This window comes from Paenibacillus sp. JJ1722, from assembly GCF_048282685.1.
In the GTDB taxonomy this organism is placed as follows: Bacteria; Bacillota; Bacilli; order Paenibacillales; family Paenibacillaceae; genus Paenibacillus; species Paenibacillus polymyxa_B.
Genome location: NZ_CP182500.1, coordinates 2185314 through 2242984, shown reverse-complemented (window position 1 = coordinate 2242984; position 57671 = coordinate 2185314). Strand labels below are relative to the sequence as shown.

Annotated in this window: 57 protein-coding genes (1 of these 57 only partly in view); 7 read left to right on the top strand and 50 right to left on the bottom strand. The window is 46.6% G+C overall.

Annotated features, from left to right (window positions below):
- The 8 genes from hslU to ACM1ND_RS10135 all read right to left on the bottom strand — a co-directional run.
- Positions 1-1335: the 5' portion of an ATP-dependent protease ATPase subunit HslU gene (gene hslU, locus ACM1ND_RS10170; protein ID WP_075154071.1), read on the bottom strand. The gene continues 66 nt to the left of window position 1, outside the view; only the first 1335 of its 1401 coding nucleotides appear in the window; the start codon lies at positions 1333-1335; its stop codon lies off the left edge, out of view.
- 36 nt (positions 1336-1371) lie between these two features.
- Complete coding sequence (hslV, locus tag ACM1ND_RS10165; protein ID WP_013309881.1) at positions 1372-1914, bottom strand: ATP-dependent protease subunit HslV; 543 nt, start codon at positions 1912-1914, stop codon at positions 1372-1374.
- 26 nt (positions 1915-1940) lie between these two features.
- A complete protein-coding gene (gene trmFO / locus ACM1ND_RS10160) occupies positions 1941-3281 on the bottom strand; it encodes an FADH(2)-oxidizing methylenetetrahydrofolate--tRNA-(uracil(54)-C(5))-methyltransferase TrmFO (RefSeq protein ID WP_023988185.1) in 1341 nt (446 codons plus the stop codon).
- 27 nt (positions 3282-3308) lie between these two features.
- On the bottom strand, positions 3309-5411 hold the full coding sequence (topA, locus tag ACM1ND_RS10155; protein ID WP_053325254.1) for a type I DNA topoisomerase: 2103 nt from the start codon (positions 5409-5411) through the stop codon (positions 3309-3311).
- 286 nt (positions 5412-5697) lie between these two features.
- Positions 5698-6816, bottom strand: a complete 1119-nt coding sequence (dprA, locus tag ACM1ND_RS10150; RefSeq protein ID WP_023988183.1) for a DNA-processing protein DprA — start codon at positions 6814-6816, stop codon at positions 5698-5700.
- 227 nt (positions 6817-7043) lie between these two features.
- The gene (gene sucD / locus ACM1ND_RS10145; protein ID WP_069080947.1) at positions 7044-7973 is read right to left on the bottom strand and encodes a succinate--CoA ligase subunit alpha; all 930 of its coding nucleotides are present in this window, start codon (positions 7971-7973) and stop codon (positions 7044-7046) included.
- 49 nt (positions 7974-8022) lie between these two features.
- Positions 8023-9183, bottom strand: a complete 1161-nt coding sequence (sucC, locus tag ACM1ND_RS10140) for an ADP-forming succinate--CoA ligase subunit beta (RefSeq protein ID WP_053325253.1) — start codon at positions 9181-9183, stop codon at positions 8023-8025.
- A 330-nt stretch (positions 9184-9513) separates the two neighbouring features.
- On the bottom strand, positions 9514-9984 hold the full coding sequence (locus tag ACM1ND_RS10135) for a MarR family winged helix-turn-helix transcriptional regulator (protein WP_023988180.1): 471 nt from the start codon (positions 9982-9984) through the stop codon (positions 9514-9516).
- A 147-nt stretch (positions 9985-10131) separates the two neighbouring features.
- On the opposite strand from ACM1ND_RS10135, the gene ACM1ND_RS10130 reads away from it, so the two are divergent.
- On the top strand, positions 10132-10560 hold the full coding sequence (locus tag ACM1ND_RS10130) for an organic hydroperoxide resistance protein (protein ID WP_025723282.1): 429 nt from the start codon (positions 10132-10134) through the stop codon (positions 10558-10560).
- A 375-nt stretch (positions 10561-10935) separates the two neighbouring features.
- Here ACM1ND_RS10130 and ACM1ND_RS10125 read toward each other — a convergent pair whose 3' ends face one another.
- From ACM1ND_RS10125 to ACM1ND_RS09990, 28 genes are all read right to left on the bottom strand, one after another.
- The gene (locus tag ACM1ND_RS10125; protein ID WP_076156882.1) at positions 10936-12555 is read right to left on the bottom strand and encodes a YifB family Mg chelatase-like AAA ATPase; all 1620 of its coding nucleotides are present in this window, start codon (positions 12553-12555) and stop codon (positions 10936-10938) included.
- 163 nt (positions 12556-12718) lie between these two features.
- A complete protein-coding gene (locus ACM1ND_RS10120; protein WP_025723284.1) occupies positions 12719-13270 on the bottom strand; it encodes a nitroreductase family protein in 552 nt (183 codons plus the stop codon).
- A 155-nt stretch (positions 13271-13425) separates the two neighbouring features.
- Complete coding sequence (locus ACM1ND_RS10115) at positions 13426-13809, bottom strand: YraN family protein (RefSeq protein WP_341062842.1); 384 nt, start codon at positions 13807-13809, stop codon at positions 13426-13428.
- Positions 13809-14108, bottom strand: coding sequence for an EscU/YscU/HrcU family type III secretion system export apparatus switch protein (locus ACM1ND_RS10110; RefSeq protein WP_023988176.1), 300 nt, complete (start codon positions 14106-14108; stop codon positions 13809-13811). Before ACM1ND_RS10110 ends, ACM1ND_RS10115 begins: the two co-directional genes overlap by 1 nt.
- Positions 14105-16210, bottom strand: coding sequence for a DNA ligase (locus ACM1ND_RS10105; RefSeq protein ID WP_418027631.1), 2106 nt, complete (start codon positions 16208-16210; stop codon positions 14105-14107). Before ACM1ND_RS10105 ends, ACM1ND_RS10110 begins: the two co-directional genes overlap by 4 nt.
- Positions 16211-16300: 90 nt before the next feature.
- Positions 16301-16948 carry a ribonuclease HII gene (locus tag ACM1ND_RS10100; RefSeq protein ID WP_209941739.1) on the bottom strand — a complete coding sequence of 216 codons (648 nt, stop codon included), beginning with the start codon at positions 16946-16948 and terminating at the stop codon, positions 16301-16303.
- A 211-nt stretch (positions 16949-17159) separates the two neighbouring features.
- Positions 17160-18020: a ribosome biogenesis GTPase YlqF gene (gene ylqF / locus ACM1ND_RS10095; RefSeq protein ID WP_023988173.1), complete on the bottom strand. Its 861-nt coding sequence runs from the start codon at positions 18018-18020 to the stop codon at positions 17160-17162.
- Between the two features lie 86 nt (positions 18021-18106).
- Positions 18107-18733: a signal peptidase I gene (lepB, locus tag ACM1ND_RS10090; RefSeq protein ID WP_013309866.1), complete on the bottom strand. Its 627-nt coding sequence runs from the start codon at positions 18731-18733 to the stop codon at positions 18107-18109.
- A 101-nt stretch (positions 18734-18834) separates the two neighbouring features.
- Positions 18835-19179 carry a 50S ribosomal protein L19 gene (rplS, locus tag ACM1ND_RS10085; RefSeq protein ID WP_010346403.1) on the bottom strand — a complete coding sequence of 115 codons (345 nt, stop codon included), beginning with the start codon at positions 19177-19179 and terminating at the stop codon, positions 18835-18837.
- Between the two features lie 224 nt (positions 19180-19403).
- Complete coding sequence (trmD, locus tag ACM1ND_RS10080; protein WP_023988171.1) at positions 19404-20222, bottom strand: tRNA (guanosine(37)-N1)-methyltransferase TrmD; 819 nt, start codon at positions 20220-20222, stop codon at positions 19404-19406.
- Positions 20222-20737: a ribosome maturation factor RimM gene (gene rimM, locus ACM1ND_RS10075; RefSeq protein ID WP_013309864.1), complete on the bottom strand. Its 516-nt coding sequence runs from the start codon at positions 20735-20737 to the stop codon at positions 20222-20224. The genes trmD and rimM overlap by 1 nt, the downstream gene beginning before the upstream one ends.
- A 97-nt stretch (positions 20738-20834) precedes the next feature.
- A complete protein-coding gene (locus ACM1ND_RS10070) occupies positions 20835-21065 on the bottom strand; it encodes a KH domain-containing protein (protein ID WP_013309863.1) in 231 nt (76 codons plus the stop codon).
- 23 nt (positions 21066-21088) lie between these two features.
- On the bottom strand, positions 21089-21361 hold the full coding sequence (gene rpsP, locus ACM1ND_RS10065; RefSeq protein WP_013309862.1) for a 30S ribosomal protein S16: 273 nt from the start codon (positions 21359-21361) through the stop codon (positions 21089-21091).
- Between the two features lie 67 nt (positions 21362-21428).
- Complete coding sequence (ffh, locus tag ACM1ND_RS10060) at positions 21429-22805, bottom strand: signal recognition particle protein (RefSeq protein WP_023988170.1); 1377 nt, start codon at positions 22803-22805, stop codon at positions 21429-21431.
- 52 nt (positions 22806-22857) lie between these two features.
- Positions 22858-23226, bottom strand: a complete 369-nt coding sequence (locus ACM1ND_RS10055; RefSeq protein WP_023988169.1) for a putative DNA-binding protein — start codon at positions 23224-23226, stop codon at positions 22858-22860.
- 166 nt (positions 23227-23392) lie between these two features.
- Positions 23393-24043, bottom strand: a complete 651-nt coding sequence (gene trhA / locus ACM1ND_RS10050) for a PAQR family membrane homeostasis protein TrhA (RefSeq protein ID WP_023988168.1) — start codon at positions 24041-24043, stop codon at positions 23393-23395.
- 162 nt (positions 24044-24205) lie between these two features.
- Positions 24206-25222, bottom strand: a complete 1017-nt coding sequence (gene ftsY, locus ACM1ND_RS10045) for a signal recognition particle-docking protein FtsY (RefSeq protein ID WP_028542736.1) — start codon at positions 25220-25222, stop codon at positions 24206-24208.
- Positions 25223-25260: 38 nt separating this feature from the next.
- On the bottom strand, positions 25261-28830 hold the full coding sequence (gene smc, locus ACM1ND_RS10040; protein ID WP_418027630.1) for a chromosome segregation protein SMC: 3570 nt from the start codon (positions 28828-28830) through the stop codon (positions 25261-25263).
- 256 nt (positions 28831-29086) lie between these two features.
- The gene (gene rnc / locus ACM1ND_RS10035) at positions 29087-29785 is read right to left on the bottom strand and encodes a ribonuclease III (protein WP_013309856.1); all 699 of its coding nucleotides are present in this window, start codon (positions 29783-29785) and stop codon (positions 29087-29089) included.
- A gap of 12 nt (positions 29786-29797) precedes the next feature.
- Positions 29798-31036 carry a beta-ketoacyl-ACP synthase II gene (gene fabF, locus ACM1ND_RS10030; protein WP_023988165.1) on the bottom strand — a complete coding sequence of 413 codons (1239 nt, stop codon included), beginning with the start codon at positions 31034-31036 and terminating at the stop codon, positions 29798-29800.
- Positions 31037-31264: 228 nt separating this feature from the next.
- Positions 31265-31498: an acyl carrier protein gene (locus ACM1ND_RS10025; protein WP_007429985.1), complete on the bottom strand. Its 234-nt coding sequence runs from the start codon at positions 31496-31498 to the stop codon at positions 31265-31267.
- A gap of 108 nt (positions 31499-31606) precedes the next feature.
- A complete protein-coding gene (fabG, locus tag ACM1ND_RS10020; protein ID WP_023988164.1) occupies positions 31607-32356 on the bottom strand; it encodes a 3-oxoacyl-[acyl-carrier-protein] reductase in 750 nt (249 codons plus the stop codon).
- A 51-nt stretch (positions 32357-32407) separates the two neighbouring features.
- Positions 32408-33352 carry an ACP S-malonyltransferase gene (gene fabD, locus ACM1ND_RS10015; RefSeq protein WP_418027629.1) on the bottom strand — a complete coding sequence of 315 codons (945 nt, stop codon included), beginning with the start codon at positions 33350-33352 and terminating at the stop codon, positions 32408-32410.
- An 81-nt stretch (positions 33353-33433) separates the two neighbouring features.
- A complete protein-coding gene (locus tag ACM1ND_RS10010; protein ID WP_023988162.1) occupies positions 33434-34423 on the bottom strand; it encodes a beta-ketoacyl-ACP synthase III in 990 nt (329 codons plus the stop codon).
- A gap of 8 nt (positions 34424-34431) precedes the next feature.
- Complete coding sequence (plsX, locus tag ACM1ND_RS10005; protein WP_023988161.1) at positions 34432-35424, bottom strand: phosphate acyltransferase PlsX; 993 nt, start codon at positions 35422-35424, stop codon at positions 34432-34434.
- Positions 35408-36004 (bottom strand): transcription factor FapR, encoded by a 597-nt coding sequence (fapR, locus tag ACM1ND_RS10000; protein ID WP_007429980.1) that lies wholly within the window; start codon positions 36002-36004, stop codon positions 35408-35410. The genes plsX and fapR overlap by 17 nt, the downstream gene beginning before the upstream one ends.
- Positions 36005-36286: 282 nt before the next feature.
- Positions 36287-36460 (bottom strand): 50S ribosomal protein L32, encoded by a 174-nt coding sequence (gene rpmF, locus ACM1ND_RS09995; RefSeq protein WP_007429979.1) that lies wholly within the window; start codon positions 36458-36460, stop codon positions 36287-36289.
- 187 nt (positions 36461-36647) lie between these two features.
- Positions 36648-37166, bottom strand: coding sequence for a YceD family protein (locus ACM1ND_RS09990; protein ID WP_023988160.1), 519 nt, complete (start codon positions 37164-37166; stop codon positions 36648-36650).
- A gap of 355 nt (positions 37167-37521) precedes the next feature.
- Between ACM1ND_RS09990 and ACM1ND_RS09985 the strand changes: the two genes are divergently transcribed.
- Entirely contained in the window at positions 37522-38757 is a 1236-nt protein-coding gene (locus tag ACM1ND_RS09985) for a nucleotidyltransferase (protein ID WP_418027628.1), read from the top strand.
- On the opposite strand, the gene ACM1ND_RS09980 is transcribed toward ACM1ND_RS09985, so the two are convergent.
- Entirely contained in the window at positions 38747-39778 is a 1032-nt protein-coding gene (locus ACM1ND_RS09980) for a PDZ domain-containing protein (RefSeq protein ID WP_418027627.1), read from the bottom strand. The genes ACM1ND_RS09985 and ACM1ND_RS09980 overlap by 11 nt on opposite strands.
- 197 nt (positions 39779-39975) lie before the next feature.
- Here ACM1ND_RS09980 and ACM1ND_RS09975 point away from each other — a divergent pair, with 197 nt between their 5' ends.
- Positions 39976-41259 (top strand): nucleoside recognition protein, encoded by a 1284-nt coding sequence (locus tag ACM1ND_RS09975; RefSeq protein ID WP_023988157.1) that lies wholly within the window; start codon positions 39976-39978, stop codon positions 41257-41259.
- Here the strand turns inward: ACM1ND_RS09975 and coaD are convergent.
- From coaD to ACM1ND_RS09935, 8 genes are all read right to left on the bottom strand, one after another.
- The gene (coaD, locus tag ACM1ND_RS09970; protein ID WP_069080954.1) at positions 41222-41743 is read right to left on the bottom strand and encodes a pantetheine-phosphate adenylyltransferase; all 522 of its coding nucleotides are present in this window, start codon (positions 41741-41743) and stop codon (positions 41222-41224) included. The two genes, ACM1ND_RS09975 and coaD, sit on opposite strands and share 38 nt — an antisense overlap.
- Entirely contained in the window at positions 41736-42377 is a 642-nt protein-coding gene (gene rsmD, locus ACM1ND_RS09965) for a 16S rRNA (guanine(966)-N(2))-methyltransferase RsmD (RefSeq protein ID WP_028542741.1), read from the bottom strand. The genes coaD and rsmD overlap by 8 nt, the downstream gene beginning before the upstream one ends.
- Positions 42378-42691: 314 nt before the next feature.
- Positions 42692-42814: a cyclic lactone autoinducer peptide gene (locus ACM1ND_RS09960; protein ID WP_023988155.1), complete on the bottom strand. Its 123-nt coding sequence runs from the start codon at positions 42812-42814 to the stop codon at positions 42692-42694.
- A gap of 5 nt (positions 42815-42819) precedes the next feature.
- A complete protein-coding gene (locus tag ACM1ND_RS09955) occupies positions 42820-43335 on the bottom strand; it encodes an accessory gene regulator ArgB-like protein (protein WP_023988154.1) in 516 nt (171 codons plus the stop codon).
- Positions 43328-43960 (bottom strand): hypothetical protein, encoded by a 633-nt coding sequence (locus ACM1ND_RS09950; protein WP_023988153.1) that lies wholly within the window; start codon positions 43958-43960, stop codon positions 43328-43330. Before ACM1ND_RS09950 ends, ACM1ND_RS09955 begins: the two co-directional genes overlap by 8 nt.
- A 171-nt stretch (positions 43961-44131) precedes the next feature.
- Complete coding sequence (locus ACM1ND_RS09945) at positions 44132-45250, bottom strand: acyltransferase family protein (protein ID WP_069080955.1); 1119 nt, start codon at positions 45248-45250, stop codon at positions 44132-44134.
- 312 nt (positions 45251-45562) lie between these two features.
- The gene (locus ACM1ND_RS09940; protein WP_023988151.1) at positions 45563-47380 is read right to left on the bottom strand and encodes an APC family permease; all 1818 of its coding nucleotides are present in this window, start codon (positions 47378-47380) and stop codon (positions 45563-45565) included.
- Positions 47381-47573: 193 nt separating this feature from the next.
- Positions 47574-48410 (bottom strand): AraC family transcriptional regulator, encoded by an 837-nt coding sequence (locus ACM1ND_RS09935; protein WP_023988150.1) that lies wholly within the window; start codon positions 48408-48410, stop codon positions 47574-47576.
- 138 nt (positions 48411-48548) lie between these two features.
- On the opposite strand from ACM1ND_RS09935, the gene ACM1ND_RS09930 reads away from it, so the two are divergent.
- The 3 genes from ACM1ND_RS09930 to ACM1ND_RS09920 all read left to right on the top strand — a co-directional run bounded on the left by ACM1ND_RS09930 (position 48549) and on the right by ACM1ND_RS09920 (position 52718).
- The gene (locus ACM1ND_RS09930) at positions 48549-50576 is read left to right on the top strand and encodes a beta-galactosidase (protein WP_069080073.1); all 2028 of its coding nucleotides are present in this window, start codon (positions 48549-48551) and stop codon (positions 50574-50576) included.
- Between the two features lie 69 nt (positions 50577-50645).
- Positions 50646-51872, top strand: a complete 1227-nt coding sequence (locus ACM1ND_RS09925; RefSeq protein WP_028542745.1) for an MFS transporter — start codon at positions 50646-50648, stop codon at positions 51870-51872.
- 210 nt (positions 51873-52082) lie between these two features.
- Positions 52083-52718, top strand: coding sequence for a hypothetical protein (locus ACM1ND_RS09920; protein ID WP_069080038.1), 636 nt, complete (start codon positions 52083-52085; stop codon positions 52716-52718).
- 73 nt (positions 52719-52791) lie between these two features.
- On the opposite strand, the gene ACM1ND_RS09915 is transcribed toward ACM1ND_RS09920, so the two are convergent.
- Together ACM1ND_RS09915 and ACM1ND_RS09910 are read right to left on the bottom strand one after the other, a co-directional pair.
- Positions 52792-53622 carry a DegV family protein gene (locus ACM1ND_RS09915; RefSeq protein WP_023988146.1) on the bottom strand — a complete coding sequence of 277 codons (831 nt, stop codon included), beginning with the start codon at positions 53620-53622 and terminating at the stop codon, positions 52792-52794.
- Between the two features lie 21 nt (positions 53623-53643).
- Positions 53644-54081, bottom strand: coding sequence for a MarR family winged helix-turn-helix transcriptional regulator (locus ACM1ND_RS09910; protein WP_023988145.1), 438 nt, complete (start codon positions 54079-54081; stop codon positions 53644-53646).
- 191 nt (positions 54082-54272) lie between these two features.
- On the opposite strand from ACM1ND_RS09910, the gene ACM1ND_RS09905 reads away from it, so the two are divergent.
- A complete protein-coding gene (locus tag ACM1ND_RS09905; RefSeq protein WP_023988144.1) occupies positions 54273-54740 on the top strand; it encodes a GNAT family N-acetyltransferase in 468 nt (155 codons plus the stop codon).
- 187 nt (positions 54741-54927) lie between these two features.
- Here ACM1ND_RS09905 and ACM1ND_RS09900 read toward each other — a convergent pair whose 3' ends face one another.
- From ACM1ND_RS09900 to ACM1ND_RS09890, 3 genes are all read right to left on the bottom strand, one after another.
- Positions 54928-55509, bottom strand: a complete 582-nt coding sequence (locus tag ACM1ND_RS09900) for an NAD(P)H-dependent oxidoreductase (RefSeq protein ID WP_028542747.1) — start codon at positions 55507-55509, stop codon at positions 54928-54930.
- Between the two features lie 76 nt (positions 55510-55585).
- Positions 55586-56008 carry a MarR family winged helix-turn-helix transcriptional regulator gene (locus ACM1ND_RS09895; RefSeq protein WP_069080039.1) on the bottom strand — a complete coding sequence of 141 codons (423 nt, stop codon included), beginning with the start codon at positions 56006-56008 and terminating at the stop codon, positions 55586-55588.
- Between the two features lie 334 nt (positions 56009-56342).
- The gene (locus ACM1ND_RS09890; protein ID WP_028542748.1) at positions 56343-57464 is read right to left on the bottom strand and encodes an NADH:flavin oxidoreductase; all 1122 of its coding nucleotides are present in this window, start codon (positions 57462-57464) and stop codon (positions 56343-56345) included.
- Between the last annotated feature and the right edge of the window lie 207 nt (positions 57465-57671).

Below are 57671 nucleotides of genomic sequence, written 5' to 3'. Positions count from 1 at the left end.
CGGGGTAATGATCATACGATCCAATGTAAGCTCTGGTGCTTCAAACGACAGATCCTCCAGCAGCTTTTCTAGAATGGTATGCAAACGACGTGCGCCAATATTTTCGGTGTTGCGATTTACAGACTCAGCAATGCTGGCAATCTCACGGATCGCTTCCTCAGAAAATTCGACTTCAATCTCCTCAGTACGGAGTAAATCAGTGTATTGCTTGGTCAGCGCATTTTTAGGCTCCGTCAATATCGACACAAACTCATCCAAGGTCAGGCTACTTAATTCCACACGGATTGGGAAACGGCCCTGAAGCTCAGGGATCAGGTCAGATGGTTTTGCAACATGAAAAGCACCTGCAGCAATAAACAGAATGTAATCTGTTCTTACCGGACCGTATTTGGTCATGATAGTAGATCCCTCGACAATAGGTAAAATATCGCGCTGGACGCCTTCTCTTGACACATCGGGGCCACTACCCTTACCCTGGCTGGCAATCTTATCTATTTCATCAATAAAAATAATACCGGATTGCTCAGCACGCTTCACAGACTCCTGAATCACATCATCCATATCGATCAATTTGGCGGCTTCATCTTGAATCAACACCTTGCGAGCTTCCTTGACTGGTAGCTTGCGCTTCTTCGTCCGCTTGGGCAGAAAACTTCCGAACATCTCCTGCATATTCATACCCATTTGTTCATTCCCTTGCCCAGCAAACATATCGAGCATATTGGGTGCAGTATCCTCCACATCAATCTCTATAACATCATCCTCAAGCTTACCAGACAACAGATCGAATTTAACCTTACGGCGCTTTTCTGCCAAAGATCCATCCTGTTGTGGTGGTTCTTCTTCTACCGAAGTTCCCGTGTTATTGCCAAATAGCATTTCAAAGGGATTACGTTGCGATTTGTTTGACTTTTCTGCAGGTACAAGGATGCTGACAATCCGTTCATTTGCCATGTCTTCCGCTTTGTCCTTCACATTCTCTGTTCGTTCCGTCTTAACGATGCGAATAGAGGTTTCCATCAGATCACGCACCATGGATTCCACATCACGACCGACGTAACCCACTTCTGTAAATTTGGTCGCCTCTACCTTGACAAAAGGAGCCCCCACGAGCCGTGCAAGTCTACGTGCAATTTCAGTTTTACCCACACCTGTTGGTCCGATCATCAAAATATTTTTAGGCACAATTTCATCCCGGATATCATCCGGTAGCTTACTACGCCGATAACGGTTACGCAAGGCAACAGCAACAGATTTTTTAGCTTCCTTTTGTCCGACAATATACTTATCCAGCTCGGATACCACTTGTCTGGGCGTCAACGATTGATTATTCATTTTGCACTCCTCCACCCTTGAATACTCAGAGCCGATTTACAGTTCTTCCACGATAATCTGATTGTTCGTATACACACATATTTCCGAAGCAACCTCTAGCGCTTCCCGTGCCATGTCCTTTGCTTCCATGCCAGAGCCATGGCGTTTGAAAGCACGGGCAGCCGCCAATGCAAAATTACCACCTGAGCCAATCGCAAGCACATCATCATCCGGCTCGATAATTTCGCCGCCTCCAGAAATGAGCAGCATTCCGGATGAGTCCATCACAATCATGAGCGCTTCCAGCTTGCGCAGAATACGATCCTGACGCCAGTCCTTGGCCAGTTCCACGGCTGCTCTTTGAAGATTTCCGTGGTGTTCCTCTAGCTTATTTTCGAACTTTTCAAATAACGTGATAGCATCTGCCACCGAACCCGCAAATCCCGCAACGACCTGACCACGATACAATCTGCGCACTTTTTTTGCCGTCTGCTTCATTACAACACTGTTGCCGAACGTTACCTGTCCATCACCCGCAATAGCTCCTTTGCCATTGTGGCGTACAGCGCAGATGGTGGTAGCATGAAAGGACATATCCATAACGCGCTCCTCCTTTTCCTTCATCCTTATGCCTGTACTTCAGCTGACATAACTCCCGTTTCGTTGATATAACCATGCAAACTTTCCAGCGCGCGATTAGCGAGAGCTTCATTTTTTTCCTTTTTGTTACGAATCCGTTTCTCCAACTTTGGAAGCAAACCAAAATTTGCATTCATCGGTTGAAAATGCTTAAAATCAGCGGTCGTAATATACCGCGCCATGCTGCCTAATGTCGTTTCTGCAGGAAATACAAACATTTCCTGTCCACGCGCTGCTCGTGCCGCATTCATCCCGGCCAGCAGACCAGAAGCCGCCGACTCCACATATCCCTCTACACCGGTCATTTGTCCGGCGAAGAATAGATTACTTCTTCCCTTGAACTGATAGGTTGGATGAAGTTGCTGCGGAGAATTAATAAAGGTATTGCGATGCATCACACCGTAACGAACAAACTCTGCCTCTTCAAGACCCGGAATCATTGAAAATACACGCTTTTGCTCCCCCCATTTGAGGTGAGTCTGGAAACCAACCAGATTATACAACGTTCCTGCGGCGTTATCCTGCCGAAGCTGAACAACTGCGTGGGGCAGTTCACCTGTATGTGGATTTACGAGACCCACAGGTTTCATCGGTCCGAACAATGCCGTTTGTTTCCCACGTTGCATCATCACTTCGATGGGCATACAGCCTTCGAAATAAATTTCTTTTTCGAATTCCTTGACTTGCGCTACCTCAGCCGTAATCAGAGCCTCATAAAAAGCATCAAATTCCGCTTCGTTCATCGGACAATTCAAGTACGCTGCTTCTCCCTTATCATAACGGGAAGCCAGATAAACCTTGCTCATGTCGATAGAGTCCTTTTCTACAATCGGGGCTGCCGCATCGTAAAAATAAAAATACTCCTCTCCCATCAGCGATTTAATCTGTTCCGACAAAGCTGGAGAAGTTAAAGGCCCCGTCGCAATGACCACAATACCGTCCTGTGGGATTTCCTGAAGCTCTTCATTAACAACCTCGATCAAAGGGTGTTGATGAAGCGTATCAGTAATATGACCGGAAAATCCGTCACGATCCACTGCCAATGCACCGCCAGCCGGAACAGCATGACGATCTGCTGCACTCAGAATCAAGGAGTTCAGTATTCTCATCTCTTCCTTCAGTACGCCTACTGCATTCGTTAGGCCGTTTGCCCGCAAGGAATTACTGCATACCAGTTCGGCAAATTTATCTGTATGATGTGCTGGTGTTTTTACAACCGGCCTCATTTCATATAACTTAACTGGCACTCCACGGCTTGCAATTTGCCAGGCAGCTTCGCTGCCCGCCAAACCTGCTCCGATGACCGTTACCTTTTGTAGTTCACTCACGTTTAAATCCCCCTGCTATTGTTGTTCTTAAGAAGTCTCTACGCTCTCATCGCTCTCTTCCAGCATTTCGCTGTGATCGCAGACAGTACAGTTGAGCTTCGTTCCTTGTTTTGTACGTTTTTCGACCATTAGGCTACTGCAACTTGGGCAAGGCTTAATGGACGGTTTATCCCAGGAAACAAAATCACATTCCGGGTAGCGGTCACATCCATAGAAGACACGTCCCTTTTTACTCCGTCGTTCGACGACATGACCCTCACCGCATGTAGGACAATTAATCCCGATATCCTTAACAATTGGCTTTGTGTTACGGCAATCTGGAAAAGCAGAACAGGCCAGGAATTTACCAAATCGGCCAAGCTTATACACCATTTGGCTGCCACACTTATCACAAATGACATCGGATACTTCATCTTTTATTTCAATTTCTTTCATTTCTTCTTCAGCCACTTCAAGTCGCTTCTCGAATGACTCGTAAAAGTCACTCAACACCTTGACCCAATTACCTTCGCCTTCTTCGACGTGGTCAAGATCACCTTCCATATTAGCTGTAAACTCCACATTCAGAATCTCTGGGAAGAACTCCTCCATCTGTTCGATGACCAATTCGCCCAGCTCTGTAGGGAAAAACTTCTTCTCTTCAATAGCAACGTACCCACGTTTCTGAATGGTTTCCAGCGTTGGTGCATACGTACTTGGACGTCCTATACCCAGTTCTTCCAGCGTCTTCACCAGTCGCGCTTCCGTATAACGGGGAGGCGGTTGTGTAAAATGCTGCTTCGGCTCAACCGCTTCTTTTTTTAATTTATCGCCTGGATGAAGTGGTGGCAGCAGTTTATCTTCTTCGGTTTTACCGTCGTCATTTCCCTCTACATACACTTTCATGAAACCTGGAAAACGGACCTTAGAACCTGCTGCCCGGAATATCGTCTCACCCGCTTCAATATCTACGGACAAAGTATCCATAATAGCAGAAGCCATCTGGCTGGCCATGAAACGTTCCCATACCAATTTGTACAAACGGAACTGATCCCGACTCATAAACGGCTTAACTGTTTCCGGATCGCGTAACGCAGAGGTTGGACGAATCGCTTCATGCGCATCCTGGGCGTTGGCCGCTTTTTTTGAATATTGACGAGGAGTTTCAGGTACAAAAGCTTCGCCATATTTTTGAATAATTAATTCTTTCGCTTCCTCTTGAGCTGAAGCGGCGATCCGTGTGGAATCCGTACGCATATACGTAATCAGACCCACGGTCCCTTCTTTACCTAAATCCACACCCTCATATAGCTGCTGAGCTACAGACATCGTTTTAGATGCACGGAAGTTGAGCTTCCGAGCCGCCTCCTGCTGCAAGGAACTTGTTGTGAATGGAGGAGAAGGATTGCGTAAACGCTCTTTCTCTTTAACATCGCGTACCTTGTAGGACGATTTTCCGATAGCTTCTAACACTTCTTGTACATCCGCTTCGCTAGAGAGTTCTTTCTTTTCACCGCGCAGCTTATGAAATTTCGCTTCAAAGGTACTGTCTTTAATAGCTAGTTTAGCTGTAATCGTCCAGTATTCTTCCGGTACAAACTCATTGATCTCGTTTTCCCGGTCCAAAATAATTTTCACCGCAACCGACTGCACACGCCCAGCGGATAGGCCCTTTTTCACCTTTTTCCAGAGCAACGGGCTGATTTTGTAGCCAACAAGTCGATCCAGTATCCGTCGTGCCTGCTGAGCATTGACCAAATCCATATTGATTTTACGGGGTGTTTTAAAAGCATCTTTGACAGCCTGCTTCGTAATTTCATTAAATACAACACGGCAATCTGCTGTATCGTCCAGTTCCAGCGCATGCGCCAGATGCCAGGCAATAGCTTCACCTTCGCGATCCGGGTCAGCCGCCAGATATACTTTTTTTACTTTTTTTCGGGCATCCTTTAATTCTTTTAGAATTGAGCCTTTACCTCGAATGGTAATGTATTTGGGATTAAAATCATTTTCGACCTCTACGCCGATCTGACTCTTCGGTAAATCCCTGATATGACCCATGGAAGCCTTGACGATATATTTGCTGCCTAAGTATTTGCCGATCGTCTTCGCCTTGGAAGGCGATTCCACGATGACGAGTGAATCCGCCATAGGCTCTTCCTCCTCTCAATTACACACATGAATATGATAGACTTCCTGAAATGTGGTGAGTTATGACGCGATAGAGAGCTTCACAGATTGGTCATTCTTCCGGATCGCTGAGATTCTTCAGAAAAATTCCATCTGCTCCGCTGCTGCGAGTCATAATGTCAACACATTTCAGGAAGTGGGGAAGGAGTAAGAATCCGCGACGCGGATGAATGCCATACTGCCCTCCACCTGATGTTTAAAATTGAATTTGTGCATTTACTAACTAAGGACTTTGCAAAAACAACTACTAAATAAGCTTGTATTTTGTGCCCGCTAGCTGGGCGATCCTTTTTTTTATGATTAACGATAACAGAACTGCATGTAAAAGTCCAAAATCCCATGCCGTAGCATCAAGCAGTTCATCCAGTGTCATGGTTCCCTGTTCAAGCAACAGTATGACACGGTTTTCCTCAGAAGTCTCACTTTCTGGCACTTTGGAGACCTCCTTCAGATTAAGACTCTGCTCTCTATTGTATGAAGAAACCTCCCTTGTACGCAAATCTGCTTCATACTCCTCAATAATATCCGAAGCTTCAGTGACCGTTTTTGCCCCTTGCTTAATCAAGCTCAGCGTACCTCTACTCTTCGGTGACGTAATGGGTCCGGGAACAGCAAACACATCTCGATTTGCCTCCAGTGCAGCATCAGCGGTAATCAAGGAGCCGCTTCTTGCATCTGCTTCGACAACAAGCGTTCCCTTCGTTAGACCGGCTATAATCCGATTACGTTGTGGAAACATTCCTGGATGCGACCTTGTGCCTGGAGGATACTCTGATAAGATCAAGCCATTGCTAGCCATCTCTGCAAATAAAGACGCATTTTGGGGAGGATAAATTTGATCAATCGCTGTTCCCAGTACACCAATCGTGTTTCCTCCCCGACGCAGGGCTGTTTCGTGACAAATACTGTCAATCCCTCTCGCCAATCCGCTAACGATTGTAATCCCTGCATTACATAATCCCTCTGTTAGTATCTCCGCTGCTCTACGTCCATAAGCGGTGGGAACGCGGGTTCCTACCATGGCTATAGAACATGTATGCAAAAGTGATTTATCCCCTTTTGTATACATTACCCAAGGTGGGTCAACTGTTTCCTTCATTAATAGGGGATAATCCTCGTCCACATAAGTTACCGTTCCAATATCACCGGATTGAACTCGCTGATATCGTTCATGCACCCATTCTTCATCATAACACTGAGCCGCAATGCGTGCCTGAGCAGGGCTTAACCCTATCTCGATCCACTTCTGTTCGCTAAAATGCAGTAGCTCATGCAATTGATAGTCACTCGACCAAATACGCTGAATTGTTTTTCTTCCGATTCCCTCTAACTCATGTAAGCCTAACAAAAGCCATCTTTCTTCCAAACTATGGTTCCCCCATTCACGGAAGAGTGAACCCTCCCTTATTTTGTGGCACAATGAATCATTTTGCAAGCGTTTCCCTGACAAGCCTGTCTTAACGCAAAAAAAGCAACCTTTTCATCCCCTGTTTCAGAAGATAAAAAGGTTGCTTACCTTTCTTTCATTATACACTAGCCTGCGGCAAATTTCGATGCAGTTTTATGGCCTGTATATTAATGAAGAAACACGATTTAATGTGTCGTACACAAATTCAAAATACCACGTGCTTCCAGCACACTTACCAGTGTCGAGCCCATTTCGGAAGGAGTCGGTGCCACCTTGATCCCACAGGCTTCAAGCGTGGCAATTTTCTCTTTGGCCGTTCCTTTTCCACCAGAAATAATGGCACCTGCATGCCCCATCCGTTTGCCTGGAGGCGCAGTCACACCGCCGATAAAACCAACCACTGGCTTCGTCATATTATCCCTGATCCACTCGGCAGCCTCTTCCTCGGCTGTACCACCAATTTCTCCGATCATAATGACAGCATGAGTGTTGGGGTCCTCATTGAAGCGTTGCAAAATATCAATGAATTCTGAACCTTTAACGGGGTCACCGCCAATACCAACCGCAGAAGATTGTCCTATACCTCGGGTCGTTAACTGATGCACTGCTTCATAGGTCAAAGTACCACTACGTGACACAACGCCTACATGACCTGGTAGATGAATGTAACCTGGCATAATACCGATTTTACATTCTCCTGGCGTAATAACGCCCGGGCAGTTAGGGCCAATCAGAACGGTCTTTTTACCTTCCATAAAACGTTTGACCCTGATCATATCAAGCACCGGAATGCCCTCCGTGATACAAATCACGAGATCTAATTCCGAATCTACAGCCTCCAAAATGGAATCTGCGGCAAAAGCTGGTGGCACGTAAATCACGCTCGCTGTAGCGCCAGTAGCTTCCTTGGCTTCGCTCACTGTATTAAACACCGGCAATTTGACCTGTTGTCCGTTCTCCAGTGTAATTTCTACCTCGGTGCCTCCCTTACCTGGAGAGGTGCCACCTACCATTTGTGTACCGTAATCAAGTGCACCCTTGGCATGAAACAACGCCGTTTTTCCCGTAATCCCCTGTGTAATCACCTTTGTATGCTTATCGACCAAAATACTCACGATCTTCACATCCCCTATCGTTTATTCGGCATATCGGAATGCAAACAGGCTATTGAACAAGTTCGACGATTTTTTGGGCGCCATCCGCCATGGAATCGGCTGCCACGATATTCAAACCGGATTCCGCTAAAATCTGTTTGCCGAGCTCAACATTCGTACCTTCAAGACGGACAACAAGCGGACGAGTCAGCCCCAACTGTTTGGCAGCCTCCACGACGCCGTTCGCAATGATGTCACACTGCATAATTCCGCCGAAAATGTTCACGAAAATACCTTCTACCTTTGGATCGGACAAAATGATTTTGAACGCTTCGGTTACCTTTTCCGTCGTCGCACCGCCCCCTACGTCTAGGAAGTTGGCCGGATCGCCACCGTAATATTTAATAATATCCATGGTTGCCATCGCCAAACCCGCACCATTGACCATACAGCCAATATTTCCGTCCAGAGCGATATAACTTAGATCGTATTTAGATGCCTCAATTTCCTTCTCATCCTCTTCATCCAAATCACGCAATTCCAAAATATCCTTATGACGGAACAACGCATTAGAATCAAAATTCAGTTTGGCATCCAACGCCAGTACATTCCCATCACCCGTAACGACTAAGGGATTGATTTCTGCAATCGAACAGTCCTTGTCCACAAAAGCTTCGTATAGCGCCAGCATAAACTTGACCGCTTTGTTTACCAGTTCATTAGGAATATTAATGTCATACGCCAACTTACGTGCCTGATACACCTGAAGCCCAATCGCTGGATCAACAACCGCTTTAAAAATCTTCTCCGGAGTGGCTGCAGCCACCTCTTCGATTTCCGTACCGCCTTCTTCTGAGGCCATCATTACGATACGTCCAGTCGCACGATCTACGACAACGCCGACGTAATATTCTTTACGAATATCGCAGCCTTCCTCAACCAAAAGGCGTTTGACCTCTTTACCTTCAGGTCCGGTCTGATGCGTCACCAGCACCTTACCCAAAATTTCAGAAGCAAAAGTCCGCACCTCATCCAAACCTTTGGCAACTTTCACGCCACCCGCTTTACCGCGACCACCAGCATGAATTTGTGCTTTTACCACCGTAACAGCGCTTCCAAGCGATTCTGCCGCAGCAACGGCTTCCTCCACCGTATAGGCAACCTTACCGTTCGGTACAGCCACTCCGTACTGCTTTAATACTTCTTTACCCTGATATTCATGGATATTCATTCTGGAATCCTCCTATCAACATGACTGCAACAAGGGCGGTTCACAAGGAAATCTATACTAAACCTACATCATTGTAACATGTTTTTAAAACGCTTTCCTTATAATTTAACCTCATGAATTACAGTATTTTGATATCATTATCATTCCCAAAATCGAATGCTTGGATATTATTGGATATTACCATTAATACAAATTCACACAAAAAAAAAGCACCTCTACAACATGGGATTACCTAATCCGCATTAAGAGGCACTTTATTTCTTCAAGCATTATTACTTTCAGCTGAGAACAACTCATGCCATAAGATTCGCAAGAGCAACTGAAAATACCTTATGATTTTTCAATTTGTACATTCGCTTGATGAACACGGTCAAGCAGATCATTGAACTGGAGCAGAAGCGACCCAAATTGATCATGAGTCATACTTGTTTTTTCCTGGATGCATCCTGGTACAGATAGAGCTTTTTCCCGCAATGCGCTTCCCTCTGTCGTCAAAGAAATCAGCACCTTACGCTCATCCTGAGTGGAACGCTTTCGATCGATCAGCCCGGCGTTCTGCAATCTCTTCAATAGCGGAGTTAGTGTGCCGGAGTCCAAATATAGTGCCTCACCCAATTCCTTCACTGTACACTCTTCACGCTCCCAGAGCACGATAAGTACCAAATATTGCGAGTACGTCACACCGAGCTTTTCCAGATAAGGCTGGTATAACTTCGTAATCTCTCTGGAGCATGCATATATGGCAAAGCATAACTGATTATCAAGTTTTAACGCTGTACCTTCATTAGGGTTGTTTTCCATGCTGTCTGATCACCTACTTTCGTCATTATTTTAGCACATTATATAATAAAATACATGCTAATTGCACAAAATACTTTACAAACGATAATTATTTTGATAAATTAAATTGTGTAAAATATAAATTGAGCGAGAGGCAGTGATTGGATTATGATGACCATTCAACAAAAAATGTATGAAACAACAGTAAAAGCGGTTGGTGGACGTAACGGTTATATCGAGTCTTCTTCCCCTGAACTTCGTTTAGATATTGATACCCCAAAAGAAATGGGCGGCGCAGGCGGTGCAGGTACGAATCCAGAGCAATTGTTCGCAGCAGGCTATTCCGCTTGCTTTGATAGTGCTTTAAATATGGTTGCTCGCATGCAACGTGTTAAGCATGAAGGTACTGAAGTAACAGCTACGGTCCATTTCGGCAAAGTGGAAGACGGCGGCTTCGGAATTGGAGTAAACCTCGATGTATTGGTAAAAGGCGTCGATCATGAAACTGCATTAAAACTGGTGGAAGGCGCACACGAACAATGTCCATACTCCCGCGCTACCCGCGGTAATATTGAAGTGAAACTGAACGTTTTGTAACTTAGATTTTATTTAGTACATGTAGGGGGACGTCTTCATCTCTCTTCATGGATTCAATAGTTTCGTTAGAATGAATTTCACAACAAACCCCTCAACCGTTTTTGTCGAGGGGCTTGTTATCCTTTCAGCTATCCCTTCGTTAAAGACTGTTTGTTTTTTTCCATCAAGTAACATGGGAGATGCTGCATAAACGTATATACGGAACTGATATATTCATAGTATAATCACTAATGTCATAATCTTATTTTTCTTCTCCAGATCTTTATTGTCTGGAGCTTTTTTTGTCCTTTTTTTCCATTTTCTATTGTACATACCCTTTGGAAAAACTCTTTCATAAAAATGATTGTGTTATAACTACTAAGTTTTATCGCCTTTTTAACTTTCAGGAAAACTGGCATTTGCTCTATCCATGTGGCGGTATTGAATAGCTTCAGCCACATGTGAAGTCAAAATTTTCTCTGAGTCATGTAAGTCTGCAATGGTACGCGAAAGCTTGAGAATTCGATCATACGCACGCATGCTTAAACCGAGTGCGTCCATTGTCTGATCAAGCAAGTCCGCTGCATTTTTTTCTAATACGGCATATTTACGAAGCATCTGACCGGACAGCTCACTATTCCATGAAAAGGGAAGCTTGCTATATCTGTGGATTTGTATCGCTTGAGCAGCCAGCACCTGCCTTCGCATTTCAGCGGATGACAATGATTCTTTTTCCTCCCGCCAATCCTTCGGCTGCGATACTTCAAGCTGAAGATCAATCCGATCCAGCAGTGGACCGGAAATACGTGAACGGTAGCGAGCTACTGCTGCAGGTGAACAGGTACAGCGCTGATGTTCCGTATCATTTCCGAAAAAGCCACAGTGACACGGATTTAAAGAGGCAGCAAGTAAAAAATGCGCCGGATACTTAAAAACAGCACGTGAACGACTGATCGTAACATTGTGGTCTTCCAAAGGTTGACGCAGCACTTCTAGTACATGACGGCTAAACTCAGGCAACTCATCCAGAAATAAAATCCCCCGGTGTGCAAGACTGATTTCTCCTGGTTTGGGTATACCTCCCCCACCCACCAAACCAGCAGCAGAGATCGTATGATGAGGCGACCGGAAGGGACGAATATTCATCAGATGGGGCGATGACTCCTTCCACTTCCCGGCGGCGCTGTATACTTTCGTGACTTCAAGCGCCTCTCTTTCAGTCAAAGGCGGAAGGATAGATGGCAACCTGCGGATGAGCATTGTTTTTCCAGCCCCCGGCGGTCCCATGAGCAGGATATTATGCATTCCGGCTGCAGCGATGACTAACGCACGCTTGGCGTGCAGCTGACCCAGCACATCGCTGTAATCCTCCATGTTGCTAGTTATCTCTTCTTTCTCACACAACGGTATTTGCTCTGCCTGAGGTAAATGGTCATAGGAACAGATCAAGACTTGTTTACTGGCAGTACAACTCTGATTTGTCGCTTGCCTATCAACAGTCCCTTGTGCACAATTTTCAATCGGGATAAGATCTGCTAGATGACGTATAGCGTAAATACGTATACCCGTAATCAGACGAGCCTCGCTTGCGTTTTCCTGGGGAAGCAGCACGGAGTTGAATCCTTCTCGCTTGGCCAGATCAACCATGGACAGCACCCCATTTACAGGGCGAATACTGCCATCCAGCGCCAGCTCGCCAATAAACAGCGTCCGTTCTCCCACGGGTAAAACGACCTGTTCACTGGTTGTCAGCAACCCTAAAGCGATAGCAAGGTCAAAAGATGAACCTTCCTTACGCAAATCAGCAGGAGCTAAATTAATCGTGACACGCTGGGACGGATATTTAAAGCCACAGTTTTTAATTGCTGCTCTGACACGCTCCACTGCCTCTCGAATCGCCGAATCCGGCAATCCTATAATCGCTGTCTGAGGCAAGCCATTGGACAAATCAGTCTCAACTTCAATCAGAACGCCATCTATTCCATACAGACAAGCTCCGTGTAATTTTCCATACATATCAAAAAGCACCTCTCCTCATATTGGAATGCTCCCTCTCGGGAATCATTGCATATATGAAAAAAGGTGCTTCCAAATTTTCATTCTTTGCAAATGTGATGTTCGAAATTTTAGCTCCGAACTATGCTTTCAAAATTCTTGACTAAGTTTATCTGACGACAGATTATTTGTCAAACAAGGTCAGCTTATCAGCTGCGGGAGTACGTGGTCTTGATTCCGGGATAACGTCAGGATAGCCTGCATATATCATTCCTATTACCTTCTCACCTGGTTGAATTCCCAAGTGCTCACGGAACTTAGGCGAATACAAAAATGGCTTTGTCACCCAAAACGTTCCGATTCCTTTGCTCCATGCGGCAAGCATAAAGTTTTGTACAAGCGCGCTGACCGCTGCAAAATCCTCATCCCAAACCGCTTGACGCGGGTCTTCTTCCAGCACTACTAAAAGCTGGATCGGGTTGTGCAAAATGCCGCTCTCAAACTTGTTGTCCTTACCGATATCGGCTGCAATTGCTTTTGCAAGCTTTTTCCGTCCTTCACCAGCAAACAACAGAAAACGCCACGGTTCACGCATTTTATGATTAGGAGCCCACACAGCGACGTCCAGCAGTTCTTTGATCGTATCTACCGGAATGGAGTCGGATTTAAATCGTTTAATCGTCCGGCGTTCCTGAATTACATCTATGACATGTTCACTAAAGGTATGCTTTGTCACGTAAATCCTCCTTCACAGGTACAACTGCTCGATATTCATTTCCAGATGAAAATGATAACTATTCTCAATAAAATATACCTGTAGCTTTCCTTCCTGTCAACCTGCACATATGAATTCAGTCACGCACTCTTACCTTCGAAAAAGCTCTTACTCTTTTAAAATGCGCCTATTAAATGGTTTGTAACAACTGCCTTTTCGTCAATTAATTGTACAGAAATCATGTCAAAGCGGATTGGAGCATCTCCAATCCCGTTCATATGCAAATATACAGCGGCTGTTTGGCGAACTTGGGCTATTTTACGCGCAGTAACTGATTCTGCTGGCGTTCCATATTTGGAGCTACTTCGACTACGTACCTCAATAAACACGAGTGTATGCTCCTGCTTGGCAATCAGATCTATTTCACCACTGCGGCACCGCCAATTACGCTCTATGATTCGGTAACCCAAGTTTTCTAAAAACAAAGCCGCTGCCTCTTCGCCCATCGCTCCTTTGGCTTTCCGTTGATCCTTGCTTCCAGCCTTCATCTCATTACGCATCACCAGTCATCCCTTGATGCAAGCCGATCCATTTGATATATATAAGTAAGCACCTCTGCCACCAACTGATAGAGCTCAGCAGGGATTTGTTCGTCCAAATCAAGTTTGGACAGTACTTCTACCAGCGCAGCATCCTCCTGTACTGGAACACCATGTTCTTTAGCTTTTTCTAAAATGCTATCCGCAATACGGCCGCTCCCTTTGGCAACGACAATCGGTGCTTCGCTCTCGCCAGGCGTATATTTAAGGGCGACCGCCTTCTTTATGGAAGGAGAAGGAGGTTCCAACGGCTCTTTCATATTTTAAGATCGACTCCTTTATACGGCTGAGGCACATAGCTTTGTACTTCAGAAGAGGCGAGGCTGTTCTGTTCAGTCCTTATGGGCATGGGCTCGGTACGAAGCGATAGAAGCTGGTATCCTAGTGACTCCAACGCTGTGTGAATGGACTCACGCCCACTGGTTAACAACGAAGCCGCCCATTCATGATCATTATGGAGCTTGACACTTACAATCCGATCTACAACCTGGACATCTACCAGGGTCGGCCCAAGTCCCTTCATGTCCAAATCAAACCAAAGACGACAGTTGGAGGCGTCCAGCTCTCCCCGTTTGCCGCGGCGGGACTGAATCTGGATCGTAGCTGTTTCACGACCGTCCGGTCCAACGAACGGTATAAACATGTGTACTTGTGCAAAAGGCGCCGTTCGGTCTGTATTGAGCAGCAACTGCTGACCTGTCAGGTGCTGTACAACCTGCTGAGCCGCCTCTTTCAAAGCGGGCGGCAGGTCGTCACTGCTCATCAGCTGGAGCAGTGCCCCTTTTACGGTGTCTGCGTCTGCTGACACCGTGTCGCCTGACGCAGCCGCTAATCCCGGCAACGTCTGGGGCATTCCCTCTGGCGGCTCCATACGTGCCGCCGCCCCTTGCGCGACCTGTGTAGTCGCGCGGTGCACTTGCTGCTCGTGCTCTGCACCGAGCAGCTTCAGTACGCGGCCCACCCACGGGTCTTCCGTGGGGGTGAGCTGCGGGCTGGACGCCACAGGCTGCGATGCAGCGGCGTCTGCGGCCCGCGAGGCGCCAGCCGCCCGCTGCGCCACTTCCGTTGCGGGCTGCTCTGGCACGGCCGTGCTCAGCGCGGGTGGCACCGCCGCGCGTAGCTCTTGCAGCAACGTGCGCAGCCGCTGGAGCGGCACCTCTGGCGCAGCAGTGTTGCCTGCTGTGGATTGCGGCACAGGGGCACCAGCCTGCTGTGCGGAGAGACGGTCAGCCGTGGCTGCGGTTAAGGCGGGCTTGGCCCCCGCAGGCTCTGCCGTGGCAGCCGCTGGAGCGCCATCCGTATCCTTAAGCTGTGTGCTTGCCGCAGTAGCTTGCTGTGACTGTGACTGCTCCACTCTGGTGCGGGGACCATTTAATGCATCAGCACTCGATTCTGGCGCATTTACGCCAGCTTCCGATGCCACTGTCGCTCCGCGTCCATTGGCTGCCTCCGATTCTCCTGGAGCAGTCCCTTTGGCTGCAGATGTAGCCCCCGTCGCAGTATCTGAATCTGTTGCCAAAGCACTCGCTGCTGCAGCAAGGTTGGCTGCTTGAGTCCCTTTTAAAAATTCCTTGCCGCCTGTGGTTTGTCCAGCTTCTGTCTGCTTTGCAGCGGCAGAAGCATCCTTGGACAATAGAGGTGCTTGGCCTTCCTGTCCATCTACCACCACAGAAGAAGCACCTGTTGGACTAGTAGACATTCGGTCAGCGTTCTTTATAGCTGTCGATTCCCCCACTGAACGATCAGTGGATATTCCCTGTGCTTGCTGTTTTAATACCGTTTCAAGCTCTTGCTCCAGCGAAGACAACAGATCATTTAAAGGAGGCCCAAACATCGCTTGACGCAATCCGTTTATGCTTTCTGCCGTCAATGGAAGTCCCCGTTGAAAGGCAACTGCCGCCGCCTGCACAAACGTTCCCAATTGTACATTGCCGCTTTGCTTCGCCATAGCTTCTCGCAAAGAAGACGCATTTTCCGACGTCAACGGCACACCATTCTTTTGCATTGCCTGTATAAGCTCCCTGTTCTGAGCTGTATCCGGCAGTCCCACCGATTCCAATACATCTGTCAGCGCTACGGTTTGCTGTGGTGTATTGGCCACATCGTTCAGAGGCTTAAGCACCGTCATTCCGCTGGGGGAAGCCGGTTGAACCTGAAACGTTGTAGTCTGTCCAGGTTGAAGAGGGGTCTCCAGCTTTGCCCTGACCTGAGAACCTTGTATTTGCAACACAGCCTCACCGCCGTCCTCAGACACCTTTAGCACGACTCCTCGTACGACCTGGCCTGGCTGCATATCAAGTTTTTTAGCCTCTCCAGCCTTCACATCTCCAAGTAATCCACGAAATACAGATCCGATGTTCATATCGCCCCTCCTCTCACTCTCCCCCATTCAAAGGGGCTTATGGTATTAGTTATACTTTATATCGGCATTGTCCCGATTCATAATAAGTAACTACAGATCAAACAGTGTCGGTTGCTCCGTCAACAAATTGCCCAGAAAGCTGCGTCTATGCATCTTTGTAGGTCCTAGCGCCAAAATTTGTTCCCTGTGCAACTTGGTAGCGTAACCTTTATGTATACCGATCCCATATTCCGGATACTTCGCATCCCATTCACCTTTACACAGCCGATCACGGGTTACCTTGGCGATGATAGAGGCTGCCGCAATGGACTGACTGTTCGCATCTCCTTTAATAATAGAGAGCTGAGGAATAGGCACATCTACCTTTTCTGCATCCACCAGTAAATAATCAGGAGATACATGTAAAGCCTCAATAGCCTGCTTCATAGCCAAACGAGCTGCCTGCTTAATATTGATATCATCAATCGTGTGCGCGTCTACATAGCCAACTCCTACAGCAATAGCCTTCTCCATAATCAGCTCGTAGTATGCTTCTCTCTTCTTGTCCGTCAATTTTTTGGAATCATCCACACCTTCCAGTAACTCACCCACTGGTAAAATGACTGCTGCGGCCACAACATCACCAAACAGGCATCCACGACCTACCTCGTCAATACCTGCAATCCGCTCACAAGACTGCTCCCAGCATTTTTTTTCATAATGTAGCATGTCCTTCACTACAATCTCTTTATTTTCCATATTCAATACCTGCCCATCTATATGTAGTTTAACGCGTCATTCATGCCGTAGCTCTAGCGATTGAATTCAGCTTACCACAGACCTTCACCGTCCAAAACCCTTTTCTAACTGCCTTCAAATACCAAAAAAAAACCTTCCTCCTCTCCGGAGAGATGGGGAAGGTTCTTCCTTGCCACAAAATGCTATGTTCTGCATCGGTGTACCAGTAAAATCAGTAAGGAGCTTCCAAACTGAATCGTCCCAGCTTCCCTGCACGCAGCTCACGCAAAATGATTTTTGACGCCTTTTCGAGATCTACACGTCCGCCGCTAACAATACAGCCACGTTTACGTCCGATCGCTTCCATAACGTTGACAATTTCATCAGGATTTTCTGTATCTTCAGGACGTTCGGTGAGCTCAAAGCGCTCTGCCAGTGCATCCCAATAGTACTGAACCAAATATTTAGTCGCAAAAAAGGCAATATCCTCGACATTCAGAATTTCTTCCTTGATCGCACCTGTAACTGCCAGACGATAGCCTACATTCTGATCCTCAAATTTAGGCCATAGAATACCTGGTGTATCCAGCAATTCAATTTCTCCGATCTTGATCCACTGCTGTGCCTTCGTTACCCCTGGACGGTCACCCGTAGCTGCAATATTACGTCCCGCCATTCGGTTGATCAGTGTCGATTTGCCGACATTCGGAATACCAACAATCAACCCACGCATAGGACGCGGGTTCATTCCCTTCCTAATCTGCCGATCTATCTTTTCCTTAAGCAGCAGCTTAGCCTGAATCGGAATTTCTTTTAGTCCCGTCCCAGTTGTGGCATCCACAGGAAGGGCCACATGCCCCTGCTCCTTAAAATAGGCAATCCATTGCTGTGATACTACCGGGTCCGCCAAATCTGCTTTATTCAAAATAATCATCCGCGGCTTGCCTTGCAAAATATCATCAATCATTGGATTTCGGCTGGAGAGCGGCAATCGAGCATCAATCAGCTCAATGACCAAATCAATTAACTTTAATTTTGCTTCAATTTGGCGGCGCGCTCTGGTCATATGACCAGGAAACCATTGAATCGTCACCGTCATCACCCCATTGATCGTAACTCCTACTTTTACCCTTAGGCTCTTAGTTAGGATTACGGCAGCTATGCTGCTTATTAGTTATTCTAGTGGTTAATCCACTGCATATCTTTTGCCGGCCAGAAAATAACGTCAGCCCGACCTACGACTTCCTTCAAATCAATATATCCAATCATCCGACTGTCTGTACTATTGGAACGGTTATCTCCCATTACAAAAATATGCCCTGCCGGAACTTTTCCATCCTTAAACTTCTCATTTGGAAAATTTGTAAACTTGTTGTAAAGCTCGCCATTCTGATGGGCTTCTTCTAAAGGAGCTTTCAAATAAGCTTCCTGAATCGGCTTACCATTTACTGTAATCGTGTCACCTTCTACCTTGACCGTATCTCCTTCAACGGCAATGACGCGTTTGATAAAGTCTCTTCCTTCCTCCGGCACATGAAACACGATCACTTCGCCTGGTTTAGGGGCACGGAAATCATACAAAATCTCATTTACAATGACGCGTTCTCCGGTATGAAAGTTAGGCTGCATCGACGGGCCATCCACAATAAACGGCTTAAAGAGAAGCCAGCGGATTAAAAAGACAAGCACTAACGCAATAATGATGGCCTTGAGCCACTCAAAAATCTCATTTTTTGGTTTACGCTTGGGCGTACCATCCTGATCAGTTGGCTGCTGTACAGCTCCTTGTCCTACTTCTTGCTCCATAGCTCACTGTCCTCTCTTTACGGTCAATAATCCACAGTTCCCTATGTACGTAGAAAAAACGAAAGGAGCTTGCAACCAAGCCCCTTTCGTTATTCGTTGTATTAACGACGAATTTCTTTAATTCTCGCTGCTTTACCGCGCAGTTCACGAAGATAATAAAGCTTCGCACGACGCACTTTACCACGGCGAGCCACGTCGATTTTATCGATTTTCGGGGAATGAAGCGGGAAAGTTCTTTCCACACCTACACCGTAAGAAATTTTACGAACTGTAAAAGTCTCACTGATTCCACCACCACGGCGTTTAATTACAACACCTTCAAACAACTGGATACGCTCACGAGTTCCCTCAATAACTTTCACGTGCACTTTCAAAGTGTCACCAGGACGAAAGTTAGGCAAATCTTTACGCAGTTGTTCTTCAGTGATCGCTTGGACGATATTCATCTATGACTCCCTCCTTCCGTACAGGTGTTCATGCTTCTTCTGGAAACACAACTGTTTCCTTCATCATCCACAGAGGACCACCGTATTACACACAACAGATGTATTGTATCATGGAGGATACCGCATTGCAACAACAAAAAGGGATTTGACCAAACATTATTTAATTGACTCCATTATAAAACAGGTCACTGCCTGCTTTCAAATCCACTCATGTCTAAGGCGCTTTATTGCTTATCCCCCAAACAGTCAGATTTGCGCTGCTCCTCAATCCACATGCGCTCCTTGCCTGTCAGTTCAGCCTGTTCCAACAAGTCTGGTCGGCGTTCCATCGTGCGACGTAACGCCTCTTGGCGTCTCCAAGAATCAATATTGACGTGATGCCCTGACAGGAGTACATCGGGTACTTTCCAGCCCCGAAACTCCGCAGGCCGGGTATAATGGGGGTACTCCAGCAGCCCCGTACTAAACGAGTCCGTTACCGCACTCGTTTCGTTCCCCAGCACTCCTGGTAGCAACCGTGTCACACTGTCAATGACGGTCATGGCTGGAAGCTCACCACCAGTCAATACATAATCTCCGATAGAAAGCTCATCCGTCACCAAATACTCTCGAATACGCTCATCATAACCCTCATAATGCCCACATATAAAAATAAGATGGTCCTCTTTGGCCAGCTCTTCCGCTTTCTTTTGCGTAAAAGTCTCGCCTTGTGGACACATCAAAATGATACGCGGAGATTTTATGTCTGTGTTACGTTCTACCCCTTCATGTTGGATAACTTCATCGGCTGTCTCTAATGTTGGTTGCTCTGATTTATCCAACAGCGCTTCCACAGCAGCAAAAATAGGGTCAGGCTTCAAAACCATGCCGCCCCCACCGCCATAGGGCGTATCATCCACTTGTCCATGCTTGTTGCCAGCATACTGACGAAAATTAACCGCTTGCAGTGATACAATTCCCTTATCCCTTGCTTTTCCCAGAATGCTTGCATTAAATACTCCATCAAACATCTCTGGAAACAGGGTCAGCACATCCACCCTCATTACAGCAGACCTTCCATTAACCGTACCGTAACCCGTTTTTCACGCACGTTTACATCCAAAATAACATCCTCTATATACGGCAATAGCAGTTCCTTGCCTTTAGGCATTTTGACTACCCATACATCATTGGCTCCCGGAGTCAAAATTTCTTTGACCACGCCGAGCTCATTTCCGTCTTCGGTCACCACTTCCATGCCGACTACTTCATGAAAATAGAATTCGTTTTCTTCCAATTCGCCTAACCGCTCAGCAGATACCTTCAACAATGTACCTTTATATTTTTCAACTTCATTAATATTGTGATATTCCTTAAATTTAGCGACAACCATATTTTTTTGAAAACGCGCTGTTTCAACAGTTACGGGGATCGGTGCTTTACCTTCCGCCGGAACAATCAAAAGCTCACTACCTTTAGCAAAACGATCTTCTGGGAAATCTGTCGTCGTTAATATTTTAAGCTCCCCACGGATTCCATGGGTGTTCACAATTTTTCCGACATTAAACAATTGTTGCATCGTGTTCCTCCTGCTTGTAATCGGTCCCGCTCCATATCATCTTCATCATGTACGAAAAAGGGTTAGGACATACATCCTAACCCACTTTCGTATATCTTTAAGATATGATGTCTACGGTAACCCGTTTATCCATCTTAACGGCTGCTGATGCAACCACAGTGCGAAGCGCCTTGGCGATACGACCCTGCTTACCAATGATTTTGCCTACATCCTCAGGATGCACACTAAGCTCATATACAACAAGCCGATCCTTCTCCAAGGTCTTCACGGTTACATCTTCCGGATGATCGACTAAAGCCTTAGCAATGATTATCACTAATTCTTCCATGGTTGACCCTCCGTATCAGCACCTTATTTCTGTAGTTTAGATTCATGAAACTTTTTCATTACGCCCGCTTTGCTAAGCAAGTTACGGACTGTGTCGGATGCTTGTGCACCATCTTGCAACCATTTCAGCGCTTTATCTTCATCAATTTTTACAACCGCTGGTACTGTGATTGGGTTGTAGTAACCGATTTCTTCGATAAAACGACCGTCACGCGGGGAACGAGAATCAGATACCACGACGCGATAGAAAGGAGCTTTATGTGCACCCATACGTTTCAGACGAATACGAACTGCCACGAAAATTCACCTCCTTCAAAAAGTAGACTGTATATTGTTATCCCATAATTCCAAAGGCCTAATGGCCTTAGCGGAAAGGAAACTTCATACCTTTGCCCATACTCTTCAGCTGCTTCATAGCCTTGTTTTTGCCACCCTTAGGTCCCATCATGTCTGAGAACTGCTTCATCATGCGGCGCATTTCGTCAAATTGCTTTATCAGACGATTTACCTCAGCCAGTGATGTTCCACTGCCTACAGAAATACGTTTGCGTCGGCTATGATTAATCATGTCTGGGTTTTGCTTTTCCTGTGTGGTCATAGAATGAACGATAGCCTCAATCCGGCCCATCTGTTTGTCATCCACTTTGATATCTTTCATTTGCTTCATGTTGCCCATACCGGGAATCATATCAAGAATCTGGTCGATTGGACCAAGCTTCTTAACTTGATCCATTTGCTCCAGAAAATCTTCAAAAGTAAACTCGGCATTACGCATTTTCCGTTCCATTTCCTTCGCCTTATCGGCGTCGATATTGGACTGCGCTTTTTCAATCAGGGACAACATGTCACCCATGCCTAAAATCCGTGAAGCCATCCGTTCAGGATGAAACGGCTCCATCGCATCCAGCTTTTCACCCAATGTAGCAAACTTGATCGGGCATCCCGTCACAGCCTTAACTGATAAAGCTGCACCACCACGAGTGTCACCATCCAGCTTCGTCAGTACAACTCCCGTCAACTCCAAGCTACTATTAAAGTGCTCTGCAACGTTAACCGCGTCCTGCCCCGTCATGCTATCTACAACCAGTAGAACTTCATCCGGGTTGACGTTGGTATGAATCTGACGTAACTCTTCCATGAGCTCTTCATCAACATGAAGACGACCCGCAGTATCTATAATAACGTAGTCATTACCATTATCCTTAGCATGCTGCAAACCCTGTTTCGCAATTTCTACCGGGCTTGTCTGATCTCCCAGAGTAAATACAGGAGTATTAATCTGCTCCCCAAGGACCTGAAGCTGCTTGATCGCGGCTGGTCTATAAATATCACCAGCTACAAGCAATGGACGATGATTTTGCTTTTGCAACAATTTCGCCAGTTTACCAGACGTCGTCGTCTTACCTGCGCCCTGGAGACCCACCATCATAATGACCGTAGGCGGTTTGTTTGCTTTGGCAAGCTTGGCCTGACTGCCACCCATCAACTCGGTCAGTTCCTTGTTCACGATGTCGATGATGACCATGCCTGGCGTAAAGCTGTCCATCACTTCCTTACCAACGGATTTCTCCTTTACCTTGGCAATAAAGTCCTTTACAACCTTGAAGTTAACGTCCGCCTCAAGCAAAGCTAATCGTACTTCACGCATCGCCTGAGCTACATCATCCTCAGACACTTTTCCTTTGCCGCGCAGTTTACTGAATACATTTTGCAAGCGAGTCGATAATCCTTCAAATGCCATACTTTCGCACCTCCTTGTCTACCAGGGTTGTTTGTTCTTATATCTATATGTCCTACAATTCCTGCAGGCGATTTACAATTTGATGGACATGTTGCAGAGTGCCTTCATCGGACTCACCGATTTTACCGAATGCCTCATACAACGTCTTATTTAATTCTTCGAGATCTTGGATTCTACGCTCATACTTACTTAGCAAACCAAGCTTTTCCTCGTACATTTCCAATACCTGTTCAGCACGTTTAATATGTTCATACACTGCCTGACGGCTAATTTGAAATTCCGATGCAATTTCCCCTAAAGAAAAATCATCATGGAAGTAATATTTTAAAAACATCTGTTGCTTCTCTGTAAGCAGAGGTTCATAGAAGTCAAACAGTCGGTTAATCCGGTTTGTCTTTTCCAGCCGATTCTCCTGACTCATCTTGTATACCTCCATCGTCAAGGAAAAACACTTTACAGTTCTTTTCAACGTTCCTTATGATACATAAAAGAAAAGAAGATGTCAAGCGTTATCCCTTGTCATACAAAAAAAAGCCGATCCACTGCCCTTAAACGGAAGTACGGATCGGCTTTTTGCCCACTGTTACTTAAACCCTTACTGGAGTAAGATACAGCAGAACAGCCAGAAAGTGAAGTATGCTGCCTGCCAAAACAAACAGATGCCAGATCGCATGGTGATATGGAAATGCCCGCCACACATAGAAAATCGTGCCCAACGTATACATAAGACCACCTACGAACAATAACGTCATCCCTCCGGCGGGAACAGTCGCAACCAGAGGATTCCAGGCAATGGTGATGAGCCAGCCCATCACAATGTAAAACACGGTAGACATAAACAGAAAGCGCTTGGTGAAAAACGCCTTGAACAACACACCAAACAGTGCAATCCCCCAAATCACTCCAAACAGCGTCCACCCCATAGTACCTCGCAGTGCAACGAGCATAAACGGGGTGTAGCTACCTGCAATGAACAGGTAAATGCAAGAATGATCGAATATTTCGAACAAATCTTTCATTTTCCCTTCACGCAGGCTATGAAGCAACGTTGAATTGGTGTACAACAGCAACATCGTAATCCCGTAAATCGTAAAGCTGACGACATGCCAAGTGGTTCCTTTCATGCTAGCAAAAACAATGAGCAACACAAGCGCTGCTACGCTTAAAACGGCTCCAATTCCATGTGTAATGGCGTTGGCTACTTCTTCCCGTCGGGAGTAGGTATAGGTGTTTGCCATCGGTTTTTCACCCGGCTTCCTGATTTATATTTTACATACAAGATACATTACATATACGGCATCGACAGACTTCTTGCTTTCATTATACATCTGGGCGAACTTGAGCAGCAACAGGATGGCTACTTAGTCCCAAACGTAGCATGAAAGCCTACTTTAAACGTATCAGTTCTGTTCTTCCTCACCTGTAGCAGTTGCTTCGACCGTCTCTTCCTGAATCAACCCCGCAAACAACGCATGAACGAATTGCTCGGAATCAAACGGTTGAAGATCATTCACTTTTTCACCTAAGCCCACCAGCTTAACAGGCAAATTCAGCTCCTGACGGATGGCCACAACAATTCCGCCCTTCGCTGTACCATCCAACTTCGTTAGTACCAGCCCGGTTACACCGCTTTTCTCACCAAACAGCTTGGCTTGGTTAAGTGCATTTTGTCCAGTCGTCGCATCAAGTACCAACAACACTTCATGTGGAGCATCTGGAATTTCGCGTTGAATCACACGGAAAATTTTGTTCAGTTCCTCCATTAGATTGCTTTTATTCTGAAGACGTCCTGCGGTATCACACAACAAAACATCCACTTGACGCTGCTTGGCAGCCTGTACGGCATCAAACATAACCGCAGCCGGATCGGAACCGGATTGCTGCTTAATAACCTCTACACCTGCCCGTTCGCCCCATACCTCCAACTGTTCAATCGCACCCGCGCGGAACGTATCCCCAGCAGCCAACAATACTTTTTTGCCCTCTTGTTTAAAACGGTGAGCTAACTTGCCAATGGTTGTTGTTTTGCCGACGCCATTGACTCCCACGAATAAAATGACTGTAATCCCGTCAGGATTCATTTTGAGCTGACTATTGTCATTACCCCGCAGCAACTCAGACAGCTTCTCCGACAATACAGGCTGTAACTCGGATGCGTCCTCGATTTTGCGCTTTTTCACTTCTTCTCGCAGGTCTTCAATGAGGTTCATAACCGTGTTGACGCCTACGTCCGCTCCGATCAGAATTTCTTCCAGTTCCTCATAAAATTCCTCATCAATCTTTTTACGGCGAATCATCAAGTCCGTTACTTTTTCAACAAAACCTTTACGTGTTTTTTCCAAACCATCTTTGAACTGTTTTGTGACAGATTCAGTTTTGTTTGCAATGCTTTCCTTCAATTTCCTAAAGAAACTCATGGATTCCCTCCGTTGGTCTGAAAGTATGTTATTTAATGTCAGGCAATCTCAGCTTCATCGTTGTCCAGCTTGACAGATACGAGTTTGGAAACCCCGCCTTCCTCCATCGTAACCCCGTACAGCACATCTGATTCTTCCATTGTGCCCTTGCGGTGTGTGACTACAATGAACTGTGTCTGCTCCGAGAATTCTCGTAAATACTGGGCAAAACGCACCACGTTTGCTTCGTCCAATGCAGCCTCTACTTCATCGAGTACACAGAATGGAACAGGTTTAACGTGTAAAATGGCAAATAGTAACGCCATCGCTGTTAACGCACGCTCACCGCCCGACAGTAGCTGCAAGTTTTGCAGTTTTTTGCCCGGTGGTTGAGCTACGATGTCGATTCCCGTCTCCAGCAAGCGTTCCGGGTCAAGCAGCACGAGATCAGCACGTCCGCCTCCGAACAGCTTGGAGAATACCGTTCCAAATTCGCGCCGAATAGCATCGAATGTAGTCTTAAAGCGTTTGGACATTTCTTCATCCATTTCACGAATAACCTCATAAAGCGTTGTCTTGGCCTCCACCAAATCAGACTTTTGCTCATCAAGAAACGTATAACGCTCATGCACACGCTGGTATTCCTCAATGGCACCTAGATTCACCTCACCTAACGCGGAAATACCACGTTTGAGCCTTTCTACCTCACTCTGCGTACCTTCAATATCTTCAGGTATAGGGTAACGCTGCTTGGCTAACTCATAGCTGAGTTCATAATCATCACTTAATTTTTTCAGAACATTTTCCAGTTCCACATCAAGTCGATTTACTCCAATTTCCGTTTGACGAAGCAACTCCTCCACTGACTTGAGCTGAATTCGTTGTTCTTTCGTGTCGTTCTCAGCCACTTCCAGCTTTTTGGACAAGCTGCTGCGTGCAGCCCGCTTGAATTCCAGTTGCTGTGCGGCTTCTTCCTTTTTCAAACGGTATTGATTGAGATTTTCAATCTGCTTCACGGTCTCCTGCTCATTGGTCAGCAAATCTGCTTCGATGGAAGCAAGCAAGGTCTTGTTTTGTCTCGAATCCTTACCAAGAGTATCATAATCCCCACGCAATCTGCGCAGCTGCTCTTCCAATGAAAAGCGCTCCTGGTCCAGCTTTCCTTCTCTTACCTTGAGATTCGTGAGCTCTCCCTGCAGCTGCTCTTTGGCAGATTCGTTGGCTTTACGGGCGAATTCGGCAGCGTGAATGGCCTGATGCGTTTTCTTCTCTTCTTCCTCTAGCGCAGCCAACTTTACCAACGCTTCTTCACGGGAAGTTTCCAGCTCCTTGATTTCCTGATCAAAGCCCTTTTTCTCCTGACCAGACGCAGCGACCTGCTCCAGAACATGACGAAGTTCATGCTCTAGTTGCTTGAGTTCCATTGCCATCTGCTGCTCTTCACCGCGCTTCACATCGCCGCCCTGGCGCAACTCATCCAGACGGGTCTGTGTCTCCTCCAACTGGCGTTTGGTATCTATTGCACTCTGGCGCAACCTTGCAATTTGCTGCTCCGTATCCACAATATCTTGATCCAACTGATCTAGCTGACGCTTACGTCCAAGCAGATTAGCATTTTTCTTGAACTGGCTTCCCCCAGTCATGGAACCCCCTGCATTGACAACATCGCCTTCCAAAGTGACCACGCGGTATCTATATTGGCAACGGGCCGCAATACGGTTTGCATCTTCCAACGTACGGGCAATGACCACATTCCCCAAGAGACTGCCTACAATTCCGGCATATCGATCATCATACTGAACAAGATCTGCACCGATCCCGACAAAGCCTTCAGCGCCTTCTGCAATTTGGCGTTCCCCCGCACCGATTTGACGCGGGCGGATAACATCCATAGGCAAAAATGTCGCTCTGCCCAGTTGACGTTGCTTTAGAAAACTGATCGCCTGTCTGGATACGGATTCATTTTCCATCACGATATGCTGAACTGAAGCACCCAAAGCGGTCTCCATCGCCTGCTCTAAATGCTCAGGCACTCGAATCAGCTCCGCTACCGCTCCATGTACACCGTGCAAGGTTTCTTTTCGTGCAGCCTTCAATACCTCTTTAACTCCAAGCATGAAGCCGTCAAAGTCATCCTGCATTTCCTTCATCGTATCTCGCCGTGAAATTAGAGCCTCTCGTTTTTGTTCCCATTTACGAACCGTACCCTGGTTTTCTTCCAGAAGTTTTTGCAGGGCTTGGTACTTTTCACTTCCCTGAATATAGCCACTACGCAAACTACTTATTTCCTGCCCTAGCTTCTGAACAGCAGCTTCCAATCCCTTTTTGCGCTGTTCAAGCTGTACTTTCTGGGCTTCCCATTTGCCGGATTCGTCACTTACGCGAGTCACACGCCGTTCCAATGCTTCCTTCTGTTGGTCTGTATAACGAATTTCGTTACGGGCCTGTGCCATTTGATTCATCAGCTCCAGCAGACCACCCTTTAGGCTTTCTTCCTGCTCCTGGCTGATTCCGCCTGTAACACCAATCAGTTTGGCTTCTTCGTCAGACAGCCGCCCACGCAACTCGTCAAGCTCTACATTCAGTGCAGACAGCTTTTCGTTCAGTTGATCCAGTTCACTCCTGCGCTCGGAATGCCGTGATTCGCTTGTGCTAAGTGATAAGATCAATTGTTCCCGATTAGCCTCCAGATTGCGTGTGCGCTCTTTGAGCAATTCGCCGTAGCCTTCACTTTTCTCCGTCGCTTCACTGTATTGCAGCAGATCCCTTTGCAACCGCTCTACTTGCTCCTCCAGCTGGCGTAATTCGTTGCGGTCGCTTTCCAGCATCGCATCGTGGCGGGACACCACCGTAGACAACTGAAGTTGCTCCTGCTGCAGCAAAGCTAGTTTGGAAGTCGCATCGCTCCACGAAGTATGAATTTGTTCAATTTGATGGACGTACATTGAAATTTCTTTGGATTTCAATTCACCGCGCAGCTCTTTAAAATGAATCGCCTTTTCAGACTGCTCCTTAAGCGGTCCAATCTGATCCTCCAGTTCACTAACCAAATCGTGAATACGCAGTAAATTTTGCTCCGTTTCATCCAGCTTGCGAACCGCATCTTTTTTACGCGATTTATATTTTACGATACCCGAAGCTTCCTCAAAAATACCTCGGCGATCCTCAGATCGGGTACTCAGAATTTCTTCAATGCGTCCCTGTCCAATAATTGAATAAGCTTCTTTACCAATCCCTGTATCCATAAACAGCTCTGTAATATCTCGGAGTCTGCATGATTGCCGATTAATGAAATATTCACTATCTCCACTTCGATGTACACGTCGCGTTACCGTGACTTCACCAAAATCCAGAGGCAATGCCTGATCTTCATTATCCAGCGTAAGCGATACTTCACCGTAATTAACAGCCTTACGAGCATCACTACCCGCAAAAATAATGTCCTCCATTTTGCCGCCACGCAGTGATTTGGCACTCTGTTCGCCCAGCACCCAACGAATCCCGTCGGAAATATTACTTTTTCCGCTTCCGTTGGGTCCGACGACTGCCGTAATGCCGCGGACAAATTCCATTTCCGTTTTATCTGCAAACGATTTGAAGCCCGCCAGCTCAATGCGCTTTAAAAACATGCTCAATCTCACCTCTAACATTTCAAATATGCTTGTACAACACCGTATACCTGATTGATATGAATTATCCCTATTGTAGCATAAACTAGCTTGTATAAAGCACAGTACCGACACTCACATTACACCAGCAAAGCCACGAAAAAAGAGCAAAACGCAGTCCATTCGCCATTACGGGCCGGGACTCCCCGCGGACTGCCCTTTGCTCTTACTTTGTGTCCCCTGCTTGTGTAACCCGTCCGGGCTGCTCAGGTACCGATTACGATTCTGCCAGCTTCAAACGGTTTAAAGCTACTGCCGCCGCTTGCTGCTCAGCTTCTTTTTTGGAGCGTCCCGTACCTGCCCCTAGCCGTTCGCTGTCCATATATACCTCAGCTACAAACTCGCGCTCATGGGCTGGTCCGCGCTCCTCTACAATCTTGTATTCAAGCATCCCCATGTTATGATGCTGCGTCAGTTCCTGAAGCTCTGTTTTGAAATCACTCATCTGAAGCTTACCGTTTAATACAATTTGAGGAAAAATATAACGTTCCAGAAACGACCGGACGGCCTCCAGACCCTGATCCAAATAAAGCGCACCTACGAACGCTTCGAATACATCAGCCAACAGAGCCGGACGAGTACGTCCACCTGTCAACTCTTCACCTTTTCCAAGCAGTACATATTGCCCAAACTCAAGCCCGACAGCAAACTTCACCAGAGAAGGCTCACAGACAATAGCTGCACGCAGCTTGGTGAGTTCGCCTTCGGGTCGGTTAGGGTACTGATTGTACAATTGCTCGGACACCGTCAGTTCCAGAACAGCGTCACCTAAAAATTCAAGACGCTCATTGTCTGCATGCTGACTGAACCGATGTTCGTTTACGTAGGAAGCGTGCGTAAAGGCCTGCTTCAGAAGCTGCCGATTGTTGAATTGAATATGAAGTTTCTGCTGTAATTGCTTCAAGTCTCCACTCAACGAACTGACCCCTTATGCTTCATATTTTTTTAGAATAACCGTAGCATTGTGACCGCCAAAACCAAAGGAATTGGACATAACCACATTCAGTTCCGCTTTTCTCGGCTTATTAGGTACATAATCAAGATCGCATGCCGGGTCTTGATTATCCAAATTAATCGTTGGCGGAATCGTCTGATGCTGAAGGGCGAGACCACAGATCACGGCTTCAACGCCGCCCGCTGCACCCAATAAATGCCCTGTCATCGACTTAGTTGAGCTGATCGCTACCTTATAGGCATGCTCTCCCAGCGTTTTCTTGACTGCTTCCGTTTCGGATTTATCACCGACTGGCGTAGATGTACCATGTGCATTGATATAATCAATCTCTTCAGGATTCAATCCAGCATCACGGATCGCCATTCTAATGCAGCGTGCTGCTCCCTCTGGATCAGGCTCCGTCATATGATGGGCATCGCCAGAAAGACCGTAGCCAATCACTTCACCGTAAATACGCGCACCACGCTTCAAAGCATGATCCAACGATTCTAGAATAAGAACACCAGAGCCTTCGCCCATAACAAACCCGTCTCTTTCGGTATCAAAAGGACGGCTTGCCTTTTCAGGCTCGTCGTTACGCGTGGACATTGCTCGCATGGAACAAAATCCAGCCATACCAATCGGACGAATAGTCGCCTCAGCTCCTCCGCAAATCATGGCGTCTGCGTCACCACGCTGAATCATGCGGAAGGAATCACCAATAGCATGACTGCCCGTGGCACAAGCCGTAACCGGTGATGTATTGGGGCCTTTAGCACCGAGTGAAATTGACACTTGACCGGAACCCATATTAGCAATCATCATCGGGATGAAGAAAGGGCTTACGCGTTTAGGTCCTTTTTCAATCAGTGCGTTGTGCTGATCCTCCCAAGTTCCCAATCCACCAATACCGGAACCGACAGATACACCAACACGCTCAGCATCCGCATTTTCTCCGATTACAAGTCCGCTGTCCTCAAGCGCCAATTTACTAGCAGCAACCGCAAACTGCACAAAGCGGTCCATTTTACGCGCATCCTTACGTTCAATATAATCCTCTGGATTAAAATCTTTAATGGAAGCGGCTATTTTCGTAGTGTACTCACTTGTATCGAAAGCTTCGATTTCACTGACGCCGGATTTTCCAGCCATCAGATTATCCCATAGTGTGTTCAAATCCTGTCCCAGCGAAGTGATTACACCCATTCCTGTTATGACAACACGTTGTTTCAAAGATAATCACCTCTATGTCTACTGCATATTGTATTTTAAGACCGCACTCTCTTGTGCGTAAAAATAATATAGAATCAACTAAAGTTAGTAATGCCGCATACTCCTCAGCCTTTGACTAAGTGAAGCTGAGCCAGACTCAAAAACACGCGGCAATTCCGTCTTTAGTTCAATCTGTATAATTAGGAGAAAGTCCCGCCTGTAACAGAACGGGACTTTTGATGACATGAATTAGGTATGAGATTGTATGTACTTCACAACTTCACCTACAGTTGTAATTTTCTCTGCATCTTCATCAGAGATTTCCATATCAAACTCATCTTCCAATTCCATTACCAATTCAACTACATCGAGAGAATCAGCGCCTAAATCATCTTTAAAAGATGCTTCAAGTGTAACTTCGGCTTCGTCGGCTCCCAAACGGTCAACGACAATGCGTTTTACGCGCTCCAATACATCGGACATCCGGCTCACCTCCTCTTAGGTATTATACGAAAATTACAATTAAAATGCCATAGAAGAGAGTTTTCATTGACAACTCTTCATCGGGGCATGCGGATTGGCAACATGCTACTACATATACATGCCGCCATCCACATGCAAAGTCTGGCCCGTCATATATGAGGAAGCATCCGAGGCCAAGAACAGCACCACGTCAGCAATTTCCTCAGGCCGTCCAAGACGGGCCAGCGGAATACCGCTCAGCATATTGTCACGCAAATCATCAGCCAGCACCTGCGTCATCTCAGTATCGATGAATCCAGGAGCCACACAGTTCACTGTAATACCTCTCGAAGCAAGCTCTCGAGCAGAGGATTTGGTAAGACCAATTACCCCTGCTTTAGCAGCAACGTAGTTGGCTTGTCCTGCGTTGCCAAGTACACCAACCACGGAGGAGATATTGATAATTCGGCCAGAACGCTGCTTCATCATTGGACGTGTTGCCGACTTAAGACAATTAAACACACCCTTCAGATTCGTTTCGATCACCTGATCGAATTCCTCTTCCTTCATGCGCATGATTAAATTATCTCTTGTTATGCCGGCATTATTCACCAGGATGTCAATCTTGCCCCAAGCGCCAATCACATCCTTGATCAACTGATCTGCTTCGTCAGCGCGACCGACATTTGCCTGAACTGTAATAGCCTCTACACCTTTGGCACGAATCTGCTCTGCTACCTCAGTCGCAGCCGCTTCACTACCAGCATAGTTTACCGCCACATTAGCACCTGCTTCAGCCAGCGCCAGCGCAATACTACGGCCAATTCCGCGCGACGCTCCCGTAACGAGCGCCGTTTTTCCACTCAATGGCTTAGACATCATAGTCCCCCCCTTGCAAGTATATAACCCGTTAAGGCAATGATTATACTTTTAACGGGCCTCCAAGGCTTCCGTTACAGAAGCAAACGACTCCAGGCTGCTTATATTATACAGCTTAACCGATTTGTCGATTTTTTTAACCAGTCCAGTCAATACACTTCCCGGTCCAAACTCAACAAAGGTGTCAACACCTTGTTCTAGTAGCCATGTTACACTGTCTTCCCACAGTACCGGAGAATAGACCTGATCCACCAACAGTTGGCGAATTTCGCTCCCCTCACGTACAGGTTTAGCTGTTACATTGGCAACAACCGGAACCTGAGCTTTGGAGAAAGTTACAGCCCCCAACTTGCCGGAGAGCTTGATCGCTGCTTCCTTCATCAGTGACGAGTGGAAAGGACCGCTAACCTCCAGAGTAATAGCGCGCTTGCCTCCTGCTTCCTTCACACGTTCAGCGACAGCAGCTACGCCCTCCTTCGTACCAGATACAACAATTTGTCCAGGACAATTGATGTTGGCTAGTTCGACCAGTTGACCAGACTTCGTAATATCACGGCACAATGCTGCCAATGCTTCACGATCAGCTCCCAACACAGCAGCCATCCCGCCTTGCCCATCAGGAATGGCCTGCTCCATGAACTCGCCACGTGTACGAACGATTTCAACCGCATCCTCAAATGCGAGGACACCGGAAGCGACTAGCGCGCTGTATTCTCCTAGACTGTGTCCAGCCACATAATCGGGATGAATGCCCATTTTTTCCTTGAACGCTTCATACAACGCAATGCTCGCCGTTAACAATGCAGGCTGCGTATTGGATGTTTGCTTCAAAGCTGTGTCCGGCCCTTCAAAAATCAGTGTGCTTAGTGCGAACCCTAACCGTTCGTCCGCTTGGCGAAATACTTCTGTTGCAGCTGGAACTGCTTCATAAGCATCTTTAGCCATACCTACAGCTTGTGAACCCTGACCGGGAAATATAAATGCCGTTTTGCCCATCGTGTATGCACCTCTCTGTATCCAATGCTTGTCCTGTAAAACACTACACAAATTCAATATTATATCAAAACTTCCATTTTATTACCAGACAAGAACCGACGCTCCCCAGGTCAAGCCACCGCCAAAGCCCACCATTAATACACGGTCGCCTTCCTTCATGCGGCCTTCCTCAGCTGCTTCCACAAGAGCGAGAGGGATTGATGCTGCCGATGTATTCGCATATTTATGAACATTAACAACTACCTTTTCCTCTGGTAAATCCAGACGTTGCATCGCCGATTGGATGATGCGAACATTGGCTTGATGCGGAACGAACAGATCAATATCATCTTTGGACAGCCCTGCTTTTTCCAACACATCGACCGTTGCCGTTCCCATAACACGAACCGCGAACTTGAACACTTCGCGTCCGTTCATGTAAATATAGTGCTGTTTATTTTCCAGTGTGTCTGCACTCGCAGGCAAACGCGAGCCTCCTGCTTCCAACTTGAGTAAGCTGCCTCCGGCACCCTCAGCCCCGAGATCAAAGGATTGGAATCCTCTACCTTCAGGCACTTCACCAATCACTACAGCTCCTGCACCATCTCCGAATAGAACACAGGTATTGCGGTCGGTATAATCTGTAATCCGAGAAAGACAGTCTGCCCCAATGATTAATGCATTATTATAGATACCTGTCTTAATGAAGCTCGTTGCCGTAGCCAGTCCGTATACAAAACCCGAGCATGCCGCAGACAAATCGAAAGCTGCTGCGCCTTTGGCTCCCAATTTGTCCTGAAGAATGCAGGCAGTTGACGGAAACGCCATATCCGGTGTAACCGTAGCTACAATAATTAAATCCAGATCCTGTGCCGTCATACCCGCGGACTCCAACGCCTTAATTGCTGCTTCATAAGCTAAATCAGATGTAGCCTGCTCTGGAGCCGCAATATGGCGCTCCTGAATCCCTGTACGGCTGACAATCCATTCATCACTTGTTTCTACGATTGCTTCCAAATCTTTATTGGTCAGAATTTTCTCAGGTACGTATTTCCCTGTTCCGATAACACCAACCGGCCGTAATTTATTCATATCGTCACTCACTTCCTGCTGATTTCCTTGGATATACTTTCCACCAACCGGTTTTGCAAGGCCGTACGAGCCTGCCTTACCGCATTTTTGACGGCAACGCCGTCAGACGAACCGTGACTTTTCAGGACGAGTCCACTCAAACCCAGCAAAGGAGCCCCGCCATGCTCTTTATAATCCAATTTACCTTTCAGACTGCGAAGCTCAGGCATAATCAAGGCTGCCGCAAGCTTGGTCTTCAAGGATTTGGTGAATTGCTCTTTTAAGAGAGAAAATATGGCTCCGGCTGTACCCTCTAGCGATTTTAGCATGATATTTCCAGCAAATCCATCGCACACCAGTACATCGCAATTCCCGGTTAACACATCTCTCGATTCAACATTACCCACAAAATTGACAGGTAACTGCTCAATAAGTGGATATGCCAACTTCGTCAGTTCATTGCCCTTCCCAGCTTCGGTCCCCACATTCAGCAGACCCACCCTTGGAGAAGACACACCGTGAACTTTCTGACGATACAAGCTCCCCATCAGTGCATACTGGGCAAGATGCTCAGGCTTGGCATCCATATTGGCTCCCAGGTCCAGCGCTAGAATACCCTGATCATCTATCGTTGGTATCATCGGCGCGAGAGCCGGACGTTCAATGCCCTCCATTCTTCCAACCACCAGCAACCCTGTGGTCATTAGCGCGCCTGTATTACCTGCGGATATCATGGCATCCGCTTCGCCTTCTCTGACCATTCGACCAGCTACGACCATCGAGGCATCCTTTTTACGGCGCACTGCCTTTACAGGCTCGTCCTGCGCATCTATCATTTCGGATGCATGGCGAATGCTGAGGTTCGTCGGCAACGCCCTACCGTTCAGAACCGATTCAATTCGTTCCAGGTCACCAACCAGCGTAATGTCCGTATCCTTCCATTCCGCTGCCGCAGATAGCGCGCCCTCTACTGTCGCCTCAGGAGCATTATCTCCCCCCATGGCATCAATGGCGATCCGCATGCTGACTTCCTCCTTCGCTATACTCTTCCTCCGTGGAGCGATAAATGACAAAGTTGCCTTGGAACACCATTTCTTCTCCTACGTAGGCAAAGACTTCCACTTTAGCCTTCCCTTTTTGTTCTGGATTTGAGCGTACATATGCCTTGGCAATGCACTTCTCACCTAAATGAACCGGGCGGACAAAGCGTATATCCGCTGATGCAGTCAATGCTATCTCATCATTAATCACGGCAACGGCCAATGAATTGGCCTGAGCAAATACATAATGCCCCCGCGCAATGCCAGTACGCGAAAAAATATGTTCCTCTTTAATCTCAAAAATCGAAATACCGCTTCGATCCAACTGTAGATCAACGATATCCCCGATCACTTCATGCAAAGGCAAGGAACGAACCTGGTCGTAGGAGCGCTCAGCCATCAGCTTTAGCCGTTCCCGCAATTCTGGGATTCCCAGTTCCATCCGGTCCAGCCGAATAGTCTGAATACTTACCTTCAGCTGTCTTGTCAATTCCTGATCCGTTACGAACGGATTATCATCAATTAATTGAGTCAGCCGCTGCTGTCTCTGTCTCTTCGGCAAACGTTCGATGTCAGTGACGCCTCCTTTCCCTACAATAAACTGTCGTTCAGACGACAGTTCGGGTTACTTTACTTCACTTTCTAACGGCGAAACTTCAAGCCGATTTGTCTTCTTGTATGTATAAAGGAACCTCTTCGGCCCTTCTTTCTTAGAACCTGGTACTAAAACAGTATATAGCATGCTGACGTAAAAAGGAAGCATGCAGACAAAAAAAAGTAGCGCCTCACTGAAGTGAAGCGCTACTCTTCCTGCGAAGATTCCAAAGAATCCGCTTATCGGACATTATTGAGAGATGATCTCTCTAGCTTTGTACGTTCCGCAAACTTTGCACACATGGTGAGCAAGTTTCAATTCGCCGCATTCGGAGCATTTCACCATACCTGGTACTGCCAGTTTAAAGTGAGTACGACGTTTGTCGCGACGAGTTTTGGATGTTCTCCGTTGAGGTACTGCCATTATTCCCACCTCCTTAACCAGATCACCCCCGCATAGCGGGTATGACTTCTTATCTCATTCAAGACTGAAAGAAAATGCCAGAAGCAATTATCTTACAGCCGGTGAATCAAGCCTGCAACATCCACGCATCGGTTCAGTAACTCTCCGGCACAAGCGGATGATGATTTTTCAGAATTGAACTCAATTCTCATTTAAAAAAATCCTTAAGCCCTGCCAGACGCGGATCAATCTTTTCCGTATCGCCATCGTTACTGTCATCGGAGCCAATACTCCAGTTTTGTCCGGTCTTTGGTGCGATTCCCTGACAATCCTCACTGCACAAAGGCGCAAACGGCACATGCAGTACAAACAGTTCTTCACAATACGGTGCAATGTCGAAGGAGTCCTCCGTCACTGCGATAAAATCGCCATCTTCATCCTCCTCTTCAACACTCGAAGAGGTTTGCTTGAACCGTTCACGGAATTCAATCTTTAAATCCTCGTGCATCGGGCTTAAACAGCGTGAACACAGCATGTCCAGACCTGCGGTCAACGTGCCTTCCACGCTCATCAAGCCTTGACCCAGACTAACGGCGACCAAGTCGGTCTCCAGCGGGGAAACGGCCGTAACATCAGCACGATCATCCACCAATTCACTCACATTAAGAGATTCACGGATAGGAAAAGGACCGTCACTTGTTGCTACTTTGCGAAAAAATAGTTGCATCACTATCACTCCAAACAAACAAAAATTATTATACCGACTGATCGAGTCGTTTGTCAACACCTTTCACTTTACACCACTCACAAATCCACCGGTTTTCCAATGGTTCGACAAGTTTTATGCAGAAGCAAAAATGCATTGTGCTAAACATGTACCGATGAGTATTCGTACCCCCGCCACTCTTCGTGTACAATAATGCGAGTATAAAGCTTTTTCGTCCAGGTCTCAATGGTCTTGTTCATGCCGACGATGAAAAACAGTATAGCTGCCCTGAAAACAATCATTCACGGGTACTTAACCATTATTATCAAAATAGTTACCCAATAAGTTACTTTAAGAAAGGAGCTGACATACGGTCTTGAAAACACTCGGTATGGTTGTAGAGTACAACCCCCTGCATAACGGACATGTCCATCACTGGGAGGAGTCTCTTCGCATCACTGGTGCACAGCGCACAGTGGCTGTGATGAGTGGCCCTTTCCTTCAGCGGGGTGAACCCGCGATTACAGACAAATGGTCCCGCACCGAAATGGCACTCGCCATGGGTGTGGACCTGGTTCTGGAGTTGCCTGTGGCCTATGCCGTCCAGCCTGCAGAATGGTTTGCCCGCGGAGCGGTCGCCCTGCTCCATGCGATGGGCATCGTCGATGCGCTCTGCTTCGGTAGCGAGAGCGGAGACATCGCCCCGCTGCGCGCGCTGGCCCGCGTGCTGGCGGCAGAGTCGGCCGAGCTCAAGGCCGGCATCGCGCAGCGCCTAAGCAGCGGCGCGAGCTATCCCGCTGCCTACGCGGGAGCCGCAGCCGCGCTGGCGGCCGAAGGAGAGGACGGCGCTGCGCTCGCCGCCCTCATGCAGCAGCCCAACAATACGTTGGGGCTACATTACTTGATTGCGCTGGAAAGGCTGGGCAGCACAATCAAGCCCTTCACGGTAGCCCGCACGGGATCGGGCTACCATGAAGCCGCGGCCCCTACGGACGGAGTCATCGCCAGCGCCACGGCCATCCGCCGTCTGCTGCTGAACGGCGGGCCTGAGGCCGCGTCGCCGTACATACCTGCGGCGACACTGGAGATTTTGCGGCGCGAGTGGCAAGCCGAACGCGCGCCGCTGCATTGGGAAGCGTTCAGCCAGCCGCTGCTGAACGCTCTGATCACACGTAGCCCGCAGCAGCTGGCGGAGCTGCACGAGGTCACCGAAGGGCTGGAGCATCGTCTGCGGCAATCGCTGTACACGTTGCCCCAGCCTTCTGTGGAGGCCCTGCTCGCCGCGATCAAGACAAGGCGGTATACTCGTACGAAGCTTCAGCGGATGTGTACACATATTTTGCTGAATCATGCCAAAACCGATATGACTCCGGCTGAGCTGGCGAAAGGTCCGGGCTATATCCGCGTGCTCGGCTTTAACAGGGCTGGACGCGAGCTGCTGGCACGTATGAAGCAGACAGCCACCCTTCCGGTATGGGTCAAGCTGTCTGCCGGATCACATCCTCAGCTGGACTGGGATACAGCCGCAGCCGCCATATACGCAGCTGGGATGCCACGTCCCGCCATCCGCGACATGTATGCTGATTACTTGCGACCGCCCATTATGGTTTGATGGGCAGCTTTTCCATATAATCCAGCGCATCGCCAAGCTTGCGAACCGGAACAAGCTTCATCCGGGTTCCAATTTGCTCAGCTTTGGCCTTCGCCTCTTTATAATTATCTGCAGGGACGAAAAACAAATCCGCATCCTGACGGTCAGCAGCAACTATTTTATACTTTGCACCACCAATCGCTCCAACCTGACCGTCCTTATCAATAGTACCCGTACCGGCTGCACGATATCCCTTACTCAGATCACCTGGTGTCAGTTGGTTATAGATTTCCATGGTAAACATCAAACCTGCCGAAGGACCGCCAACATCCGTAGATGTAAAATGAATCGTTTTACGTCCATCCTTCGGCTGTACCTTCTGTACCGTGGCAATACTGACGCCAAATCCAGAACGTTGCTTGCCCGTCTCACTGTCCTTGATGGTCGTTAAGGGAGCTTGCACGGTCAGCAACTTTCCATCACGCTTTAGCTTCACTTTAGCCATTGTTCCCGGTTTTTCGTCCTCCAAAGCCTTCCGAATGGAACGATTATCGGTCACCCTCACTCCGTTCAGCTCCAATATTTCATCTCCAGGCTCGAACACGCTGTTCGAGCCCGGGACCTTAAATACATACACATAATCTGGCACAATCCGATAGGGGACATGGGCACGGGTGTAGGCAGCCTCCATTGCGGAAGATTGGGAATCCCCCATATACCATACCTGTTCTGCCGCATATTCGTCTTCACTTCTTCCATGCAGACGATCCTCTTTGCGTTGAATCTCCGAATTGCGGTCCAACTTGGACAGGCCCAACATGATAACATTGGCATAACGCGCCGATACCGTCGTCATCATAAAAGTCCCCCGTTCGATGCTGTCACCCTCCTGGACTCTAACCATCGGTTTGATCTCGTTTGCCCCACCTGGTCCATAGATCAGATAAGGGGTTGGCATATAGACCAGCACATAGACCATTGCAGCCAGCGTTAAGACATAACCGGTTGTAAAAAAAGCTCTTTTCCGGTTTATTCGTTTCATTGCTTCTCCCCCTTGCAGCCTAACTTCTCCTATCTTACCCAAGTGCCTCTACGCCACCTGTTCTCAAGCCTTCCGAAAAAGCATACATTGTTTACGACAACGTATACGAACAACCTATCCCAAGACAACGAACGTGAATAAACGCTGGAGACAGCATCCTACTCTCCTTAGTATATTTATGAGAGGTGAATTCTTTGATGCAAAAGGAAGCCCATTCCGCTCCTTATTGGACAACCGTACTGCTTGGCCTTGGAGCCATTTTACTTGTACTGGCTGTTGTCGCCTCACCAGAAAAAGTATTTCAAGCCTCTACTCAAGGCCTTAAGCTATGGTGGAGTATTATTTTCCCGGCCATGTTGCCTTTTTTGATGCTGTCCGAAATGCTCATCGCCTTTGGTCTAGTACATGGACTAGGTGTCCTGCTGGAGCCGTTTATGCGATTCTGGTTCCGTCTACCCGGGCGAAGCGGCTGGGTGTTGGCCCTCGGCCTGACCGCAGGATTCCCGGCTGCTGCGGAAGCAGTGCGCCAATGGGCACAACAGGAGGATATGACCGCGTTTCAGCTTCGACGTCTAACCGCTATCGCTCATTTCTGCAATCCGATTACCATCCTGCTCGTCATCGGGACAGGGCTACTGCACAATGCTGCCGCAGGTGTGATGTTACTTGCCGTTCACTGGATTTCCGGGCTGCTGGCAGGCTGGATCACAGCCAGACTACCTGTACCGTCCAAAGAATTGCAAAAACGGGAAACACCAGCTGCCCTCCGGCGCACCTCAGTTTCCCGTACTTCTCCCTCCCTGATCCGATCCGCATGGGAAGCTACCCGCTCTGCCAGAGAACGGGACGGCCGCAGTTTCGGAAAACTGTTGGGCGAAACCGTATCCCATGCTGTACAGACGCTGATGGTGACAGGTGGATTCATTATTTTCTTTTCCGTACTGATTCGACTGCTGTCCATATATACAGGCCAAGGATCGCTTTCTTTCATATGGCCTGCCTGGATGGAAATCCATCTGGGTTCCTATGAAATCAGCCGTCTGCCCTTTGATCTCCGTACACAAGCAGCCCTGATCAGTGCTGTGTTGGGCTGGGGTGGCCTGTGCGGCTGGCTTCAAATTACCGCCGTCACCAGGCCTTCCGACAAGGGCATCACCTTCACCCTGTCACGAGTGCTCCATGGGATCATTGCTTTTGGACTTACCTTGGCGACATGGGTCCCGCTTAGCCGCATCTTCAGCAATACAACTCCCGCTTACGTCAGTCGCAGTTCTGTGTCTTCTTTTGCGGAAAGCGTAAATGAATCCGCCACGCATCCTGTCATGGCCGGAGCCAGCGGCTTATTAACACAAATTGAAGGAACATCTATGTACCCCTGGCAACTAACCGTACTGTCCATTGCACTGCTAGGTACAATTATAGTTACCCTGTTGGCCTTTTCCTTTATGACTTCATGGTGGAGCCGCCACGATTCGCGTTGACCTTCGCACGCAGTGCGTCTTCCACCTCCGGTGCCACCAGATCTACAACCTTGCCATCAAAATGCGCAATTTCCTTCACCATACTGGAACTCAGATATGAATAAGCTGGATTGGTCATCATAAAGATCGTTTCCGCATCCGGGTTCAGCTTATGATTTGTAGAGGCTAATTGTAGCTCATATTCAAAATCAGTCACCGACCGAATTCCTCTGACAATAACCTGGGCCCCTTTTTGACGTACATAATTAGCTGTCAGATCACGGAAGCTGTCCACTTCAACGTTCGGGATATCGCGAGTTACCATTCGCAGTAACTCCATTCGTTCCTCAAGTGAAAACAGCGGATTTTTACTAATATTGTTAAGAACCGCGACAATCAATAGATCAAACTGTCTGGCTGCTCTTTGGATAATATCCTGATGCCCCATCGTCACGGGATCAAAAGTTCCCGGATATACAGCAATACGTGGTTTGTGCTCAATCATGATGGTCCTCCCCGTCTGATTCGCTGATGCCGAATTTGACCCCTCCGGCTTCTGTATGTTCTACGACATCCGACAAAACATCGGCTGCAAAATGATAAATAGATAACGCCGTTTCACCATAAACTGCTTTTCTGACCTGTTCGAACGGCCCGAAGCTTTCCGGATATTCATGTCCCGATTCATACTCCAGCACGATGATTGCATCTGAACGAAGCAAGTTCAACTCAGCCATACGGCTCATTAATTCATCTCCGTGTTTGAGACGATAGGGTGGGTCCAGAAAAACAGCATCAAAAAGAGCTCCACGTTTTGCCAGCACCTTGAGCGCTCGTCCGGCATCATTGCGGAACACTTCAGCCTGTCCTTCCAATCCAGTTTTTCGCAAATTTTCTTTAATGACATCAATGCTTTTGGATTCCATATCAATAAAAACAGCCTTGTCCATTCCCCGGCTAAGCGCCTCTATACCCAGGCCACCACTGCCAGCAAACAGATCAAGTGCGACTCCCCCATCAAAATAAGGACCTATCATGCTAAATAGCGCTTCCTTGACCTTATCCGTGGTCGGCCGCGTCCCTGTGCCGGGAACTGCCTTTAACGGCCTTCCTTTGGCACTACCCGATACCACTCTCACGCTGAAACTCACCTATTTTCTATATGTGTTCATAACCATATAAGATTATGACGCTATCGTACCACATGCACCGCCGTTTGAAAAACTTAGGATGAGGCAGGTATAAAAAACCATTCCCTGGGCATCCTTAGGATATCGGCATTCAACCAATGTCGTAGACAACCGCGGAGAAGACTTACGTTTCCCCATAAGCTCTTCGTCCGGTTTCTCCTCTCCCATTCGGGCGCTCTTTAATGGAGCGCCTGATTTTTTTGCATAAAAAGAAGCTGCTTAATAGCAGCTCTATGTATCATTTTTCTATTTCGGCATTTTGTTTATTTCAGCAGTTCCTCGGGTGTATCCCCTTGATAAACATACACGTAACTCGCCACTGATACAGCAAATGTTGCAAACATAGACAACGATGTAGCTAATCCATATACCATTTTCCTCATCATTCCACTCACCTCCTTCCCCGGATCAATGTTAGGCTCTGGACCAAAAAAGCAATAGCCACTACAGAGGAACCGATTACAAAATTAGTACATACAAGCAAGGAGGATAACAGTCGCAAGAGGGGATAAAATTGTACTGGAATGCGCGACTGCTTTTCAATTCTGGACGGGGCAAAACATAAAACGAGAATGAGAGCTATTCCGGTAAACAGGTTTGTCCACCAACTATTTAAGGCCATGCAGGATATGTAAGTAAAAGCTGCTGAGGTCACCAACACACATGCCATGCCCGTTTTCAAATGAATGCCTCCTGATATTTGGCGCAGCAGGGCGAAAGCGACGAGAATCATTACAGCCTCTACCATCCGCCCCGTGAAGATTGAGGCGAATAGTGTTAACACGATGATCATGGACGCATTCAGAATGAGAGCAAGTGCGTATTTAAGTACCGCGACAGAGGCCGGATGATCAGGCACAGTACGTTTGATCTGGTTAGCAAGTTTGAAAGCCATCGCTTCAATCATCCCGGTATTCCTTTCCGATTGCATAATAGATGAAAAATCCCGAAACCAGTGCAAAAAATATCATATTTAACCATACCTCGTTATAGTAGAGCACAATAGAAGTTGAAATGAGCGACAGGATAATCAGCGTGATGACAATTCCATATTCCTCTTTGAACTTTAGCTTCTTGAAATTAGGGGAAAAGCCGATCCCTTTTCGATACAACATCAATGAAATAAGCAGTCCTACTGCCGCGCTTACCACTTGTAGCAGATAGCCCTTCAAGGACCCATCCTGCAGCTCAGAAACCGGAAGGTTGCCGAACATGACTTTTAGGAATACCGACTGAACAACGGCATATGCAAAATAACCTGTAACCGTCATAATACCGGACCACACAATCGGAATCTTCACGACCGTAGCAAGTAAAAAAATAAAAAGCAGCATATTTACGACAGGCACCAAATACGAAAAGGAAAACTCCTCTCGGAGCATATAACTTTGCAAATTCATAATCAGGTTAACAAAAATGGCCTGCCATAGATAAGGGGTCATTTTAACTTTAAAAATACTCAAAATCAGCGCAAAAACAGCTACTCCCTCAAGCGTGGAGAAAAGCAAAAAGCCGATTGGCTTCAAAAGCATGCGTGCATCTCCTTTACAATTCCAACAAACCTCATCGGTGTATTCAAAAACTTGGATGTACATCGAATATAAAGGGCTGGGAGCTACTTTTCAAGAGGTCTTTTCAATTATTTCATAGATTTATTCAAGCACTTCAACCAAATGTTATCGGATGCTGTTTCAAGTTGCAGCTTAGGCAACACTTTCTTTGACCGAATCTCCCTGCTTGAGCACAGGCTTCATACGTGATATAAGCTTTTTCCCCCAACGGATGCCGGGCTGTTCAATCCACGAGTAGGTAAACCAGGATAGTCCGATGGTGAATAGCAACGTCATGATAAACATAAGTGTGAGGCTGACTAGGGGAGCAAAAGGTAGTTTAACCTGTACGATTAGTCCCAGAACCAGCATATGCGTCAAATACATGCTGTAGCTAAGGCGGCCGATCCATGACCACACCCGATTAAGTAGCCAGATCGGCTGCCAGTGATACAAAGCATACGCTCCCAGCAGCAACCCGACACCTATGAGATAATCGGTCATGCCTCCAAAAAACGCAAATAGCACAGAAACCAGCAGCCAACCTCCACTGACCCGGTCTATACTTTTCCAATGCCGCTCGTCTTTCCAAATGAAAAACAACAATATACCTAGCCCAAAGACAGGCAATTGATTCGGAAACCATAAATACAGATAGTGCCCCCATAAAGAGTGATCATTAATCCATGGATATTGAACAAATACCGTATTTAGCCCGAAGCTTACCACAAGTGCCATCACAACAAACCAGGTCGCATGGCGGACTGATCGGATCAGCTTAAATAATAGGGGGATAAACAGATAAAACATACATTCCACCGCAATGGACCATTCCACACCAATAATGCTGTTGATCCAGTACGGATTCAGACCATTCAAAAACAGGAAATGAGCAGTGATATTGGTGGCAGTGACTCCCTCCTGATCTCCAAGCCAAAATCGTGGACCTGTCCCGTTCACAACCAAATAGATTCCTAACATCACGTAATACAAAGGAGCAATTCGAAAAAAACGACGCAACAGGTAAGCTGAAGTTCTTTCCCTCTTGTCACCTGAACGTCTGCTCAAGGACAGAAATAGTGTAAAAGCGCTGGCCATATAAAATAAAGCGACTCCTTTAGCTCCTATACTCAAGCCTTTTTGCAACCATCCGTTTAATCCGTCTACATGCTGGCTGACATGCACAAGTAAAACTCCAATAATAGCCAGCGCCCTCAGCGTATCTACAAATTGCAGCTTGTCATCTTCCATTTTCCCCTTGGCTTCGGGCATCGTATCCCTCCATAACAGTTTCGAATGATACATTTCGTATCTATAATACACAAAATGTATCACCAAAGTAAATATCTCCGTTATGCAAAAAAACACCCTCCGACCGCAAAGAAATGCGGCCAAAAGATGTTCATTTTGTCCTTGCTATAGTCAGCTCACGCAAATGAGTATGGGCTAATTGGCAGTGACTTTATTTCAGGATTTTGCAAAATTCGATTCCAGTCGCTCCGAAGTGCAAGATATAGACGAACTAAAGCATTTCGATCTATATCCTGTTCATCGGAAGTCGCTTATGGGATTTTTGCAAAATCCTCATTTGTTTAAATGAAAAGGTACGGTCGTTACGATCACGTCTTTGTAATTAATCAAATAAGCTCTCATCAGTAAGCTGGTCTGATTGTGTAGAATATTTTCCCACCAGTGCTTGGTGATGAATTGTGGAATGAGAACAGTGATATGGTCCTCGTCTGCTTTTTTCCACTCTACTGTATCGATGAACTTGCGGAGCGGATTAATGATGCTGCGATAACGGGATCTCAGCACTACTAAACGTATGCCCACGTCCCACTCTTCCCACTTCTGTTCCATTTTTTGAATCGCCTCATCATCCACACCCACATATACGGCAACCACATTATCCGACAAGGTTTTGGCATAGCTGATCGTATTCATAACGACTCGCGTAATACCTGCCACCGGAATAATAATCGTATTGCCTTTCACCATAGGTTTATCCTTGGTAATATCAATGCGCAGTTGTTCAGCCGTATTTTTGTAATGCCTGTTGATCTTCATAAAGAAATACAGAACCAAAGGCAGAAAGATAAAGATTACCCACACCTGGCTAAATTTGGTGAAAATAAAGATGAGCGTAATCGACAGCGTGGTCAGCATCCCAACCGTATTAATAGCAAGTTTGACGATCCAGCCTGGCGGTTTGAGCTTGATCCAGCGAATCATCATGCCAAGTTGCGAGAGCGTGAACGGAATAAATACCCCTACGGCATAAAGCGGGATCAGATTTTCTGTGTTTCCGCCAAATACGATAACCAGCAATGCCGAGAAGATACTCAGAAACAGAATACCATTAGAGTATCCAAGCCGATCTCCACGAACCATGAACATGTGCGGCATGTATTTGTCCTTCGCGAGCATAAAAGCAAGCAATGGAAAGGCCGAATAGGCTGTATTCGCCGCCAAAAACAAGATGAGCGCCGTTACGCCCTGAATGATGTAATACATCACACCGCGCCCGAAAGTGGCGTTCGCAATTTGCGAAATGACCGTTTCATGCGGATTAGGACGAACACCGTACCAATAAGCCAGCAAACTAATTCCGATAAACATACACCCGAGAATCAAACCCATCATCATTAGTGTAGTTGCTGCATTTTTGGCAGCTGGCTTGCGGAAGTTCGGAATGGCATTCGAGACAGCCTCTACCCCAGTTAACGCCGAGCAACCCGAGCTGAACGCCTTCAGTAGCAGGAACAGGCTGACGTTGGATACCGTAGCTCCAAATTGCGGTGCTGCAGCATGAGCCCCCCCTGCCACGTAATGAATGATACCGCTAATAATCAAAACAAAAATAGCAACAACAAATAAGTAAATCGGTACAGCCAGCACCGAGGCAGATTCTGTCACCCCGCGCAAGTTCATAATAGTCAAAAAGATAATCATAATCAGAGCAATGGCGATCCGATGATCATGTAACGACGGGAACGCAGATGTAATGGCATCTGTACCTGCTGATGAGCTAACTGCTACCGTCAGAATATAATCGACCAGCAAAGAACCACCTGCAATCAGACTCGGACTCTTTCCCAAATTGTCCTGTGCAACAATGTACGCTCCGCCACCACCAGGATAGGAAAATATGGTCTGTCTATAGGACAGGATCAGAATGATCAGCAAACCCAATACCGCAATGGATATAGGAATGGAATACCATAGGGCAGCGAAGCCAGCTGTAATTAAAACCAGCAGAATTTGCTCCGTTCCGTAAGCTACAGAGGACAAGGCATCTGAGGACAGAATGGCCAGTGCCTTGAGCTTATTCAGTTTCTCATCTTCAAGGGCCGTCGACTTTCGCGGACGACCGATTAATAATCTTTTGACTTTACTCAGCATTTCGTTGACTCCTTCTTTGGATGAGGGTTTTGCAAAAGAACTATGGATCTTATGTTTATTATGTCACCTGCACATCAGTTTGATGAAACAAATGAACTATTATTTTATACTCCCTCATCCTGAAAAAAACAATAAGGAATGCTCCCTAAAAAGAGCATTCCCGAGTAAGAAAGAGTATTTCGATAAAATACCCTTATGTATACAGTAATTTGAACCTTTCCGGGGTAATTCCTTCAGCTCGGCGGAAAGTTGCCACAAAATGACTGGCATCTCGGAATCCTACTCGCTCCGAAATCTCCTTTACTGTTAATTGCGGATATTCCGTCATCATTTCCTTGGCCTTCCGCAGCCGAATTACAATCAGATAAGCATAAGAAGTCACACCAAACGCTTGCTTAAATAATGTATTTAAATGACGGGAGCTGACATTCATCATAACTGCCATATCACCTAGGCCCACATCTGGACTGGCATAATTTTGCTCCATAAAGGCCAGTACAGGGGTTAAACGTTCCACATTATGGGATAGGGAAGGCATCGAGCTATGTTGTCCATGTTTACGCAGTAGAGTCAGAAAACGATACATATTGGCCGAAGCATCTAATCCAGACAAATCACGTTCACTAACCATGGAATGGAGCATAGTTTCCCCAAAGCTGTGCAGCTCGCTATCCGGGTCCCAATGATACCCACGCGTATGCTTCAATCCCAGTGCAGTCAATACAGCAGCGGCGATGGGGCCGTCAAATGTAATGTATAACGTTCGCCAAACCTTGGTCGCCCGTCTGTATGCATGGGATTCCCCGGGCAGCAGCAGAACCCCGGACTGCTCTCCCAGACGGAAGGTCCCCCCTTTAAATGTAAACATCCCTTCACCAGACACCGTCTGAATCCAGTGAAAGCACGGATAACCCTCTGGACGGGACACATCCTCCTGCCTGCTGTTAAATCCGATACTTTCAATAAAAAGGGGTAAAGAGTGCTCACGCGTAGTCAGGAAAAATCTTAAATGATGGGGAGTTAAAATCATAAAAAGCACCTCCGGCGTATGCGGGTATATATTCTTCATGTAGATCCATATTGTTATATACACGTTCATTTTATTATATTTAAAAGCAGTTATTTGTATTATAAGATAGAATTATTCTTATATACAGAGGTGATTGGCATGATAAGCAGCAAACTTCCTAAAGTATTTTACGGTGGAGATTATAATCCTGAGCAATGGGATGAGGCCACGCATCAGGAAGATTTACGGATGTTCAGGCAAGCAGGGATTGATATCGCCACGGTCAACGTATTCTCATGGGCCAAAATTCAGTCCGACGAAATCACATATCATTTTGAATGGCTGGATCAATTGATTGACAGTCTTTATGAAAGCGATATCTTCGTTTGTCTAGCTACTAGCACGGCAGCGCACCCTGCTTGGATGGCTACCCGCTACCCCGACGTTCTCCGGGTAGACGCTGACGGACGGAAGCGGAAATTCGGTGGCCGCCACAACTCCTGTCCGAACAGTCCAACGTATCGAAAATACGCGGAGCAGATGGCTGACCGAATTGCAGAACGATACAAAAACCATCCCGCGATCCTCGTGTGGCACGTGTCCAATGAGTACGGCGGGGATTGCTATTGTGATAACTGCGCGGCCGCATTCCGGGTGTGGCTCAAGCAAAAATACGGATCACTGGAAGAGCTAAACCGGGTGTGGAATACTTCCTTCTGGGGTCACACCTTCTATGATTGGGATGAAATTGTACCGCCAAATAATCTGAGCGAGCATTGGGGAGAAAATCACTCCTGCTTTCAGGGCATATCCCTCGATTATGCGCGCTTCAATTCAGACAGTATGCTGGATTGCTACCTATTGGAATATAACGCGATTAAAAAACATGTTCCCGATGCCGTGGTAACAACCAATCTGATGGGCTTTTTTAAGCAACTGGACTATTTTAAATGGGCTAAGTACATGGATATTGTATCTTGGGACAGCTATCCCGGGGCCAATACTCCGATAAGCTATACGGCGATGGCGCACGATCTGATGCGCGGCTTGAAGGACGGGCAACCCTTTATGCTGATGGAGCAAACACCGAGCCAGCAGAACTGGCAGGCGTATAATTCGCTTAAACGGCCCGGCGTTATGCGGTTATGGAGTTATCAGGCAGTCGCGCATGGCGCGGACACGGTCATGTTCTTCCAGCTTCGCCGCTCGATCGGCGCTTGTGAGAAATTCCACGGGGCCGTCATTGAGCATGCCGGGCATGAGAACACACGTGTATTTCGCGAGGTGGCACAGCTTGGCAGTGAGCTTGGCGCATTAGGCAACACACTACTTGACGCGACCGTTAATGCCAAAGTAGCCATTTTATTCGATTGGGATAATTGGTGGGCTTTGGAAAAATCAAGCGGCCCTTCTGTCGCCTTGAAATATATGGATCAGGTACACAAGTATTATGCTCCCCTCTTCCGGCGGAATGTACAGGTAGACCTGGTTTCTGTTGATGCAGATTTCCAGAAATATGATCTCATTATCGCGCCTGTACTCTACATGGTCAAGCCGGGTACCGCCGAGAAGCTGGAACAATTCACAGAGCATGGCGGCACCTTCGTAACGACCTTTTTCAGTGGCATTGTGAATGAAAACGATCTGGTCACAACCGGAGGATATCCTGGTAAACTGCGTAACTTGCTCGGGATCTGGGTGGAAGAAATTGACGCGCTTCTGCCGGAATCACACAATCGCATTGTATTGAAAGAAAAGGTGGGCGTATTACAAGGTGAATATAAATGCGGTCTACTCTGTGACTTGTTGCATAGCGAAGGCGCCGAAGTACTGGCCGAATACGGCGATGATTTCTATCAGGGCATGCCAGTGCTGACACGCAATGGTTTCGGTCAAGGTGAGGCATGGTACGTTGCTTCAGACCCTGAAGAAGCTTTCCTTGATGGCCTGCTGGGCTACATTTGTGAGCAAAAAGGGATTCCATCCCTGCTGCGCGCTCCTGCGGGTGTAGAAGCCACTGTACGGACCAAAAATGGAAAATCATATCTATTCGTTCTGAACCATAACGCCCAGACGCAGCAATATCATCTGGATGATCAGAAAGGGAATGAGCTGATCAGCGGTAAATACCTGGAAGGAGAAATTTCTATTGAAGGCTACGGCTTTCATGTACTGGAGCTATCATAATCACTCAGATTTGACTCATGCAGTTTAGCTTGCCGCATGAGTCAAATCTAGGTATCAAAGGAGTTCATCATGAAACGACTGCTATGGATCGGCAGCTTATCTTATTTTTTAATCGGCCTGGCACACGTGGTTGTAGGCTCCCTACTGCCTGTGTTGTTAGAGCATTACGGTAGAAACTATACGGATGGCGGAAGTCTAATCTTCGCTCAATTTTCCGGTTTTCTGGCTGGAGTCCTGCTGTCGCCGTGGCTTGCCCGGAGTTTCGGCAAACGCCGAAGTCTGGTATTCGCCCTGCTCCTGCTATGCGCGGCGGAAGTGCTGTACTCATTGCTGCCGCCTTGGGGTTGGCTATATGCCGTCGGGGCAGCAGCCGGGTTTGGCTTCGGCATGGTAGAAACACTCATTGGCACTATTATTATCAGCGGTATTACTCAAGGAACGGGCGCGGCGATGAGCCGTCTGGAAGTCTTCTTTGGGATCGGCGCTTTGGCTATGCCCGCTATCGCCAGCCAGCTCATTGCACTCGGTTGGTGGCGATTGGCCTTTCCCATCATTTCCATGTTTGCAGCCGTCACCATTATAGCTTGGCTGCGCGGGTCCTTCGGCACGCTGGACGCTGTATTAGACCAACAGGAACACCAAGGTGACAACCATACGCGTTCCACTAACTCACCCAAATCCCCCACGGTGGAGGCTTCTAAGGGTAGCCCTATAGGCAATTGGAAGCTACTTGCACTATTTATCGTCTTTTTCTTTATCTATGTAGGGACAGAGATGAGCCTGGCTAATTTCCTGCCCTCCATGTTCATCGAACGGCTGGGTCTCACACAAGCCGAAGCAGCACTTAGTGTCACCTGCTTCTGGTTAGCAATGGCTACCGGCCGGTTATTCACAGGCTACATTGCCGATCGATACGGCTACGGTGTCTTTGTCGCCCTGAGCTCACTGGCAGCGACCGTGCTGCTGTGCGTGTTCCCGCTGATCAAAGGGACTGAAGGCGCCTTTATCCTTATTGTACTGCTGGGGCTGGGCATGTCCGGCATCTTCTCCATCGCACTTGTTTTTGCCAGCAAAATGATGCCGGGTACAGAAGAATCTACCACTAGCCTGCTTATCGGCGCAGGTGGAGTTGGGGGAGCTCTGCTGCCTTTATGGCTTGGAAATAGCATGGATCGTGGTGGAGCAGTCTCTTCGGCGTGGTTGCTGGCAGGCTTCGCCTGTATCCTGTGCCTGCTTGGGGGCATCTTGTACGCCCTATATGTGCGCAAAAAACGGCTTCAAACCGCTTCATCCTGAGACACGTCTCTACTGGCGCCTTTGTCTGTTCCTTGGTTGTCATCCAAGTGCACATTCAAAGGTGCTTTTTTACATACTAGACGAATGCACCTTGTACAGCAGCCCGTTTTTAGTCAAAATAGATCGTTTCCTATGAATCACAGGACAGATATCCATGCCTCCTCTAGATGAATGGAGTAGTATACAACAAACCATATGGAGGTGTTTGTATTGGGTCATCCTGAATTAAAACGAAAAAAAGGCCGTAAAAAAAATGTTTTTGTCCGTGCCTGGTTTGATAAGTTAGAAAAAAAGTTTGAGGAGAAGCCCCCAAAGAGAAAAGTCCGCTCGAAACGGAAAGGGGTTGGAAAAGATATCATCGTCAAAAAGCAACTTGTAAATGTGAATATTAATCATGGCACTTTAGGGCCTGATGGGGATCCTGGAACCATAGGTGATTTAGCGCAGTTCGGTTATATTTATAATGTGAAGCCCCAAGTTGTTCCGATTGAAGGGGATGTCATTTTGGATACGAACGGTATACTTACACCTGGAATTGCTCATGTTCCAGGAACTACACAGATTGCTGTATCCGATGCTGGAAAATATGAAGTTCACTTTTCGGTGTCCGGTATGGAACCTAACCAATTCGCCATCTTTATTAATGGCGCACTGGCTGTGGGAACTGTATACGGCTCAGGAGCCGGGACACAACAGAACACAGGGCAAGCTATCCTCGCTCTGGCATGCGGTGACGTCCTTACTCTGCGAAACCATAGCTCTACTACTGCTGTTACCCTGCAAACACAAGCCGGAGGAACTCAAGCCAGTATAAACGCTTCTGTCCTCATTAAAAAATTGAGATAGGCTTGAACTCCCGCAAAGTCTCAGTGTACTAAAAAGGGTTTATCCATACAGCGAGGATAAACCCTGAATATTTTTAAAAAGCCATAATGATCCCTTTGTCATTGGCATACATTGAACTAATCCCTCTGGTGGACACAATATGAATATCTTTAAATTGATAGCGTTTCTTCAGCGCATTCATTAATTTTTCCGCCAGCCCAGGATTATTGCAGTGAGTAATGACGATGCTTTCTCCTTCGGTAGCCCGGCCACTTTTTTCAATAGTATCTGCCAGCTTTTCGATAATTTGATTCTGACCGCGTGCTTGAGTAAAAAATGCGATATTCCCGTCACCATCCGAGCCTAAAATAGGCCTGATATGCAAGAGTGAAAGTATCTTTCCTGTGATTTTATTCATCCGTCCGTTTTTAACCAAATTATCCAGATTTTCCAAAACAAAGTACGTTTTCATCTTGCTGATAAAGCTCTCCAAGGAAGAAATAATTTCGCTTTTATGATAGCCCTCGTCGATTAGCTTGCGTAGTTTTAGAGCTAACAAGAGCTGTCCAGCCGAAGCGCTTTTCGAATCAAATACATGAACATCCGCCCCCTCTTCTTCCGCCATATCTTTTCCTACCAATGCACTGGAATAAGAACTGGACAGGTTGCTGGATAATGTAATGGCAAAAGAAGTATGCGTACCTTGAAAGGCTTCCTTATACAGCATAGGTGACGGTGATGCGGATCCAATTTTGGTTGTACAGGCTTTCATTTCTTCCATAAACTGAGGCAAGTCCAATGTGTCATCATCTACGAAGCATTTATCTCCCAGCGTCATATTTAACGGAATTGTAGTAACTTGCATCTCTTCTCTAAGCTCTCTCGTTAAATCACAGCAGCTGTCTGCTATTATTTTATATCTCACCCGGTACACCCTCACATTATGTTATTTTTCAATAGAACCCGCATTCATAATACTCAAAGAAAGCTCAATTAACCGTATAAAATCCTTCACATTCTTCTCACCCAAACCTACTACAAGCGCTTCAAAATAACCCTCAATTCTCTGTTGCTTCTGTTTGATCAACGATTCACCATCTACTGTGAGCCTTACACACATTCGTCGTCTGTCATGCTCAGACATTTCCATAGTCACATAGCCTTTTTTCCTTAATCCCGTAAGCGCTGCCGTAATTCTTGATCTGGATACATGCAGATGATCGCTGAGCAAGGAAGGATTAATTTCATCATCCCGATGCTGAACTAAATATTGAAGCACATGGTTTTCCCCCTGAACAAGCTCCGTCAGGCTACTGAATAATTCCATGTCATAAATCCGGTTAACGGATTCTCTCAATTCGTCCCTTAGTTCATAATCTTTCATAGTGAACCTCCGCAAAACACATAATACATACAGTTAACTATTAATACTATGTACTATAATGAATTGCCCACGATAATAACAATGAAATATTTGTGAATTTTAATACAAGGGTTAATGAGCTCAGCGTCGAATAAGAAAAAATACGCTTGATCACCTCTTGCCAGTTTACGGTAAAGGAGTTGTTACATAAGATGAAACGGTTTACTCTTCGCCAATCCCACAATTCGGATATTGAAAGCATTGCTAATTTACGGGCGATTGTACTGCGGAACGATTTAACCAGATTAGGAAGGTTTGATGAAGAGAAAGTTCGTCAACGCTTTCGTGATGCATTCGATTCTGTCCATACCTGGATCATTGAGGAAGACTCTTCTTTTGTGGGCTGCATAGCTTTTAAACCGAGATTAGACGGTTATTTATTGGAGCATTTTTATATTCATCCCAGTTACCAAGGTAAAGGAGTCGGCAGTCAAATATTAAAAAATCTGCTAGAACAAAATCATGTAAAAGGAAAACATGTAACCTTAAATGTTCTGCAAGGAAGCTCAGCCAGACGTCTTTATGAACGGTTTGGTTTTAAAATTGAACGTGAGGACCCTATTGACGTTTACATGTACTTAATCGTAGAGGGACATTCCAAAACCGTCGAAAGATCATAGAGTCATGCTTCAACCACCCTTGAATGTCCAGTTATATCTGCCCCAAGATGCTATTACAAATTCAAAAGATCTATGAACCGGGATGTTGGAGATATATAAGCACTATAAGAAAAGGCCAACCACTAAATACGGGTTGACCTCATCATTTAAAGAATGTCTTACGTTTCTAAGAGAACATAAACTGACTTTACAGCACCGTTTTAACCGTGTCTTGGACTTGCTTCAGCAGTCCTTTATAACCATCTTCATCAAGGTAACCAATACTTCCAAGCAGCAAGTGACCGACGGATTCAATTCCAACGAAATCAAAAATTCCCGTATCTGATGTGATCTTCAATCCTGCGGTCATACCGATTTCATCGTAGATCGCGTTGGGAGTACCATGTGTATTCACGATAAAACCTTTTTTACCTGTAAGCAGCTTATTAATCCCTTCCGCACCAGCCGTATATGCAAATCCGTATGCAAATACACGGTCAACGTAACCTTTCAGGATGGCAGGAAGACCTGTCCACCAGATGGGAGAAATAAAAGTAATTGTATCCGATTGTGAGATGTATTCCTGCTCCACTTTGATATCAGCCGGAGTTTGCCCTGCTCTCATAGCGGCAGTATCCTCAGGTTTTAATACAGGTTGAAAATCAAGGGCATATAGATCACGTACAACGACTTCGTCACCTTTTTCTTTCAGAGTATTTACAACCGTTTCGAGTATCGCGTGATTAAAGCTTTCAGCGTTAGAGTGAGCATAGATGATAAGATGTTTCATTTAAATAACCTCCAGAAGTTTTATTGTTATTTTGATATTAATATAGATATCTATGCATTTATTCAAAAAAAAAAAATTATAATCTGTTTTTTACATGCTCTAACAGATATTCCAGTTGTTCTTTTTCCTCGTCTTTCAGACCACCATAGATGGTTTCTTTTAATCTATTGGAGATCATCTCAAATACAGGCTCTATCTCTCTTCCCTTATCGGTCAGAAATATCAAGGTAACCCGACTATCCTCCCTTTCTTTTTTTCTTTCGACATACCCCAACTTCACTAGCTTGTCGATCAAAACAGTGACAGTGGGTTGCTGACGAGAAATTTTTTGCGTCAATTCCTTAATGGAAAGCCCGTCCTTTTGATAAAGGAACATTAGAATTCCACCATGAGTAGGAACAATTCCTTCAATTCCATTCGATTCGAGCTCAGACACAATCAATTTATTGATCGAGTCTCTAATGGTTCCTATCAGTGCAGCTGCATTATTTTTTAACATACAAGCATTATTACATAGACATCTATATATATCAAGTGTTGGTTTCAGTCTGATCTGGTTTTAGCATATGAATGATTCAAAGAACTAGGATTAAGTTTGATATAATGAAATCTAAAATAGATAGGAGCTTGTTAAATGGAGCAGCTTTTAAAGAAAATTCAATACTTGAGTACCCAAGAAAACTTTAAAGCAAATATGACTTAATCTAAAATGGTTCATGGTGGACTACTATTGCAGACGCATAAAAAAGCCAAAACACCAAAGTTCCTTACCTGACTTTGAGTATTTTGGCTTACACTGTTTATTTAAAGAGATATTGGAAGTATGATATGTTTTAGTTGAGCGTTTGAAGTACCTCAGGTGTAAAGGTTTGAAGATCATGAATTCGGCCTTCACGTATTTTTGTAGCCCATGCAGGATCACCCAGAAGCGCACGCCCAACAGCTACCAGATCAAATTCATTGTTGTCCAGCCGTTCCAGAAGTTCATTAATATCTTGGTGTCCTGCCCCTTTCCCTTCCGTATAACTTACAAAATCCTCATCCAGACCTACAGAGCCAACCGTAATCGTGGTTTTTCCAGTCAGCTTCTTCACCCATCCGGCAAAGCTCAAATCGGAGCCTTCAAATTCAGGTACCCAAAAGCGACGTGTCGAGCAATGGAAGATGTCCACGCCCGCTTGTACTAACACATTCAGGAGTTGCCCCAGTTTATCCGGTGTATCGAACGGCTTTGCGTTGTAATCATTCATTTTCCATTGGGATAGGCGCATGGCAATAGGGTAATCAGGGCCAACCTCAGCACGAATAGCTTCCACAAGCTCAATGGCGAATTGTGCACGTTTTATGATATCGCCACCATAGCGATCCGTACGTTGGTTCGTTCTCTCCCAAAAGAATTGATCAACCAGATAGCCGTGCGCTCCGTGAATTTCAACGCCGTCAAAGCCCAATCGTTTTGCATTCGCAGCTGCATCGACATAGGCCCCAATGACCTTGACGATTTCTTCTTCTGTCATCGGCTCGGTCACTTTTTTTCCTTCCAGATCCAGCCCTGATGGACCAATCGACAGCGCTTCTGGGTTCGGCTGAGATCCCAAAGGGCGAGCCATCCCCATATGCCAAAGCTGTGGAAAAATTTTACTACCGGCTTCATGAACCTGTCTGACCACTTCAGCCCAACCGTTTAAAGCCGCTTCTCCATAAAAATTAGGTATCCTCGGCTCACTTGTTCCAGCAGGATGGTCAATTACTGCACCTTCAGTAATAATAAGACCTACACCATTCTCTGCGCGACGGCGATAATAAGCGGCTACATCCGGTCCTGGCACACCATTTGGTGAAAAAGCGCGGCCCATTGCCGGCATTACAATACGAGTCTGTAGGGTCAGATTATGAATGGTATAAGGTTGAAATAAAGCTTCTGTTGAATGGACATTTTGCGGTTGATTACTCAAGGATTGTACCTCCCCATTTTCTTTTATCGTTTTTAGCGATATATAAAAAGCTCGTGCACCATCAAACGGGGTGCAAGTGAAATGTTAGCAATGTTTAATTTATCATTCAACCGACAAAATGTTCATTCTGTTGCTTAACCAAAAGGGTTATAAAATTGTTGTATATCTAAACTCACTTGTTGACAAAACAACACATGTTTATAATGG

Bases quoted from the DNA above. Each gene is read 5' to 3' on its own strand.
- ACM1ND_RS09980 (WP_418027627.1), bottom strand. From the start codon at position 39,778: ATGAAACGAATAAACCGGAAAAGAGCTTTTTTTACAACCGGTTATGTC.
- ACM1ND_RS10115 (WP_341062842.1), bottom strand. From the start codon at position 13,809: ATGCGTAATGAGATGAAGGCTGGAAGCAAGGATCAACGGAAAGCCAAA.
- lepB (WP_013309866.1), bottom strand. From the start codon at position 18,733: ATGGAGCAAGAAGTAGGACAAGGAGCTGTACAGCAGCCAACTGATCAG.
- rpmF (WP_007429979.1), bottom strand. From the start codon at position 36,460: ATGGCAGTACCTCAACGGAGAACATCCAAAACTCGTCGCGACAAACGT.
- fabD (WP_418027629.1), bottom strand. From the start codon at position 33,352: ATGGGCAAAACGGCATTTATATTTCCCGGTCAGGGTTCACAAGCTGTA.
- trhA (WP_023988168.1), bottom strand. From the start codon at position 24,043: ATGGCAAACACCTATACCTACTCCCGACGGGAAGAAGTAGCCAACGCC.
- ftsY (WP_028542736.1), bottom strand. From the start codon at position 25,222: ATGAGTTTCTTTAGGAAATTGAAGGAAAGCATTGCAAACAAAACTGAA.
- topA (WP_053325254.1), bottom strand. From the start codon at position 5,411: ATGGCGGATTCACTCGTCATCGTGGAATCGCCTTCCAAGGCGAAGACG.
- rplS (WP_010346403.1), bottom strand. From the start codon at position 19,179: ATGAATATCGTCCAAGCGATCACTGAAGAACAACTGCGTAAAGATTTG.
- ACM1ND_RS10055 (WP_023988169.1), bottom strand. From the start codon at position 23,226: ATGAGTCAGGAGAATCGGCTGGAAAAGACAAACCGGATTAACCGACTG.
- ACM1ND_RS10025 (WP_007429985.1), bottom strand. From the start codon at position 31,498: ATGTCCGATGTATTGGAGCGCGTAAAACGCATTGTCGTTGACCGTTTG.
- ACM1ND_RS10125 (WP_076156882.1), bottom strand. From the start codon at position 12,555: ATGTATGGAAAATTACACGGAGCTTGTCTGTATGGAATAGATGGCGTT.
- hslV (WP_013309881.1), bottom strand. From the start codon at position 1,914: ATGGATATGTCCTTTCATGCTACCACCATCTGCGCTGTACGCCACAAT.
- smc (WP_418027630.1), bottom strand. From the start codon at position 28,830: ATGTTTTTAAAGCGCATTGAGCTGGCGGGCTTCAAATCGTTTGCAGAT.
- ACM1ND_RS09955 (WP_023988154.1), bottom strand. From the start codon at position 43,335: ATGATTGAAGCGATGGCTTTCAAACTTGCTAACCAGATCAAACGTACT.
- ACM1ND_RS09990 (WP_023988160.1), bottom strand. From the start codon at position 37,166: ATGCAACTATTTTTTCGCAAAGTAGCAACAAGTGACGGTCCTTTTCCT.
- ACM1ND_RS09935 (WP_023988150.1), bottom strand. From the start codon at position 48,410: ATGATTTTAACTCCCCATCATTTAAGATTTTTCCTGACTACGCGTGAG.
- ACM1ND_RS09895 (WP_069080039.1), bottom strand. From the start codon at position 56,008: ATGTTAAAAAATAATGCAGCTGCACTGATAGGAACCATTAGAGACTCG.
- ACM1ND_RS10100 (WP_209941739.1), bottom strand. From the start codon at position 16,948: ATGGAAAATAAAGAGATTGTAGTGAAGGACATGCTACATTATGAAAAA.
- fabG (WP_023988164.1), bottom strand. From the start codon at position 32,356: ATGTCTAAGCCATTGAGTGGAAAAACGGCGCTCGTTACGGGAGCGTCG.
- ACM1ND_RS09910 (WP_023988145.1), bottom strand. From the start codon at position 54,081: ATGAAAGATTATGAACTAAGGGACGAATTGAGAGAATCCGTTAACCGG.
- ACM1ND_RS09960 (WP_023988155.1), bottom strand. From the start codon at position 42,814: ATGATGAGGAAAATGGTATATGGATTAGCTACATCGTTGTCTATGTTT.
- ACM1ND_RS10070 (WP_013309863.1), bottom strand. From the start codon at position 21,065: ATGGAAGAATTAGTGATAATCATTGCTAAGGCTTTAGTCGATCATCCG.
- coaD (WP_069080954.1), bottom strand. From the start codon at position 41,743: ATGATTGAGCACAAACCACGTATTGCTGTATATCCGGGAACTTTTGAT.
- ACM1ND_RS09925 (WP_028542745.1), top strand. From the start codon at position 50,646: ATGAAACGACTGCTATGGATCGGCAGCTTATCTTATTTTTTAATCGGC.
- sucC (WP_053325253.1), bottom strand. From the start codon at position 9,183: ATGAATATCCATGAATATCAGGGTAAAGAAGTATTAAAGCAGTACGGA.
- trmD (WP_023988171.1), bottom strand. From the start codon at position 20,222: ATGAGGGTGGATGTGCTGACCCTGTTTCCAGAGATGTTTGATGGAGTA.
- plsX (WP_023988161.1), bottom strand. From the start codon at position 35,424: ATGCGGATCGCCATTGATGCCATGGGGGGAGATAATGCTCCTGAGGCG.
- ACM1ND_RS10105 (WP_418027631.1), bottom strand. From the start codon at position 16,210: ATGAACATCGGATCTGTATTTCGTGGATTACTTGGAGATGTGAAGGCT.
- ACM1ND_RS10135 (WP_023988180.1), bottom strand. From the start codon at position 9,984: ATGGAAAACAACCCTAATGAAGGTACAGCGTTAAAACTTGATAATCAG.
- ACM1ND_RS10010 (WP_023988162.1), bottom strand. From the start codon at position 34,423: ATGAATAAATTACGGCCGGTTGGTGTTATCGGAACAGGGAAATACGTA.
- ACM1ND_RS09905 (WP_023988144.1), top strand. From the start codon at position 54,273: ATGAAACGGTTTACTCTTCGCCAATCCCACAATTCGGATATTGAAAGC.
- ACM1ND_RS10130 (WP_025723282.1), top strand. From the start codon at position 10,132: ATGATGACCATTCAACAAAAAATGTATGAAACAACAGTAAAAGCGGTT.
- rimM (WP_013309864.1), bottom strand. From the start codon at position 20,737: ATGCAACAATTGTTTAATGTCGGAAAAATTGTGAACACCCATGGAATC.
- ACM1ND_RS09940 (WP_023988151.1), bottom strand. From the start codon at position 47,380: ATGCTGAGTAAAGTCAAAAGATTATTAATCGGTCGTCCGCGAAAGTCG.
- ACM1ND_RS09900 (WP_028542747.1), bottom strand. From the start codon at position 55,509: ATGAAACATCTTATCATCTATGCTCACTCTAACGCTGAAAGCTTTAAT.
- ACM1ND_RS10110 (WP_023988176.1), bottom strand. From the start codon at position 14,108: ATGAAAGAGCCGTTGGAACCTCCTTCTCCTTCCATAAAGAAGGCGGTC.
- ACM1ND_RS09950 (WP_023988153.1), bottom strand. From the start codon at position 43,960: ATGCTTTTGAAGCCAATCGGCTTTTTGCTTTTCTCCACGCTTGAGGGA.
- ffh (WP_023988170.1), bottom strand. From the start codon at position 22,805: ATGGCATTTGAAGGATTATCGACTCGCTTGCAAAATGTATTCAGTAAA.
- ACM1ND_RS09930 (WP_069080073.1), top strand. From the start codon at position 48,549: ATGATAAGCAGCAAACTTCCTAAAGTATTTTACGGTGGAGATTATAAT.
- ACM1ND_RS09975 (WP_023988157.1), top strand. From the start codon at position 39,976: ATGCAAAAGGAAGCCCATTCCGCTCCTTATTGGACAACCGTACTGCTT.
- ACM1ND_RS09945 (WP_069080955.1), bottom strand. From the start codon at position 45,250: ATGCCCGAAGCCAAGGGGAAAATGGAAGATGACAAGCTGCAATTTGTA.